The organism is Pectobacterium parmentieri (genome assembly GCF_001742145.1).
Lineage (GTDB): Bacteria > Pseudomonadota > Gammaproteobacteria > Enterobacterales > Enterobacteriaceae > Pectobacterium > Pectobacterium parmentieri.
This window is the reverse complement of sequence record NZ_CP015749.1, coordinates 4,956,717-5,014,387: the sequence shown is the minus strand read 5'-3', so window position 1 is coordinate 5,014,387 and position 57,671 is coordinate 4,956,717. Positions and strand designations below refer to the sequence as shown.

Genomic DNA, 57,671 nt, shown 5'->3' with positions numbered 1-57,671 from the left:
CGCTGATTTCGCTGACGGAACCGACGATGTTTACCCGCATCGGCAAGCGTGATGAATATGAGAGAACCATTACTCTGACGTTCGACAGAGAATGGCTGTACGGCAATATGATGGACACCGTCGGTGACTGGCAGGCCATCCACGATTTCACCCAAACCCACCTTGCGACACACTTGTGGACACCGTCCCGGCAGGCGCAGGCAATAGCCTTACAAACGCTGGATGCTGAGCCTTGCCAAACGCCGCTCCAGCGCCTTTACCTGGAAATGCAGTGCATGAGCTTGATTATCGAAGCGTTTACCTCACTGACTGCCAGCTTGGCGCAGGAGAAAAGCAGCGGTGTTACCTTACGCGGCTACCATCGTATTCAACAGATTCGAGATATGCTGGAAAGCGGCAGCGCCGACCACCTTTCGATGAGTGAAATAGCCAAAAGCGTCAACATGAGTGAAAGTACGCTACAGCGCCATTTTCGTCAGGCGTTCAATATGAGCGTTTTTGAATACCTGCGTAACTGTCGTTTGCAGCGCGCCATGCTAGCTTTGCAGAAAGACGGTATCGGTATTGCGCAGGCCGCCAGCATCGCCGGCTACAATAGCCCTGCCAATTTTGCCACCGCGCTGCGCCGTGCGTTTGGCATTACACCTGGCCAGCTAAAAGACCGTTTCTGATTCCCCCCATTAATAACTAAATGGAATTTATTATTCCGTTTAGTTATTAATCACTATTCAAAAACGCGCAGTAAATTAGTGTTTTCTACCAAGATACCTGACCGCTCATGACCAATCAGACTGATATCACCGCAACGCTTGCCCACTACATTATCCATAGCGAGCCGAACCAAGACGCGATTAATGCCGCCCGTGAAGGGGTAACTGACTTCATCTCCACCGCACTTCCGATCGCACAAGGCGCACTTGTCGATAGTGGCCTCGCGCCGTTAAAGCAGGTATTCAGCGGCACGGATAGTCTGACGCGTAGCCTGATTTTGGGTTATACCGGCCACGTACTGGACTTTGACGATTATCACCCTGCATTTCGCGGCCACCCCAGCACCGTCATTCTGCCTGCGCTGTTTTCCCTTGCAGCAGAAGACGCATCCGTTACGGAAGACGCATTTTTGACAGCCTATGCGATCGGCGTAGAAGCCGCTGGCAGAATCGGGCTGGCATGCGGCCCGCGTCATTACAGCCTCGGTTACCACAACACGGCCACGCTCGGGGCTATCGCCGCCGCTGCTGCGGCTGCACGTCTGGTTGATGCATCGGTAGCACAGACACAAATTATTCTTGGCCTTGCGGCTACCCAAGCCGCCGGGTTGCGGGCACAGTTTGGTTCAGCGGTCAAACCGCTACACGCCGGACTTGCCGCCAGAGCAGGATTGACGGCCGTTAAACTGGGGTTAGCGGGCTTCGAAGGCAACACGCAACGGGTGGTTGAAGCATTTCTTACCGCGCATGGCGATCAAAAACAACAGCCGGAACTGCTGGTGGAAAACTGGGGAGCGCCATGGCGTATTCTTTCTCCCGGTTTAGAATTCAAACGCTACCCGACCTGTGGCGGAACCCACAGCGCCGCTGAAGCCGCGTTTGCGTTACGGGAGCTGTGGCATAAGCAGAACGGCGCGAACGCCAATTTGGCCGACGCCATCGAACGTATCACCGTGACCTTCCCACCGGGTGGCGATGTTGCTCCCTTTATCCGTAACGCGACAAACGGCGTAGAGGCACGGTTCAGTCTGGAATATGTCATTGCGGCTGCGCTGATTGAAGGGGAGCTAAAGCTGGCGCACTTTTCGGAAGCCCCGGTTGAAACAGCGATCGCAGCGCTGGCGAAGCGCGTCATACGCTCCGCCGATGAAACCGCCCCACCTGATGAGCTTGATCCGGAAGCGCGTTTTCACGAAGTTACGCTGCATTTGCGTGACGGCAGCGCGCTAATCCAGCGCACCACGCGTCAGGAAACCTCAGCACGTCCCACCGATCTGCGGGCCAAATTGCAGCAAACTATCGGCTCTCTGGCGCATCTCGACAGTAACCAGATCGCCGATCGTTGTGCATTACGGCAAGCAGGCGATCTACGCTATTTGCTTGGGCTGTTATTTTAACAATGCTAGTTTTAACAAAACACCGACTTTAACGGGATGCTCGTTGCTGTCGATAACTACCATTATCGGCAGCGCTATTATCGACAACAACCATACCGTCAGATCGACTCACTCTGCCTGATGGGAAATCAACTTCCCTTTTTCATCAAATACCGTCACGCCAGGAACCCTGGAATAACGATCATCCCCCTCTGATTTATAACGGGTCGCCAGTATATGGGGAGAACGGTATTCAAACTTAAAATAGCCATCAGCAGGATTAGCAATAATCAGATTGCCAGCGCCGTCGATAAGACCTTCTTTGACTTTGAAATAACGATTATCAAGGTTAGAGCCGAAAAGTGGCGCACGCTCATACTTAGACAGGTTTTTTCCCTCTTGCTCAGGAATCATGGGGAAATGTGTCATATCAAGCTGCCGTAACACATGCAGAAACATTAACCGTTCCAGCGGCGTTCCTGAGTCCTTCGGCACCAAAAATTGCAATATGAGCCCATTTCCAACATGCACGTCATATTCATAGCCGACAAATGCGCTATCACCATATATAAAGACGTCATCCACCTGTTTACCTTCAGGCACAATTTCCTTAGTTTCAGCCATAAGCTCAGGAATTGACTGGGGAGAGACCTGAAAATAAATGTCATACGTAAAGACTTCTGACGGGAACCTTATCCGTATACGTTTCATTCCCCGATCGATAAAACGTTCGGGCTTTTCCAGATTCTTATTTATGTCTTTCCATATTTGCTGATGCATTTCTGCGATATTAAATGTATCAGCGATCTTTACACCATACTTCGCTTCCAACGCCTGCGGAGATAATGCCAGATCGTACATCGACAGCGCTTTTTCGCCACGATAGCGTTCATCCATCGTACGCAGTACGGCAAATGCCTTGGCTAGCGATTCGGTATCTTCAGCATTCGCTAACCCGATAAAGTAGCGCTGCTTAGCCTCATCATATTGAAAATAGACCGCTTCCAATGTGCCTTGTTGATTATCGTATGCCGCGCCATTTTCCGACTGGAACAACACGCCCTTTTGCCCTTCCAGCCACGATACGAGATTAAAATCCTCTTTTGCCGCACTCACGGTAAACAGGTCAAAGTCAGTTTTATTCTGCTTATCCCGATAGGAATAGATCTGCGTGTCTTTATTTTCCCGATCGATAAGCAGACGTCCCATTCTGCGCACATAAGTCCCGTGCTCCCACAAACTCAGCTTGTCGGACATAGCAAACGGCAGCTTAATCGTAAAGTCGTCTTCAGGATAAAAAGGGATACCGGGGAAATCGTCCATCGGTGCACGGTTAAATGTTTCTTTCTCTTCAAGAAGCCACGCCTGATAGGCTTTTCTGAGATCGTCAAAACGCTGCTGGATTTTGAGTAAATCGGGGGACTGCGTTTCCGCCTTTTTCAAGACCATGGTGATTTCACAGTAATAAAATGCACAGGCAGCACTTTTATCCGATACGAACTGAACCGTGTTTTTCCCGGTAATTTTTAGCGTATGCCACGAACCATTTACCTGTACTCGGTTCTCTTTTATGTCCTCAGTATGTTCGCCATCCACACTGTAGTAGCTCACCTGCGTTGGTGTCAGATTAAAATAGATGTCGTTTTTAATGTGTTTAAGACCTTGCGTAATATGTTCCTGAAGCTCATCTCTGTTTTTATTCGCTTCAGGACTTTTACTGTTATCAAACACAACGCGAACATCCTCAACCAGATATTTCCCCTCGCTAAGTGTTTCTTCGCCATTACAACCCGACAGCCATAGCACCGTCATGATAATGCCCAGATATTTCTTCATCACCTCATCCCTGTAAAATTAAAAAGCCCCTGAATGCTACAGCACGCAGAGGCGAATAATGCATCAGTAATCTGATGTTACCAAAAAACCTATTATAATTCAGTCACTGCCGGCTAGGGTTTTAGCCATTGATCCAGAAAGCTAAAAACTTCTTCCTGCTGTTCCTGATAGAAAACGTGTCCCAGTTCAGGCCAGATCTTGGTTTGCAGCTTGTTGTCCGCCCGTTGGGATTGCCACACCTCATGCATTTTGGCGTAAGCATCCTCAACCGATTTCGTCGGGAACAGTTTGTCTTTGCCGCCGTTAAACAACAGCATCGGTTTTGGCGCAGCGACACTCGCCACATCGGGGAAATCAAAGCGTGTCGGTTGCCCTGGATGCAGCATATAGAATGCCGACTGGCCTCTGAGCACATTATTGCCCGGCGTCATCAGGCCGTCGTATGTGCCAATCCAGGACACCGCTGCCGTTGCCGCCACTTTATCGGACAGCGCGGCGAGCTGCCAGGCACGATAGGCACCCATCGAGAACCCCACGACGCCAATACGCTGTTTATCAACCAGCTCAAGCGAAGCCAGAAAATCCGTCGCCCGCATATCTTCGTAAGCCATCAGACCGGCAAGCGAGCGCCCGAGATTAAAGAAATTACTCGCCAGCGCCTGCTGCTGCTCATATTTGATCGGCCCGCGCGATCCCCAACCTAGCGCATCTACGGCCAGTACCACATAGCCCCGCTTCGCCAGTTCATCTCCCACAAAGCGACCGGTGAAGAACTTATCGGCCCACGCCTGTGCAGAAGCGAGCTGTTCGTCATTGCCCCACGGCTTAATCATCTTCTCTTTGCCGATATCAAACTTGGCACCGTGGTCATGCAGCAAGATCACCGCCGGGTGTGGCCCCGCGCTTTTTGGCGTCAGGAGCAGTGCATCCACACGGCTTTCATCGGTAAGATTGAAGGCAACTTTCTCTGCCGTGTAGCTGCCGCGATCCTGTTTTTCAATCACCTGCGGCACAAAGTCTTTAGTCGAGTCTGGCGTCAGAAGCAGCGAACGCAGCGTTTTTCTCGCCTGGGATTGCCACTGGCTAAAATCCGTAAAGTTTCCCGATAGCCAGGAATCCGAGTAGGTCATCTGCTGCTTAAGCTGCGGATAAAATGAAGGCAGCCCTTCATCCGTCACCGCCTGCCCCGCCGCTATTTGAGAGTGAGGGATCATATCGTTCGCCATCAGTGAAGGGCTGGCTAGCAACGCAGCCAGTAACCAGACGGAGGAGCGTAAGGTATTCAGATTCATCATAACCTCAAAAACAAAACATCGTTTCTTTTTTGAGGTTTGATTGTAATTGACGCAGCTAAAAATAAACGGATGGAAGGCGCATTCTGCGAAGCCGCAGGCAAAAAATCCGGCACCTTTACGGTGCCAGATTATGATTAATTGTAACAGTAGGAGCAAAACGACATCAGGCTACTGATTCATCTCGTTTGCGTTCAGCCACCAACACCACACCTTTTCGCGATTCATTCGGTGCAAGGCTCCAGATATCGCCTTCGGGAATACTGCAACCATCATATCGGATTCGTTCTCCGTCATACGGCCAGAAAGCCCGCTGTTCTGAGTCGAATACAAATACCTGAATACCCACCTCTTTACGCGCCATACGTGCCCACAGCGCTTTCCCACCGGGGAATTGAACGTTATCACTCACCAGCACGATGCCGTCATTAATGAGCGCCTTATACATGGCGCTGGCGACATTGGCGTTTCGTTCACGTTTAGTGACGATCACACCTTCAACCTGAGCAAGGTTGTCATCTACCAGTTGCTGGTTTTCGTAATAACCAATGACAGCCAAAATAGTCTCGGTTTCGTCGTTGCTGTGACGAGATTTCAAGTCAATCTTTGCGACGACAACATGCCGTAAATCCCCGTTAACATCATCAGGCTCTCCATATATGGCAACGGCATGATGTCGCTCATTATGGATATAAATATCCACCGCGCGACCATTCACACTCGTTTCGCCAATTTTCCGATATTCCCGCGCCATAGTGGCGGGGCTATATGACATTGGAAGAATCGCCATATCAAAACTCCCGCTATCGTTGAGTACTGGTGACATTGTAAGCATAGCCTGTTGCTCGTCGTTGGGGACTATAATACCAAACATCATGCACATTTTAGTCAATTTACGCCGTGGCGCTCCCCATAAACATTACGGTCAGGCGAAACGGGGAAATAGGTTAGTTCATCGCGGACTCACGTGAGCAAAAAATCCGGCACCTTACCGCCGTGTCGCAGGGAAACCGTGTTGTCTGGCAGGCCACACCACAACGAGCGCAATCAATAACAGCACCAACAGTACCGGAGAGAATGCGGCAACGCCGAGACGCTCCAACAGAACACCACCGATAATACCGCCCCCGGCGATAGCCATGTTCCAGACCGTGACCAACATAGACTGTGCCACATCGGCTCCCTCTCCAGCCGTTCTGACAACAGCCGTTTGGAACAATGTCGCCGCGCCGCCGAAGGCAAGTCCCCAGATGGCCACTGCCGTATAGACCACCGCCTGTACATCACCTGCCACGCCAAGCGCCAGTGCTGACAGGCAGAACAATGCCGAGCAGGCAAGCGTCAAAGCTCGTAAATGGCGGTCAATCAACACGCCGATGATCCCGATGCCGAACAGTGATGTGATGCCGAATACCAATAGCACCAGGCTAGTCTGTGTAACCATACCTGCCACCGCGAGAAACGGTGCAATATAGGTATAGAGAATGTTATGCGCCAGCACGAAGGCCAACACCACACACAGCACCGGACGCACACCTGCCACAATGAACACCGTCCCCAGAGACTGCCGCTTGCCTGCCGGCTGTCCGGCAAAATCAGGCACCTGTACGCGCACCCACAACATGAGTATGACGGCCAAACCGCTCATCATACCGAAGCACATTCGCCAACCGATTAGATTGCCAAGAAAGGTGCCCGCGGGCACGCCGAGCGACAGTGCTAATGGCGTGCCTACCATCGCTATCGCAATAGCCCGCCCCTTCTGATGCTCAGGCACCATACGCGCCGCATAGCCTGCCAGTAACGCCCATAGCAACCCGGCAGAAACGCCGGCCAAAAAACGCGCCGTCATCGTCAGCAGATAGCTGCCGGAAAACGCCGTAACCGTATTGGCGACAACAAAACCTGCGATAGCTGCCAGCAGCAACTGGCGACGACGCACACCTTGCGTCGCGGCGGTCAGCGGGATCGCGGCCACCAGAGAACCTATAGCATAGATAGTGACGGTTTGCCCGACCCAGGCTTCAGACACCGCCAGACCTTGCGCCATTTGTGGCAACAACCCCGCAGGCAGCGCTTCGGTCAGGATAGTGATGAAGGCCGCGGTGGCTAACGCCAGCAATGAGGCAATGGGTAAGCTATCACGACGTGTATCCGTCATTGAGGCGGTCATTGTACTGTCTCCAACGCGCCATACACCGCATCACGCAGATCGGTGACGAAGCGCCCCGACATCCCCTCGTACATCGTGTTGGTGAAAGCCACCACGCTCAAACCTTGTGTTCGATCAACAAACCATGAATGACCGTAAGCACCGCCCCAGCGCCAGGTGCCTGATGATTCCGGTGATTCGGCTAACTGCGGATCGCGTAGAACCGAGAAACCGAGGCCGAAGCCGCAGCCCGGTGCATTTGGCAATGCCAGACCCGGTATCTGATCGCGTCCCATCTCCTCGATCAGCACATCAGGCAGCGGTACACCCTCCCCTTTACGCAAAGCTTCCAGCAGGCGCAACAGATCCCACGCACTTCCCGCCATGCCAGCACCACCTGACGGAAAAGCCTGTGTATCAAAGATACGAGCGGGGCTGTACGCAATACCAATCGCCCCTTCAAAAGGAGAAACGACTTCACCTTCAGTCAGGCGATGCGGCTGCGGGGTGTCGTTCACATAAGCGGTAGTCAGGCGCAGAGGATCACGAACCACAAAGCCCGTATCCCACATGCCCAACGGTTCGGTTACCAGTTGATGGACCGCCTCATCCAGTGATGTACCGTAAATGCGTTCAATCAAAGCGCCCAGCACGTCTGTTGCCAACGAATAGCCCCAGGCTGTTCCCGGCACGTATTGCAGTGGAACGCTGGCGATGCGACGCAGGTTCTCATCCAGACTGATACCGGAGGCATCCATACCGTCTGAAATCCCCGCTCGCGCGTAGGAGCCATCCGCATGATCCTCGAAAAAACGATAGCCTAACCCTGCGGTGTGGCTGAGCAGTTGTCGCACGGTAATGCGTGCTGGACAACCATCGGGCAGTCGGGGCTGGAACGTTGGTATCCAGCGAGTAATATCCTCATCCAGATCGAGCCGACCTTGCGCCACAAGCGCCAGCGCTGCCACGGAGACGATGGGCTTGCTTACCGAAGCCAACCGGAAAATGGCGTCCAGCGCCATCGGGCGAGCACGCTCCCGGTCAGCCCATCCGGCAGCCTGCTGATAAATCAATTCGCCGTTGCGCGCTACCAGCACGACGGAACCAACCAAACGCTGCTCGTCCAATGCCTGTTGGACGACGGACTGAATTCGGGCAGAGCAATGCGCTGGCGGCACATCGGTACACAGGGGAAATACGGGAGTTATCACGACATGTTCCTTTCATCAATGAGCGTTCCCGTTACGATAGAAAATCGGCAATTAAAGAAAAAGTAGGCTACAGTTCCTCGATATACGGAACAAACTATCCGCAATAGTGAGAGTGAATATGGACAGCCTGAATGGCTTTGTGGTGTTTGTGCAGGTAGCCGAAACGCGTAGTTTCGTTGCTGCGGGTCGATTACTGGGCGTGTCAGCATCTGCGGTAGGTAAAAGTGTCGCACGGCTCGAAGAAAAACTCGGAGTGAGGCTGTTTCATCGCAGTACACGCAGCATCACACTGACGGCTGAAGGCTCACTGTTTCTGGCGCGTAGCCGACGTATCCTGGCCGAAATCGAGGCGGCAGAGTTGGAACTGTCGCAAACCAATGCCGTACCGCGCGGACGCCTGCGGGTAAGCCTGCCATTGGTTAGCTCACTGGTGCTCCCCGTACTCGGCGAGTTCATGCGCGAGTACCCCGAAATCGAATTGGATCTGGACTTCACCGATCGAATGGTCGATGTCATTGAAGAAGGGTTCGATGCCGTGGTGCGGACAGGCAACCCCGTTGACTCACGGCTCACTGCTCGCAGACTGGGCACCTTCGGTTTTCTGCTGGTGGCATCGCCAGACTACCTTGCTCGGCGCGGAACGCCCAAGACACCTGCCGACCTGATGCAGCACGCCTGTCTGCACTATCGCTTTCCTAATAGCGGCAAGCTGGAACCGTGGGCGCTGCGGCTTGCTCCCAACGGACCAGAGTTGCCATTGCCCACATCGATGATCTGCAACAACATTGAAACGCGCGTCTGTTTTGCACTACAAGGGCTGGGCATTGCCTACCTGCCGGATTTCTCTATCCGCGAACTGCTGGCCAAGGGGTTGCTACAGCCGATCCTGAACGACTATGTGGAACGCAGTGGCGTCCTACATGTATTGTGGCCCGCGAGCAAACACCCGTCGCCAAAAGTGCGAGCACTGGTGGATTTCCTCTGTGCGCGGGTGTTTCCCTCATCTAACGGGTAAAAAAAATCCGGCACCTTTACGGTGCCGGATTGAATTCACGCTATGCGAACCTGAGAGAACTTACTTCTTCTTCGCTTTCGGGTTCGGCAGGTCAGTGATGCTACCTTCAAAGATTTCAGCAGCCAGACCAACAGACTCATGCAGCGTTGGGTGCGCATGGATAGTCAGTGCGATATCTTCTGCATCACAACCCATTTCGATCGCCAGACCGATTTCGCCTAACAGTTCACCACCGTTAGTCCCGACAATCGCACCACCAATAACACGGTGAGTTTCTTTGTCGAAAATCAGTTTGGTCATACCGTCAGCACAGTCAGACGCGATGGCACGGCCAGATGCCGCCCATGGGAAGGTCGCGGTTTCGTAGCTGATGCCTTTCTCTTTCGCTTCTTTCTCGGTCAGACCAACCCACGCCACTTCCGGTTCGGTATAGGCGATAGAAGGAATCACTTTCGGATCGAAGTAGTGTTTCTTACCAGAGATCACTTCAGCAGCAACGTGGCCTTCATGCACACCTTTGTGCGCCAGCATTGGCTGACCGACGATGTCACCGATAGCGTAGATGTGCGGCACGTTAGTGCGCATTTGCTTATCCACGTGGATAAAGCCGCGATCGTCAACTTCCACGCCCGCTTTGCCTGCATCCAGATTTTTACCGTTCGGTACACGACCAATAGCAACCAGAACTGCATCGTAGCGCTGTGGCTCGGCTGGCGCTTTTTTGCCTTCCATCGTCACATAGATGCCGTCTTCTTTGGCTTCTACAGCCGTCACTTTGGTTTCCAGCATCAGATTGAATTGCTTGCTGATACGTTTGGTGAAGACTTTGACAACGTCTTTGTCAGCCGCTGGAATCACCTGATCGAACATTTCAACAACGTCAATCTGTGAACCCAGAGCATGGTAAACGGTACCCATTTCCAGACCGATGATACCGCCGCCCATCACCAACAGACGTCCTGGGACGTTTTTCAGCTCCAGCGCATCGGTAGAATCCCATACACGCGGATCATTATGAGGAATGAAAGGCAGTTGGATCGGACGTGAACCCGCAGCAATAATCGCGTTATCGAAGCTGATCGTCGTTTTGCCGTTTTCACCGTCAACTTCCAGTGTGTTAGCACCGGTAAATTTACCGAGACCGTTAACCACTTTAACTTTACGGCCTTTTGCCATACCCGCCAGACCACTGGTCAGTTGGGTGATAACTTTTTCTTTCCACAGACGGATTTTATCAATGTCGGTTTTAGGTTCACCGAACACGATACCGTGTTCCGCCAGTGCTTTAGCTTCTTCAATGACTTTAGCAACGTGCAACAGAGCTTTGGAAGGAATACAACCGACATTCAGACACACCCCACCCAGCGTGGAGTAGCGCTCTACCAGTACGGTTTCCAGACCCAAATCCGCCGCGCGGAATGCAGCAGAGTAACCCGCGGGGCCGGCACCAAGTACCACTACCTGAGCTTTAATTTCAGTACTCATCATGACCTCTTAATTGATTTCCGGCGGGTCTGTGACGTCACACCCGTCGTCTTTCAAGTGGCAGGTGCGTTAGCATCGTGTCTTCACTCCAGTCACTTACTTGAGTAAGCTCCCGGAGATTCAGCCCCTTGCCGCCTTCCTGCCACCCGAAATCCATAGGGTGTATTTTTAATAACGCCCTCTTCCACCGGGACGTGTCTTTGCCGCTGTAGTTTACAAAATCGTTAACAATTTTGAAACAACAAGCGACTAACGATTTGTCCTTGATCACTGACAGCTATAACAAATAACAGCTTATCAGAAAAAAGCCGGCCGTCAGGCCGGCTTTTCGATTACATCACCAGACGGCGGATGTCAGACAACGTGTTGTTAATGATGGTAATGAAGCGAGCCCCATCAGCACCGTCAATGACACGGTGGTCGAAGGACAGAGACATCGGCATCATCAGACGCGGCGTGAACTCTTTACCATTCCAGACCGGTTCCATCGCAGACTTAGACACGCCAAGAATAGCGACTTCAGGCGCGTTAACGATCGGCGCAAAGTGCGTAGTCCCGATACCGCCCAGGCTGGAGATAGTGAAGCATCCACCCTGCATTTCGCCTGCGGTCAGCTTACCGTCACGGGCTTTCTTGGAGATCGCCATCAGTTCGCGAGACAGTTCGACGATGCCTTTCTTGTTCACGTCTTTGAACACAGGAACCACCAGACCATTCGGCGTATCAACCGCAACACCGATGTTGATGTATTTCTTCAGCGTCAGACGTTGAGCATCTTCAGACAGTGAACTGTTGAAACGTGGCATTTGCTCAAGGGCAGCAGCAACGGCTTTCATGATGAAGACAACTGGGGTGATCTTCACGTCCAGTCTACGCTTCTCAGCTTCCACGTTCTGCTGTTTGCGGAACGCTTCCAGTTCAGTGATGTCGGTTTTATCGAAGTGCGTAACGTGCGGGATCATCACCCAGTTACGGCTCAGGTTAGCACCAGAAATTTTCTGGATACGACCCAATTCGACTTCTTCAATTTCACCAAACTTGCTGAAATCGACTTTCGGCCATGGCAGCATGCCTGGCAGACCGCCGCCAGCGGCAGCTACTGGTGCAGACTCAGCGCGTTTCACGGCATCTTTCACATAAGCCTGAACGTCTTCGCGCAGGATACGGCCTTTACGACCAGAACCCTTCACTTTCGCCAGATTTACGCCGAATTCACGTGCCAGACGACGGATAACCGGCGTCGCGTGAACGTAAGCGTCATTCTCTGCGAAATCGCTCTTGCCTTCAGCCTTCGCTGCCGGTGCGGCAGGTTTTGCCGCCGGAGCTGGTGCAGCAACCGCTTCTTGCTTGGCAGCCGGAGCCGCAGCAGGCGCAGCACCTTCTACTTCGAAGACCATAATCAGTGAACCGGTTTTAACTTTGTCACCGGTGCTGATTTTGATTTCTTTAACCGTACCTGCGAACGGCGCAGGGACTTCCATCGAAGCCTTGTCGCCTTCAACGGTGATCAGTGATTGCTCAGCCGCGATTTTATCGCCAACTTTAACCATCACTTCCGTCACTTCAACTTCGTCGCCGCCGATATCCGGTACGTTGACTTCTTTCGCCGCAGAGGCTGCTGGAGCAGGTGCCGATTCAGCTTTCGCTGCAGAGGCTGCAGGCGCACTGCCAGCCACTTCGAAGACCATGATCAAAGAACCAGTGGAGACTTTGTCGCCAGTGCTGATTTTGATCTCTTTAACCGTACCCGCGAAAGGTGCCGGAACTTCCATAGAAGCCTTGTCGCCTTCTACAGTGATCAGAGATTGTTCAGCAGCAACGGTGTCGCCCACTTTAACCAGCACTTCGGTCACTTCGACTTCGTCACCGCCGATATCCGGCACGTTGACTTCTTTCGCTGCGGAGGCCACTGGTGCAGCAGCCGGAGCGGCTTCTTTCTTCTCTTCTGCCTTGGCAGGTGCAGCGTCAACTGCACCGTCGGCGGAATCGAAAATCATGATCAGTTTGCCAGTTTCAACTTTGTCACCAACAGAGACTTTAATCTCTTTAATGACACCAGCCTGCGGAGAAGGGACTTCCATAGAAGCCTTATCACCTTCAACCGTGATCAGCGACTGTTCAGCTTCAACTTTGTCGCCCACCTTCACCAGCACTTCGGTGACTTCAACTTCATCTGCACCGATGTCCGGTACGTTGATTTCGATAGCCATGTAATCTTTACCTCTTATGCCAGACGCGGGTTAACTTTATCTGCATCGATGTTGAATTTAGTGATGGCATCAGCAACCACTTTCTTATCGATTTCACCGCGTTTAGCCAGTTCACCCAGAGCCGCAACCACGACGTAAGACGCATCCACTTCGAAGTGGTGGCGCAGGTTTTCACGGCTGTCAGAACGACCGAAACCGTCAGTACCCAGTACGCGGTAATCGCTAGCCGGGATGAAGTTACGGATTTGCTCAGCAAACAGCTTCATGTAGTCAGTAGATGCAACCGCTGGCGCATCGCTCAGTACTTGAGCCACGTAAGGTACACGCGGCGCTTCGGTTGGATGCAGCATATTCCAACGCTCACAATCCTGGCCTTCGCGTGCCAGTTCAGTGAAGGAGGTTACGCTGAATACGTCAGAACCAATGCCGTAGTCTTTCGCCAGAATCTGAGCCGCTTCACGCACGTGACGCAGGATAGAACCAGAACCCAGCAACTGAACTTTACCTTTGTTACCATCAACCGTTTCCAGCTTATAGATACCCTTACGGATACCTTCTTCCGCACCCTGCGGCATCGCAGGCATGTGGTAGTTTTCGTTCAGCGTGGTGATGTAGTAGTAAATGTTTTCTTGCGCTTCGCCGTACATACGGTTCAGACCGTCATGCATGATGACAGCCACTTCATAAGCGTAGGACGGATCGTAAGAAATACAGTTCGGGATAGTCAGAGACTGAATATGGCTATGGCCATCTTCGTGTTGCAGACCTTCACCGTTCAGCGTAGTACGACCAGAAGTACCACCGACCAGGAAGCCACGCGCCTGTTGGTCACCCGCTGCCCAGCACAGATCGCCGATACGCTGGAAACCGAACATGGAGTAGTAGATGTAGAACGGGATCATCGGCAGATCGTTGGTGCTGTAAGACGTTGCCGCCGCCAGCCAGGAAGAACCTGCGCCCAGTTCGTTGATCCCTTCTTGCAGGATCTGGCCTTTTTCGTCTTCTTTGTAGTAAGCAACCTGCTCACGGTCCTGCGGGGTGTACTGCTGGCCATTCGGGCTGTAAATACCGATCTGACGGAACAGACCTTCCATACCGAAAGTACGCGCTTCGTCGGCAATGATCGGAACCAGACGATCTTTGATAGACGGGTTCTTCAGCATCACGTTCAGAGCACGAACGAAAGCGATTGTGGTGGAGATTTCTTTATTCTGCTCTTCCAGCAGCGTGCGGAAATCTTCCAGCGTTGGCAGTTCCAGCTTTTCGCTGAATTTAGGCTGACGGGTTGGCAGGTAGCCTTCCAGTGCCTGACGACGCTCATGCAGGTATTTGTACTCTGCGGAATCTTTATCAAAGGTGATGTACGGCAGTTTCTCGATATTTTCATCGCTAACTGGCACGTTGAAACGATCGCGGAAGTAACGCACGCCGTCCATGTTAATTTTCTTAACCTGGTGAGCGATGTTTTTACCTTCAGCCGCGTCGCCCATACCATAACCTTTAATGGTATGCGCCAGGATAACGGTTGGTTTGCCCTTGGTTTCCTGTGCTTTTTTCAGTGCAGCGTAGACTTTCTTCGGATCGTGACCACCACGGTTCAGTGCCCAAATTTGATCGTCGGTCCAGTCTTTAACCAGTGCAGCCGTCTCCGGATATTTACCGAAGAAGTGCTCACGCACATAGGCACCGTTTTTGGATTTGAACGTCTGGTAGTCACCGTCAACGGTTTCGTTCATCAGTTGGATCAGTTTACCGCTGGTATCTTTACGCAGCAGTTCGTCCCAACGTCCGCCCCAGATAACCTTGATAACATCCCAGCCAGCACCACTGAAAATACCTTCCAGTTCGTTAATGATCTTGCCATTACCGGTTACTGGGCCATCCAGACGTTGCAGGTTACAGTTGATAACGAAGACCAGGTTGTCCAGTTTTTCACGGGTCGCGATGGTGATCGCACCTTTGGATTCTGGTTCGTCCATTTCACCGTCGCCCAGGAAGGCATAAACGGTTTGCTTAGAGGTATCTTTCAGGCCACGGTGTTCCAGATATTTCAGGAACTTAGCTTGGTAGATCGAGCCAATCGGGCCCAGCCCCATAGAAACAGTCGGGAACTGCCAGAATTCCGGCATCAATTTAGGATGCGGATAAGAAGACAGACCGTTACCGTGAACTTCCTGGCGGAAGTTGTTCATCTGATCTTCAGTCAGACGGCCTTCAAGGAAGGCACGAGCGTAAACGCCCGGAGAAATATGGCCCTGGAAGTACACCAGGTCGCCGCCGTCCTGCGCATTGCGAGCACGGAAGAAGTGGTTGAAACACACTTCGTAGAATGTGGCGGAAGACTGGAAAGAAGCCATGTGGCCGCCCAGATCCAGATCTTTTTTCGAGGCACGCGACACTGTCATTATTGCGTTCCAGCGAATCGCTGAGCGAATACGGCTTTCCAGATCCAGGTCACCTGGGTATTCCGGTTCGTCTTCCACAGCGATGGTGTTGACGTATTGACGCGCAGCCAGACCAGCAGCAACACTGACGCCGCCTTTACGTGCTTCACTCAGGACCTGATCTATCAGGAACTGAGCGCGCTCAACACCCTCTTCACGGATGACCGATTCGATCGCCTGCAGCCAGTCGCGGGTTTCGATCGGATCCACGTCATTATTTAAACGATCTGACATGGTTATTCCTTATCTTCTCTAATAAGTTAGTTTGTTGGAGCCTGTCTTCCTGCATTCTGGTTTAGGTTTTACCCTAAGCAAAATGCACGAAGACAGGCTCATCGTCGTCATTGTCGCATTCAGAACACCAAAAATACGGGTGCTCAGTCCTTGCGTTGCTGGAGCCGACGCAGCGATCTTTCGCGCCGACTATGTTCCCGGTTAAGATCCAGCAATACTTCCTCAATAAACGCCAGATGGCGGTGTGATGCTTCGCGCGCCTTCTCCGGCTCACGGGCAACAATCGCCTCAAAAATGCTGGCGCGATGAATGCTCACCTGAGCCAGCACTTCACGGCTCAAATAAAGCAATTCAAAATTCTGCCTCACGTTCTGTTCGAGCATCGGCCCCATACAGCGCACCAAATGCAACAAAACCACATTATGCGTGGCTTCTGTTACAGCAACCTGATATTGCATAACGGCTTCTGACTCGGCGTCCAGATCGCCCGCTTCCTTCGCCTTCTCAACCACGGCATGGCAGTCCCGGATACGTTGCAAATCCGACTCTGTGCCACGCAACGCAGCATAGTAGGCAGCAATGCCTTCCAGCGCATGACGCGTTTCCAGAAGATCGAATTGTGATTCGGGATGTGTGCTCAGTAATTCTGCCAGCGGATCGCTGACACTTTGCCATAGATTGGCTTGAACGAAGGTACCACCACCCTGACGGCGCAAAAGTAAACCTTTGGCTTCCAGGCGTTGAATGGCTTCTCTCAGAGAAGGGCGGGAAACATCGAACTGTTTTGCCAGTTCACGCTCCGGTGGGAGCTTCTCGCCGGGGCGCAAGGTTCCCTCAAGGATCAGAAACTCCAACTGCTGTTCTATCACATCTGACAGTTTGGGCTGACGGATCTTGCTGTATGCCATGGTGAATTCTTCTCTGCGAATGGCGCGGAGTCAATTGGTAATACCAATTTCAAAAACGTGACGCTAAAGTAACAAAGTATTCACCTTCTGTCCATAAGGACCTTGAGCTAAATCACCAATCCCACCAGATTTTAACAAATGCACGAGAAACATGCGGCAAAGTGATAGCCCGCCTGTGGTATTACCATTAATCCCCCCTGTCTATATTTTAACTTTTTTGAAACGTAAAGCAGGCAGTGCTGAACCGTTTAAATGCACAAATAGTGAATTTTTATTCAAAAAATAAGATTTTTTATTCTTACAAAGATAGCGTGATTACCAGTAGTCCCCTATCGGGGTAAACACTATTTTTACAGCGGGGATAAAGAGGTAATAAAAGGGAGTAATCCCAAAGAGGTATCGCCCACCGATTTCCCATCACCAGGGGTTCAATCAAAGAGAGATAAAAATTTTGATGTGGCGATAGCTTTTAATTATCAGGCTATAAGAAATCAGTGCAATCTTGCGCACTTACCACTATTCTTTGGCAAACGGTAGTGGTTTTCTTGTTTTAAGAAAAACCATTCCGTAAAAATAAAATTACACAAACGTACAGTAAATAATACGAGGCGTATTTTTTACTTGCACTGGCAGAGGGTTAAATTTGATGGATAATCAACAAGCGGACGGCACGCTAAAGCGTGGTTTGAAAAACCGTCATATTCAGTTGATTGCCTTGGGTGGCGCGGTAGGTACTGGCCTCTTTCTTGGTATTGCGCAAACAATCAAAATGGCAGGGCCATCGGTCCTGTTAGGCTATGCGATTGGCGGGCTGATCGCGTTTCTCATTATGCGCCAGTTGGGCGAGATGGTGGTTGAAGAGCCGGTAGCCGGATCGTTCAGCCACTTTGCTTATAAATACTGGGGTGATTTCGCTGGGTTTGCGTCTGGATGGAATTATTGGGTGCTGTATGTTCTGGTCGCCATGGCTGAGCTCAGCGCTGTGGGGATTTACGTCCAGTACTGGTGGCCAGACATTCCGACCTGGGTGTCCGCCGCCGTCTTCTTCCTGCTGATTAACGCCATCAATCTGGCAAACGTCAAAGTCTACGGTGAGATGGAGTTCTGGTTTGCCATCATCAAAGTCGCCGCGATTATTGGTATGATCGTCTTCGGCGGCTGGCTGTTGATCAGCGGTACAGGCGGGCCGGAAGCCACCGTGACCAACCTGTGGGCGCAAGGCGGATTCTTCCCGAATGGCGGGCTCGGTCTGGTCATGGCGATGGCTGTTATCATGTTTTCATTTGGTGGTCTGGAGCTGGTCGGGATTACCGCAGCAGAAGCAGATGACCCAGAGAAAAGCATTCCGCGCGCAACCAATCAGGTGATCTACCGCATCCTGATTTTCTATATCGGTTCACTCGCGATCCTGCTGTCACTGTATCCGTGGGGTAAAGTGGTAGAAGGCGGTAGCCCGTTCGTCATGATCTTCCATGAACTGAATAGCAATGTCGTGGCTACGGTGCTGAACATCGTGGTACTGACAGCAGCACTGTCGGTTTACAACAGTTGTGTTTATTGCAACAGCCGCATGCTGTTCGGGCTAGCGAAACAGGGGAACGGGCCGAAAGCATTGGCAACCGTCGATAGTCGCGGCGTACCCGTTGTCGCAATCGGTATCTCCGCACTGGCGACAGCACTCTGTGTGCTGATCAACTACCTTATTCCTGGTAAAGCATTTGAGCTATTAATGGCGCTGGTCGTATCGGCTCTCGTGATTAACTGGGCGATGATCAGTCTGGCGCACCTGAAGTTCCGGGCACAGAAAGATAAAGAAGGTACGGTGACCAAGTTTAAAGCACTGCTTTATCCGCTGGGTAACTACCTCTGTCTGCTGTTCCTGGCGGGTATACTGGTGATTATGTTCCTGACTCCAAGCATTCAGATTTCCGTCATGCTGATCCCGGTTTGGCTGGTTATTCTGGGCGTTGGTTACTTTATCAAAAAGAAAAACCAGATGAAGTAAGCCTCAGCATTCACCGTATTCTTTTTGATTCAATGGCCGACTTTGTCGGCCATTATTTTTCCTACCAACGCACCACAAACATCAGACCAGTGCACCGTATATCGTCAGGAGTGCCACCACAACCACCAGCACCAGAGTCACTTTCTTCGCCAGCGTCACGGCGGCCTTGGGTGTTTCTACAGGTTCGCTGTGGGATTCACGCGCCAGAGAAAATTGAGCCAACTGAGTTAACACCCAGTATTGCGAGCTACGGGAATCCCCCAGCGAGGCGAACCAGGCAGGTAACGCTTTTTCACCATGCCCCAGCAGAGCGTAAGCAGCACCAGCCAAACGGGCGGGAACCCAGTCAAGCCAATGCAACAAACGATCGACACCGGACTGTGCACGTTCCAGCGGCGTATTATGCCGGGCAAGCCAGGTTTGTCTGGCGCGCAAAAATGCATACCCCACGAGTGCAACCGGCCCGTATGGCCCTGCGGCAACGAACCAAAATAGCGGAGCCAGATAAAACCGGAAATTTATCCATAGCAATGCATTTTGCAGCTCTTTTAACTGCTCGCTTTCACCTGCACCCACGGGTAAACCGTGAATCAACGCCAGTTCCGCCGCCATTTCCCGGCTGGCATCCGCCTCGCCGCGTTGTGCTGCCTGCAAATATCGCCGATAGTGCTGACGAATCTCGCCCGCACCAATACACATCAGGCTGATGACAATCCACAGCAAAAGAGAAATCAGGCCAAACAGAATGCCGCTCGTTAGCCACAGCAGTCCCGCCACGACGCCCATGCTGCATAGCGTCAGGAACAGTGTTTGAAATAAAGAAGGAGAGGGAACGTGTCGGAACACAACGTCAAGCCGATGATCGATCTGCCAATGTTCCCCCTGTTTGAACAACCGTTCCCATGCCAGCGTAAGCAACAGTGTAAACAACGTCATTGATCGAGACTCCCTTTGTTTTCTGTCCAGTTTTCTTGTAGCAGGCGACGATAGCAGTCCCAGTCAAATGCCGGTCCGGGATCGGTTTTACGGCCCGGAGCGATGTCGCTATGTCCGGTAATTCTCGACAGTGTAATAGGATAGGCCCACATTAATAGGCGTGTAACCGCGACCAACGAGTGATACTGGGCCATGGTAAAAGGCAGCGTATCCGTCCCTTCCAGCTCGATGCCAATAGAGAAATCATTACAGCGTTCACGGCCTTCAAACACCGAAACGCCGGCATGCCAGGCGCGCTGGTCGAAAGACACATACTGTGTGGTTTGCCCATCGCGACGAATCAGGCAATGTGCCGCTACACGCAAATGGGAAATATCGGCGAAATAGGGATGCGCAGTGGGGTCCAACGTAGCCGTAAACAGTTGATCAATATACGGGCCACCAAACTCACCAGGCGGCAGACTGATATTGTGAATCACCAGCAAGGAAGGCACCTCAGCATTTGGGCGACCATCATAATGCGGTGAAGGCGTGTGGGTAATGTCGGATAACCAGCCATTCTCCAAAAGCATTGGCGATAACCTCGCATCGTATCGTTAGCCGGCTGAATCAGGCGAAAACTCAATTAGAGCCAAAAGTCCTCGGCTCCAAGATACCATGTTTCACGTCATCCTATCTATCCAACTGGATATCAATAGGTTTTACCGTTCGTTTTGTGATGTTTTAGCCATTTTTCTGCCTTTTTCGACTTTCACATCCTTTTTAGCAAGATAAAATCTCAACATCGTTATGTGATTAAAGTCACATTAAGAATGTAATAACACAATAAAAGGCAATCGTTTTCGTGCATTGCATCTATTTTTACTTAAAATGCATGACAAAATTATCTTCTGATTTTTTTAGATATTACCAAAACTTATTTTGCAGTCTTACGCATGGCGTAAATAACGTCTAACACTACGGTACTTAACATGAAAAAAACTTTCGCCGCAGGCGCTTTACTCGCACTGTCATGCTCAATGCCTGCTCTTGCCGACAGCAATAAAGCCGAATACCTGTCTGACTGGTGGCATCAAAGCGTTAACGTCGTCGGCAGTGCCCACACGCGTTTCGGACCGCAACTGAACAGCACGACCTATCTAGAATATGAAGCATTTGCGCGTAAAGACTGGTTCGATTTCTACGGCTACGCCGATGCACCTAAGTTTTTCGGTGGCGATCCCGATAGCCGCGGTATTTGGGATAAAGGCTCCCCACTGTTTGTCGAGATCGAACCACGCTTCTCGATTGATAAACTGACAGGAACCGATCTGAGTTTTGGCCCGTTTAAAGAATGGTACATCGCCAATAACGTTATTTACGATCAGGGTCGTAACAGCGGTTCACGCCAGAGCACCTGGTACATGGGGCTAGGTACCGATATTGATACCGGCACCGATCTGTCGCTCTCACTGAACGGTTATGCCAAATACCAATGGCAGAACTACGGCGCAGCGAACGAAAATGAGTGGGACGGCTACCGCGTAAAAGTGAAATATTCCTACCCGCTTGGCTCTCTGATGGGCGGTAACGTCTCGTATATCAGCTTTACCAATTTCGATTTCGGTTCAGAGCTGCGTGATAAATCGAATTCAAGCCGTACTAACAACTCCATTGCTTCCAGCCATATTCTGGCACTGGGTTACGACCACTGGCACTACTCTTTCGTCGCACGTTATTTCCACAACGGCGGCCAATGGGCTGATGGCGCCGAGCTCAATTTCGGCAAAGGTCCGTTTGAAGTGAAATCTACCGGTTGGGGCTACTACCTGGTCGTCGGTTACAACTTCTAAAATCGCGCTCCCTTTCCGGCGGATATTCATACCCGCCGGAAAAACGATAACATTAACACCTTGAATTATAATAAATATTCATTCTGGATGTCCTGATATAAACAAGGTAGCATAGACCCCGAATCCCCCTTCGGAGTTTTGTCATGTCAACGCGTCGCTACAGCCAAGAACAACGCCAACAAGCCTTGCTCGCTCGTATTGCACAAGATATCCCCGCCAGTGTGCAACTGGCACTGCGTGAAGATTTAGGCGGCATCGTCGATGCTAATCAAGACATTACCGCTCTGCTGTTGCCCGACAACGAGACCGTCAGCGCGCGCATTATCACGCGTGAAGCGGGTATATTCTGCGGTACGCGCTGGCTTGAGGAAGTCTTTTCTCAATTGGGCAACACAACAACGATCGTTTGGCACGTCGCCGATGGCGAAATCGTCACCCCCAATCAAACGCTGTGTGACATAACAGGGCCAGCCAAACAACTTCTGACCGGTGAACGCACCGCGCTAAATTTCCTGCAAACGCTATCCGGCGTCGCAACCGAAGTCAGCCGCTATGTTGCCATCTTGCAGGGAACACGCACTCGACTGCTGGATACCCGCAAGACGCTGCCAGGTCTGCGAACGGCGCTGAAATATGCCGTATCATGCGGTGGCGGAGACAACCACCGTCTTGGTCTATCCGATGCCTTCCTGATTAAGGAAAACCATATCATCGCCGCTGGCTCAATCAAAAATGCGGTAGAAAAAGCGCAAGCTTTGCGCAACGATGTTCCGGTAGAAGTTGAAGTCGAATCACTGAATGAGTTACAGCAGGCGCTAGAGGCTGGCGCAGACATCATTATGCTGGATAATTTTAGTCTGGATAATATTCGAGAAGCGGTCGGCTTAACACAAGGCCGCGCACTGCTGGAAATATCCGGCAATGTCACACTCGACACGCTACGTGGCTATGCGGAAACTGGTGTGGACTATATCTCAGTGGGTGCATTAACCAAGCACGTACAGGCGCTGGATTTATCCATGCGCTTTATCTAATCGCTTCCTCTATTTCTATCGACGAGGTGCCATTTCGCGCCTCGTTCGCATCTCTAGATCTCATCCCCTCACACAATCGTCACGACGCAGACTGCCGATCCCGTACAGATGCTTTATCCCGGCAGCATAAAAATTGCGTCTCTGCTCGCAAAAAATCTTCAACGATCTGCAAATCGCTAAAAACATGTCGTAGCGCTTTCCTGTTTTGATTTTCCCTGCTCGCCAGCCCTCGTTCCCTTTTCTATGCTGCCAGCCATTCGTATGGATTTATGCACCACTAAATTTATGCTCAACAACAGGGAAATCAACATGATAAAACAACAAGGATTCACACTGATTGAGCTAATGATCGTCATTGCGATCATAGCTATCCTCAGCGCCATTGGCGTCCCCGCCTATCAAGGCTATCTGCAAAAAGCGGCGCTGACGGACATGCTGCAAACGATGGTGTCGTATAAAACACCAGTCGATCTCTGCGGTCTGGAAAATGCCGCGTTTACGGCCTGTAATGCCGGTAATCAGGGGATTCCTGTCAGTAAACCTTCACGCTATGTCAGCACCGTTAGCGTCGCGCAAGGGGTAATTACGCTCACTGGGCAATCTACTCTGCAAGGGCTACGCGTTATTCTGACGCCAACGTGGGATACCGACACCGGCGCTTCACGCTGGACGAAAAATTGTGCCACGGATAACGGCACAGAGAGCCTGCAATCTGCCTGTCAGGACGTTTTCCGTTTCGATAACACGGCGGGTTAATCATGACTGACTCCGCCTTTTCCACCGAACGTACACTCAGCGAGTTACAGACGTTGTGCCGACGTTATCAGGCATTATTACTCAGCATTGATGAACAAACGCTGTCGGTCGCCGTCACGGTGTCCCCTTCTTCAGAGATGATCGCCGCACTGCGTTTCGCCAGCAACCGTCGAATTATGGTGGAACAGTGGCCACAGGCCAGAATGGAACAACAGCTTAACCCAGTGAACGCCGTTGCGGAGCCCGCAGAAACCTATCATGCCGGTACTTATCACACCAACATCGGGCAGCAGGATCATGGCGACGATTCCCCCGTCGCGCAGTTTATCCATCAAACGCTGCGCCTCGCCGTTCAGCGCCGCGCCTCTGATATTCACTTTGAGCCACAGCCAGACAACTACCGTGTGCGGCTACGCATTGACGGTGTATTGCAAGCCATATCCGCGCCACCTCCAGAGTTGACAGGCCGGATTACCGCAAGGCTGAAAATCATGGGCAAATTGAATATCGCCGAACGGCGGTTACCGCAGGATGGTCAGTTTAGCCTAATGCTGGATCAACAGCCCTATTCGTTACGCATCGCCACCCTCCCCGTGCAGCAGGGAGAAAAAGTCGTACTGCGTATTTTACAAACGCACCAGCAAGAGCTGGCACTGGATAAACTCGGACTCACCGCAAAGGCATTACAGCAGGTTATTAGTGTGCTGAGCGCCGCACAGGGGATGATACTCGTCACCGGCCCAACAGGCAGTGGCAAAACCGTGACGCTTTACAGTGCGATACGCTGGCTGAACGATAGCAGCCGCAATATCTGTAGCGTGGAAGATCCGGTCGAAATCCCCTTGCAGGGAATCAACCAAACGGCAATCAATCCCAAAGCGGAACTGGGCTTTGGCAGAATTTTACGTGCGCTGCTGCGGCAAGATCCAGACATCATTATGATTGGTGAAATCCGCGATGCTGAAACCGCAGAAATTGCGGTAAAAGCCGCACAAACCGGCCATCTGGTCATGTCAACGTTGCATACCAACTCTGCGGTAGAAACCCTGACCCGTCTCAACCATCTGGGCATTCCCGGCTATCTGTTAGCGGCGGCGCTAAAACTCATCGTCGCACAGCGACTTGTACGCCGATTATGCCCGCACTGTAAAACCCCGGGAGAGCCGCTACTCTCACTGCCAAATGGCATATGGCAAGGACCACTACACCACTGGCAAGCCAATGGTTGCAGCCACTGTTTCTCTGGCTACTATGGCCGTGTCGCGCTATATGAATTATTGCCCATCACGCCGGTTTTTCAGGCTGCGTTAGCAGGCAATGTCAGCATTGGGACATTATCTGCCTTATCGCAAGACTCTGGTTTCCCAACGCTGCTAGCCGCGGGGCTCGAGCTAGTCAACGACGGCCTAACTTCACTTGCTGAGGTCTACCGTACTGTAGGTGATGAGTGGTCGATAAATCAGGAGGAGCCATGAGGTTAGCGCGCTTATATCACTGGCAAGCCATTACATCCGAGGGCGAATTTGCTGATGGTGAACTCATTAGCACACATCGCCAGCACGCTTATGCTAGCCTAATTGCTCAGGGCTATCAGCCGCTCACCGTAAAGACCGGCCATTATGTGTTGCCCCGCTACTGGAAACGCGAACAGCTCGGTGAGTTAATCAAGCAGCTTGCCGCCCTGCTACAAGCCGGTTTGCCACTGCTGGAAGCATTAAAATTGGTGTCAGAGCAGCATGAGCGCCCCGGCTGGCGTTGCATATTACGAGACATCCGCACTCATGTTGCTCAGGGAAACTCGCTGTCTGAGGCATTACACGACTATCCTCATATCTTCCCTGTCCTGTATCGATCCCTCATTGCCGTCGGCGAATTGACGGGGAAGCTAGACGTATGCTGCCTACAGCTAGCACAACAGCAAGAGAAGCAATCCAGACTGCAACAGAAAGTCATCAAAGCGCTACGCTATCCCTGTTTTGTTTTGCTCATCGCCATACTGGTCAGCATGATGATGTTGACGCTGGTTCTGCCCGAGTTTGCGACACTCTACTCTTCGTTCAATACGCCGTTGCCGTGGTTTACCCGGCAGTTACTTCATCTGGCAGATATTATCGCTGGTTACGGATTCATTGGATTACTGCTTCTTAGTTGCCTGATATTAGGGTACGCCCGATTGAGACAGAAAAAACCATTATGGAAAATAAGGGAACAAGAATGGCTATTGAAGCTTCCGGTAGTATCCAGTTTGCTACGCGGTAAATCGCTGAACCAGATATTCAATATTCTGGCCATGACGCAGCATGCCGGTTTGACGCTCCCAGAAGGGCTGGATGCGGCAGCAACGATCCGTCATCCGCTTTATCAGGCCGCGATTCAACAGATACAAACGCAGTTGCATCAGGGGACGTCGCTATACCATGCCACACAGCATCACATCGCGCTGTTCCCGGCACCTTGTCCGCAGTTGATTCGGGTTGGGGAAGAAACCGGATCGCTGGATGCAATCTTTACACAGTTAGCAGAATGGCATGAGAGGCGGGTGCAACAACAGGCCGATATGCTGACACAAACGCTGGAGCCGTTATTGATGATGGTCGTCGGCGGAATGGTCGGGGCGCTAGTGATTGGCATGTATTTGCCTATCTTCCAACTGGGGAATGTATTGGCTGGTGCCTGAACCGGCCAATACATACACGGCAACGTCGACAAATCAGACCACGCAGTCACTGTTAGCAGCGGAAAGAGGGGCTCTGAAGACGCAACTATCCGTTGAAAATACGATTTTCCTGTTCGGCCACGCGGATAAACGTTGTGCGCTTCGTCAGTTCCTTCAGGCGGGATGCGCCAACATAGGTACAGGCCGATCGCAAGCCGCCAAGGATATCGCGGACGGTATTATCTACCGGACCGCGTAGTGGCAATTTCACGGTTTTTCCTTCTGCGGCACGGTACTCCGCCACACCGCCGACGTGACGTTCCATCGCAGATGTGGAACTCATGCCGTAGAACAACATCATTTTCTCACCGTTTTCTTCAACGATGGTGCCTTCACATTCATCATGCCCTGCCAGCATGCCGCCCAACATGACGAAATCCGCACCGCCGCCGAATGCTTTTGCTACATCGCCCGGCATAGCACAACCGCCATCACTCACGATTTGCCCACCAAGGCCATGTGCCGCATCGGCACATTCAATCACGGCGGAAAGCTGGGGGTAGCCTACACCCGTCTTAACGCGTGTAGTACAGACAGAACCGGGGCCAATGCCGACTTTCACGATATCTGCCCCGGAGAGAATAAGTTCTTCCACCATTTCGCCCGTCACGACGTTTCCCGCGCAGATAACCTTATCTGGGCAGGCCTCACGTGCTTTTTGCAGGAATGTCACAAAGTGCTCAGAATAGCCATTTGCTACATCAATACAGATAAATTTCAGCTCCGACGACAACGCCAAAATCTGCTTTAACTTGATGAAATCAGCATCAGACGTCCCGGTCGAAACCATAACATGACGTAATACCGATGCCGGTACACGTTGCACAAACTGAGACCAGTGTTCGACAGAGTAGTGTTTATGGACAGCCGTCAGAACATCAAAAGAGGCCAAGACTTCCGCCATACTAAACGTACCTACGGAATCCATATTGGCTGCGATAATCGGTACACCGGACCAGTTGCCTCCGGCGTGGAGAAAGGTGAATTGACGTTCTAATTCAACCTCGGAGCGGCTTTTCAGCGTCGAACGCTTTGGCCGGATGAGAACGTCTTTAAAGCCTAACTTTACATCTTCTTCAATGCGCATGAGGTTCGAGTTCCTGGTTAGTGACGGCGATATATTCAGTATCACTACTGAGCATAATCGCGTTTGAAAAAATAATGCCCTTTACCAGTGACGTTATCATACGCAGGAATAATCCTGCGGCAAGACTGCGATTTTCACTTTATTTGGGATAAAATCAGAAAAATTTACCTATCACCCAGCAGAGTGATAGTGTGAAGCAAACCGCGGTTTATGCCTGATCGGATTTGGGGGATGGGAATATACTCCTCACCCTTGAAGATAGTCGAAATATTAACTTTTCAGCACGAGCGCAATGACATACATCGTAGCCTTAACCGGCGGTATCGGCAGCGGGAAAAGCACCGTCGCCGATGAATTTGCCAAATTAGGGGCCACTATCGTTGATGCGGATATCCTCGCACGACAGGTAGTTGAACCTGGGAAACCCGCGCTGGATGCCATCAGGATCCGGTTTGGCGATGCTGTGCTCAATACCGATGGTTCATTGAACCGTACCGCACTACGTCACCGAATTTTTTCCTCACCAGACGAGAAACAGTGGCTGAATAATTTGCTCCATCCTTTGATCCATCAGGAAACACAGGCCCAGTTTCGTGCCATGTCCACGCCGTACATTCTGTGGGTCGTCCCGCTACTGGTAGAGAATGGGTTACAACGGCGAGCACAGCGTATTCTGGTCGTTGATGTAGACAGAGACACACAGCTTGAACGCACACTGGCCCGCGATGGCATCAGTCGGCAACAAGCAGAAAACATACTGGCAGCACAGGTAACCCGAGAGCAGCGCCTGGCTTATGCCGATGATATTATTGATAACAGTCGTTGCCCAAACGAACTGGCTCCACAGGTTGCGGAATTACACCGCCATTATTTGGATCTAGCCGCCTCCGCAACCGACAGGATGACTAAGAATGAGTGACGCCTCCTCAACCATTTTATTTGAATATCCGCTGAACGAAAAAACGCGTACCTGGTTGCGTATCGAATCATTATTGCAGCAGTTGCATCAAAACCATTCCCTGACCGATATGGGGGGTGCCCTGACATTTTTTCGTGCCATCGCCGAGCTGCTTGATGTGCTAGAACGTGGAGATGTGCGTACCGAGTTGCTGAAAGAACTGGAGCGCCAACAGCAAAAATTGCTGCAATGGAGTGATGTACCGGGCGTTGACATGGAGCGTATCCACACACTACGACGTCAGTTAAAAGATCTGGCCGGTACGCTGATGGCGGCACCGCGAATGGGGCAGTTTTTACGGGAAGATCGCCTGATTGGCATGGTTCGCCAGCGACTCGGTATTCCCGGCGGGTGCTGCAGTTTCGACTTGCCGACACTGCATAGCTGGCTGCACCAACCTCAGACGCTGCGTGAGAAATTGGTTTATGGCTGGCTTAGCTCCTTGTCGCCGCTCAAACAAGCATTGGATATGATCCTGGAACTGATCCGTCACTCCGGCACATTTCGCCCACAAACCAGCCTGAATGGCTTCTTTCAGGACAATGCCTCTGATGCAGACCTGCTACGTTTGCGTCTTGAACAGACACATCAACTCTATCCGCAAATATCCGGCCATAAGACACGCTATGCCATCCGTTTTCTACCATTGGATAGCGAAAACGGCCATATTCCCCCTCGTTTAACGTTTGAACTGGCCTGCTGTTAGACCCAGCCCTGATAAACGAAAACGCATTCAGCACCAAATAGAGTGAAAAGAATTTTATGACAACAGAGATTACAACAGTGAAGTGTCCCACCTGCAAGCAGGCGGTCATCTGGGATGAGAACAGCACCTATCGCCCATTTTGCAGCAAACGTTGTCAACTCATCGATTTAGGTGAATGGGCTGACGAAGAAAAACGCATTCCGAGTGATGACATGGTTTCTGATAGTGATGACTGGAGCGAAACGCGCTAACAGCCACGTTTCGCAGTAACATTTTTCAGACAGGCAAATCTAGATTAAAACGATTTCAGCCAGCGGATCATCTCCGCATTCGCTGGCGGAAATTCCTCCTCACGTAATTCTTCTACGCTCACCCAGCGAGATTCCTGACCTTCTCGGCCATAGGGTTCCCCTTGCCACGTTTCAACCAGAAAGAAATGAAGCGTGATGATCCTCTCTGGCGTAGAAAACGTTTTGTTGTTTAACGGCTGTGGTGCGCTAGCGTCGATACCCGTTTCTTCAAACAGTTCACGAATCAGCCCCTGTTCTGGCGTTTCGCCCGCTTCAATTTTACCGCCAGGAAACTCCCACATCCCTGCCATATGAACGCCATCAGGACGACGAGCAATGAAGTATTGCTGTTCCGCATTGCGGATGATCCCCACTGCGACGGATAACTGTTTTTGCGTCATGACAATTCCTATCAAATTCTTACCAAGTAAAAGGCGGTCAATGACCGCCTTTGCACTTATCACCAATTACTCACTGGATTAGCAGCCCATTATTTCTGTAAGCGACCGTGGCACTGCTTATACTTCTTGCCTGAACCGCACGGGCAAGGATCGTTACGCCCAATTTTACGGTCTGCATGAGCAGGAGAACCGGTATTCAGGCTATCTTCTTCCTGATGGCTCAGTTGCTGTTGCTGCGCCAAACGTTCAGCTTCTTCGCGGCGTTGCAGCTCCAATGCTTCTATTTCTTCCGGCATTCTCACCTGGACTTTGCTCAGCGTGCTGATCACTTCATATTTCAGTGATTCCAACATCGCGGCAAACATAGAGAATGATTCACGCTTATATTCTTGCTTCGGATCTTTCTGCGCGTAGCCACGCAGATGGATTCCCTGACGCAGATAATCCATTGCCGCCAGATGCTCTTTCCACAAGGAATCTAGCGTCTGCAACATCACACCTTTCTCGAAGTTGCGCATGACTTCATTGCCAACCACTTCTTCTTTGCGAGAATAAATTTCAAGCGCCTGCTGGAAAATACGCTCACGCAGCGTTTCTTCATGCAGTTCAGGCTCTTTATCCAGCCAGGCCTTGATCGGCATATCCAGATCGAAATCGTTCTTCAGGCGCTGTTCCAATCCTTCCGAATCCCACATCTCTTCCAGAGACTGCGGCGGGATATAGCTATCGATAGTCGCTTTAAACACATCCTCACGAATACTGGTGATGGTTTCACTGATATCAGACACGTCCAGCAGTTCGTTACGCTGCGTGTAGATCGCACGACGTTGATCGCTCGCTACATCGTCGTATTCCAGCAGTTGTTTACGAATATCAAAGTTACGGCTTTCCACTTTACGCTGTGCGTTAGCAATCGCCTTGGTGACCCACGGGTGCTCAATGGCTTCACCCGGTTTCATGCCCAGCTTACGCATCATGTTAGAAACACGATCGGAGGCAAAAATACGCATCAGCGCATCTTCCATCGACAGATAGAAACGTGATGAACCCGCATCCCCCTGACGGCCCGAACGGCCACGCAACTGGTTATCAATACGACGAGATTCATGGCGCTCTGTACCGATAATGTGCAAACCACCCGCAGCCAATACGGCATCATGACGCACTTTCCAGGCGGCTTTGATTTCTGCAATTTGCCCGTCATCTGGGTTTTCCAGATGTGCCACTTCTGTTTGCCAACTACCGCCTAATACGATGTCCGTACCACGACCAGCCATGTTGGTTGCGATAGTGACGGCACCAGCCTGACCCGCCTGAGCAACGATATCGGCTTCCATGGCGTGGAACTTCGCATTCAACACATTGTGTTTAATGCCTGCTTTCTCCAGCGCCAGAGAAACCACTTCTGATTTCTCAATGGAGATCGTACCGACCAGAATCGGCTGGCCTTTTACGGAACGGTCTTTGATATCTTCAATAATGGCATCGATTTTTTCCTGTTCGGTCATGTAGACCAGATCGGGCAAATCTTTACGGATCATCGGACGGTTGGTCGGCACCACAATCGTATCCAGCTTATAGATGGAGCTGAATTCGAACGCTTCGGTATCTGCCGTACCCGTCATACCTGCCAGTTTTTCGTACAGACGGAAGTAGTTCTGGAAGGTAATGGAAGCCAACGTCTGGTTTTCATTCTGAATGGCCACCTTCTCTTTCGCTTCCACAGCCTGATGCAGACCATCGGACCAGCGACGCCCCTGCATGGTACGACCCGTGTGTTCGTCAACGATGATAACTTCACCGTCTTTCACAATGTAGTCCACATCGAGAGTAAACAGCACGTGCGCACGCAGCGCAGCGGTCACATGGTGCATCAGCATAATGTTCGTCGGGGAGTACAGCGATTCCCCCTCTTCCATAATGCCTTCTTTCACCAGCAGTTCTTCCACCAGAACCAGACCGCGTTCGGTAAGGTTAACCTGACGTGCTTTCTCATCAACAGAGAAGTGGCCTTCACCGTGGAAGGTATCCGAATCTTCCTTCTCCTGACGGATCAGGTGAGGGATAATTTTATTGACGCTGATATAAAGCTCGGAGCTGTCTTCAGCCGGACCAGAAATGATCAGCGGTGTACGTGCTTCATCGATCAAGATCGAGTCAACTTCATCCACCAGCGCGTAGTACAGTTTGCGCTGTACGCGATCCTCTGGGCTGAACGCCATGTTGTCACGCAGGTAGTCAAAACCGTATTCGTTATTGGTCCCGTAGGTAATATCTGCGGCATAGGCTTCACGCTTCGCCGGAGCAGGCATACCTGGCAGGTTAATACCGACGCTCAGGCCAAGGAATTCAAATAGCGGACGGTTATTTTCGGCATCACGCTGTGCCAAATAATCGTTCACGGTAACCACGTGCACGCCACGGCCAGTCAACGCATTCAAGTACGCCGGTAAGGTTGCCGTCAGCGTTTTACCTTCACCAGTACGCATCTCCGCAATGCATCGCTCGTTCAACACCATGCCGCCAAGAAGCTGCACGTCGAAATGACGCATGCCAAACACACGCTTACTGGATTCACGCACCACAGCGAAGGCTTCCGGCAGCAGGTTTTCCAGCGTTTCACCTTTCTCCAGACGAACACGGAACTCCAGCGTTTTCGCTTGCAGTTCCTCATCTGAAAGTTTTTCCATTTCTGGCTCTAAGCGACCAATAACATCAACATTTTTACGCATACGGCGTAGAGTACGATCGTTACGGCTACCAAAAATTTTGGTTAGGATATTCATGACCATAATAATTTTAATCTCACAAGTGCCACGTATCCAGTGGCAACACAACATCGAAAACCTGAGAAACTCAGAGAAAACGGAAGAAATTTCTTCAGCTAATTATCAATTACACGTTCAACTGAGAAGAGAGGGTCCTGCACGGATGCCACGAATTTGGGCAAGCCAAATACCGATTTGATGATGTGCCTGAGGATAAAAAGTGACTCGCCCAGCATGGGGGGAGATCACGAAGGGATACTGGGAATCCTGCGTCAGCAACGCATTTAGCGTATCCAGCAAAACCAGAGAATGCGGTTCCAGTTCGTCAGCCTGTTGGGCATTAACCGTCTGTGGCGTCGTCAATGCAAAAGAAAGGTGACGGATGACAGTACGTATCGCATGCTGATGCCAGTAATCAACGCTGTAGGACGAGCGTCGATGCGCTTCCTTCAACGCCACCAAATCGGTAAGGCTCAGCGATACGTTATTTTGGCGACTAACACTGGAACTTGAATTAGGGAGTGAGGCAATATCCTGTGAGTCGTTCAGGCTTGTCGGCAGACCGAGACTCGCCGCGACCATCCCTAATAAGAGATGCGGCCAGAAATAACGTCTGCCAAATTGTCGCCAACGATTTAGAATACCAATCACGAGTAACATCCACCGGAGCCTGGTCTATGCGTGATAGCCGCCCACAATCACTGGAATTTCTGTTTGATAGCGCATCTATGTCGGGTAAAGGCCCGCTACAAGATGTGCAACAGCGCGCTATCGCCTTATTAAAACTCAACCGTGCCGTCCGCGGATTGCTGCCAGCACCGTTGCACCCATGGTGCCGCGTCGCTAATTACCGACAAGGCTTACTAATACTGGAAACCGCCAACGCCAGTTGGCTGATGCGGTTACGTTACGAACAACCTGCGCTGCTCTCTGCATTACGCGCACAAATACTACCATCATTGGCTTCAATCGACATCAGGATTAATCCAACGCTTGCCGCAAAAGGGCATGAAACCGTGAAAAATAGTGACATTTCAGTCACGGGGAGTGCCGACGACAAACCGTTGCGTCAGTTGAGTGAGCAAAGCGCGGAGACATTGAGGACGTTAGCAGGCAACAGCCCGGAAAAACTTAGAAAGATATTAGAACGACTGGCATCACTGGCCGGAGAGGGTACCAGTAAAACCAGTCGTAATAAGAAGTGACAACTTCAGGCGTTACGCCAACACGATAGACGGTGCTTTAAACGCCAGCGGCATTTCAGCTTCGTCTTCAAAGGTCACGTATTCCCACGCTTCCTGATTTGCCAGCACAGCCTGCAACAGTTTGTTGTTCAGCGCATGACCGGATTTAAATGCAGAAAACGCACCGATGATGTTATGACCACACATAAACAGGTCACCAATGGCATCCAGCATTTTATGGCGGACAAACTCATCTTCAAAACGCAGACCGTCTTCGTTCAGCACGCGGTAATCGTCAACGACGATGGCACAATCCATACTGCCGCCCAGGCACAACCCACGAGACTGCAAGTATTCGATATCGCGCATGAAGCCGAAGGTACGCGCACGGCTGATCTGGCGAACAAACGCATCAGCAGAGAAATCCAAACGATAGCGCTGGTTGCCCGCATCAATCGCCGGGTGGTTGAAGTCGATAGTGAAATCCAGACTGAAGCCGTTAAACGGTTTCATTTCGGCCCACTTGTCGCCATCGTCAACGCGCACGGGTTGTTTGATACGTACAAATTTCTTGGCGCAGTTCAGTTCTTCGATACCCGCATCTAACAGCAGGTAAACGAACGGACTGGCGCTGCCATCCATAATTGGAATTTCCGGTGCGTCAACATCAATGACAATATTGTCAATGCCCAACCCTGCAAGTGCAGCGTTAAGATGCTCCACCGTAGAAATACGCACGTCATGCTCATTAACCAGGCAAGTACAGAGCATGGTATCACGCACGGATTTTGCATCAGCCGGGAAATCAACCGGGGGATTCAAGTCTGTGCGGCGATAGATGACCCCGGTATTTGCCGGTGCAGGACGCATGGTCAACGTGACCTTCTTGCCGGTATGTAACCCGACACCAGTCGCCTGAACAATACGTTTTAATGTACGTTGTTTGATCATCATTTTATCTCGCATGTTACTGAACCTACCGACCTAGTATAGACTAGGCTCGGTGGCACAGTTTAGCACAAAGAGCGGAGATTCCAACGTTATCTGGCAGCAAATTAGTCTGCCTGCTTACGTAGAAACGCTGGAATATCCAGATAGTCTGGCTCTTTATTCGTCTGCGGATTCTGGTCGTTAACCACTTTGGCAGCCGGTTTTTCCTGCGCCAGCGGCGTCATACCGTGTTGCTGATAACGATGATCCATCACAGGCTGGCTGGCCTGCTTGTTCGTCACCAGAGTAATCTCAGGACGTTTGTCCATGCCGATACCCGTTGCAACAACCGTCACACGCAGTTCATCATTCATTTCTGGGTCAAGCGACGTACCAATCACCACAGTCGCATTGTCAGATGCAAATGCACGGATAGTGTTACCTACCGTCTCGAACTCATCCAGACGCAGGTCAAAGCCCGCCGTGATGTTAACCAACACGCCACGCGCACCAGAAAGATCGATATCTTCCAACAGTGGGCTGGAGATCGCCATTTCAGCCGCTTCTTCTGCACGGTCTTCACCGCGTGCAACGCCGGAGCCCATCATGGCATAACCCATTTCGGACATCACGGTACGCACGTCTGCAAAGTCGACGTTCATCAGACCCGGACGTGTGATCAGCTCAGCAATGCCCTGCACCGCGCCTTTCAGTACGTCATTTGCTGCACCAAATGCATCCAGCAGGGAAATACCACGCCCGAGCACTTTCAACAGTTTGTCGTTTGGAATGGTGATCAGCGAGTCGACGTGCTTAGACAGCTCGGCGATACCCTGCTCCGCAAACGCCATACGCTTTTTGCCTTCAAAATTGAAAGGCTTGGTCACCACAGCGACGGTCAGAATGCCCAGGTCTTTGGCTACTTCAGCCACAACCGGTGCAGCGCCGGTCCCTGTACCACCGCCCATACCTGCGGCGATAAACACCATGTCCGCACCTTCCAGCGCTGAACGCAATGCTTCACGATCTTCTTCAGCCGAATTACGGCCAACTTCCGGGTTAGCGCCTGCACCCAGACCTTTTGTGATACCGCTACCGATCTGAATCGTCTGGCCAACCGCTGTTTTACGTAATGCCTGCGCATCCGTGTTGACCGCAAAAAACTCTACGCCTTCGATGCGCTCGCGCACCATGTGTTCGACGGCATTACCACCGCCGCCACCGACGCCGATGACTTTAATCACCGCGTCGTTGGTTAATTCCATTGGTTCAAACATAATTTCTCTCCGTTTGTGCCTGTAACTGCGAGATCATAAAACTGTGCCAGGTGATCTCTTTGATAAAATTAAAATTCTTTCCTCAACCAGCTATTGATTCTCTTGAACCAGTTGCTCACTGAGGCACGTTTTTCGACTTCATGCTCACCACCCAGGTGAGATTCTTTTCCGTAATGCAGTAACCCAACCGCCGTTGAGTAATAAGGCTCTTGGGCGTAATCCGTCAGCCCTGTTATATTCATTGGTTGTCCAATACGCACCTGTGTATGGAACACACGCTGCGCACAAGCCGCCAGACCGTCTATTTGCGCAGCACCACCCGTCAGCACAATCCCTGCCGCCAGATGGTGTTTCACGCCCTGTTGACGCAACTGCTCCTGCAACTGTAAAAGTTCATCGTTCACCAAGTTCAATAGCTCGGTGTAACGTGGTTCAATCACTTCCGCCAGTGTCTGTCTTTGCAGACTGCGGGGTGGACGTCCTCCAACACTCGGAACCTCCACATTCTCATCTTTGCCGACGATCGCGCCTAATGCACAACCATGACGTACCTTAATCGCTTCAGCATCCGTCGGCGGCGTGCCAAACGCGTAGGCAATATCGCTCGTCACCACATTGCCTGCATAAGGAATCACTTTCGTGTGCCGCAATGCACCGCCGGTATAGACCGCGATATCCATTGTGCCACCACCGATATCAACGACGCACACGCCCAGTTCACGCTCGTCTTCTGTCAGAACCGCATAACTGGAAGCCAGCCCCGCAAAAATCAGTTGGTCGACCTTTAAACCACAGCGTTCAACGGCTTTAACAATATTCTTCGCCATATCGTTATGGCAGGTTATCAGGTGGACTTTCGCCTGCATACGCACGCCGGATAAGCCAACTGGGTTTTTAATCCCTTCCTGATAATCGATCGCATATTCTTGCGGAATCACATGGAGAACGCGGTGTTCATCGCGCACGCGCACAGATTTAGCGGTGTGCACCACGCTTTCTACGTCTTCCTGCGTCACCTCTTCTTCTGAAATAGGCACCATTCCTATTTCATTCTGGCAACTGATGTGTTTTCCCGATAGCGCCAGATACACAGAAGAAATCTGACAGTCTGCCATTAACTCCGCTTGATCAATCGCGCGTTGAACACACTTAACGACCGATTCCAGATCGTTTACGCCGCCTTTATCCATTCCGCGTGACGGGCAACTGCCTACGCCAATAATATTGACCATGCCATCGGGCAGGACTTCCCCTACCAGCGCAGCCACTTTTGCTGTACCGATTTCCAGCCCAACTACCAGTTTTCTGTCTGTCGACTTGATCATTGTTGTTTAGCCTGTGCCTGTTTCTGGTTACTGTTCTGTTGCTGATCAATGTCTTATTGCTGACCAACTCGTTGCCGATCAACATGTTGTTGATCAAGCAAGGCAGGAGCCCAACCTATCGCGGCCCCGCTGTCGTATCGCAAATCTACATGGCTAATACGTTTGTTCTCGCTCTGAGCCTGCCGCTGCAACAGCGGATACAGCTCGATAAAGCGTTGCAGACGTTTAGCCCTATCGTCCCGCCCCAATTCGAGGCGAGTATCATCGTCTAATCCCAGTTGCCACGAATGCCGCGCACTCATCGCTACCGTTTTTAACGTAAACTTTCCGGCGGCTAGCGTCTGACTCATGATGCGATAGCCTTCCAATACTTCTGTTTCACTGCCTTCTGGGCCATACAGCAACGGCATCTTACGGTTACCAACGCGTTCGGCGGGGACAGTGAACGAATTTCCTTCCGCATCAACCAGTAGCTGATCATTCCAACGCGCTACCGGCACATATTCAACCAGATGAATCTTTAATTCGTCCGGCCACTGCTTACGCACGCTGGCCTGTTTTATCCATGATAGACGTTCGATCTGCTGCTGGATCACGTTCACATCCTGTGTCATGAACGTTCCCGGCGACCCCAACGACAAAATCGCCTGACGAATATCGTCATTGGTGGTGTACTGCCTTTCCCCTGTCACTGCCATACGAGAGAGCGGCAGGCGGCTGGCGTCTTTCATCCACCCCACCACAATCCAACTTCCCCAGACGATCGTCCCTATCACCATCAGCAGGAAAATGATTCCTGCCAATTGGCCTCCATTACTGCGACGTGTTCCTTTCGGTTCAGGCTCTCGTCCGCGTGTATTCAGCGCTGCCTGCGACATATCAGCCAGCAAGCTCCAGAATTTTCACGACCAATTGTGAAAAAGTCAGACCACGTTGACGCGCCGCCATAGGAACCAGGCTGTGACTCGTCATCCCTGGAGACGTATTCACTTCAAGCAGGTAGAAAGCACCGTCGCTATCTAACATAAAATCGACGCGTCCCCATCCGCTACAGTCCACCGCACGGTAAGCCGCCATCGCCAGTACCGCTAACGCCTGCTCTTGATCGTCCGGCAGGCCACTTGGACAGAAATACTGGGTATCGTCCGACAAATACTTCGCTTCATAGTCGTAAAACGTCCCCGCAGGCTGGATGCGAATAGACGGCAATACCTCATCCCCCAGAATAGCAACGGTATACTCTGGGCCACTCAGCCATTTCTCGACCAGAACATCGTCATCATGACGGAATGCTTCTTCCAGTGCCGCAGGCAACTCACTAAGCGCATTCACTTTGCTCATGCCGACGCTGGAACCTTCACGGCTTGGTTTGACAATCAGTGGCAATCCGAGATGCGTGAATTTCGCCAGCAATTCATTTGCCGCCGTCTCCGAATAGTGGCGACGATCCAGTGCCACGTAAGGCGATACTGGTAATCCGACCGCTTGCCACACCTGCTTGGTACGGAGCTTATCCATCGTCAGTGCGGATGCCATCACGCCGCTGCCGGTATAGGGTAATTCCAGAAATTCCAGCACGCCCTGCAATGTGCCATCTTCACCACCACGACCATGTAAGGCGATGAATACGCGGGTAAAACCGTCTTCCTTCAATTTCGTCACGGGGAAGTCACGGGTATCGACCGCATGTGCATTGATGCCCGCTTCTTTCAGTCCAGCCAAAACCGCCTGACCGGAAAGTAACGACACTTCACGTTCAGCAGAGGTTCCACCAAGCAATACAGCAACTTTCTCAGTCATGATGTTCCTCATTCACTTATCTGCGGCTGTAATCTGGAATCAGCCAGTTTACGTGCCAGTTTACCGATGTTGCCGGCTCCCTGAACCAAGATCAGGTCTTCGCCTCGCAGCGCCTGTGACAACAGTTCCGGTAAAGTATCCACATCCGTCACCAGAATCGGATCAATCTTACCTCTTCCGCGAATGGTACGGCACAGTGAACGGCTGTCTGCTCCCGGGATCGGCGATTCTCCAGCGGAATACACATCCAGCATCAACAACACGTCAACCTGCGATAGCACATGCGCGAAGTCGTCATACAAATCACGGGTTCGCGTATAGCGATGTGGCTGAAAAATCATAACTAACCGCTTATCTGGCCAGCCAGCACGTGCGGCTTTAATCGTCGCATCAACCTCCGTCGGATGATGGCCGTAATCATCCACCAACATCGCCGTACCACTGTGTCCATTTACTAATTCGAGCGGATACTCGCCGAGAAAATCAAAGCGACGCCCGGTGCCTTGAAAACGTTCTAGCGCGCGCAGAATCGACTCGTCGTTAATGCCTTCATCAGTCGCCACCGCAACCGCCGCCGCTGCATTCAGCGCATTGTGACGCCCCGGCGCATTCAGCGTAACGTTCAGCAACGGTTTATCTTTCCGCTCCAGCGTAAAGTGCCCTTGTGCGCCAGTCTGACGATATCCAGCAATTCGCACATCCGCATCATCGCTGAAACCATAGGTGATGATGTGGCGGCCAACACGTGGTAGTAGTTCACGGATTACCTCATCATCCACACACATCACAGCCTGACCATAAAACGGCAGGTTGTGCAGGAAATTAATGAACGTCTGCTTCAGGTTCTCAAAATCGCCCTGATAGGTGTCCATGTGGTCGGCTTCAATGTTGGTTACAATCGCCACCATTGGCTGCAAATGCAGGAAGGACGCATCGCTTTCGTCCGCCTCGGCAATCAGGTAGCGGCTTGAGCCCAAACGCGCATGCGTTCCCGCCGCCTTCACCAAACCGCCGTTCACAAACGTTGGATCCAATCCCGCTTCCGCATAAATACTGGTGACCATCGCCGTTGTCGTCGTCTTGCCATGCGTACCCGCGATCGCAATGCCATGACGAAAACGCATCAGTTCCGCCAACATTTCGGCACGACGGATCACCGGAATCCGAGCATCATGCGCAGCGACAATCTCTGGGTTATCCGCCGTAATCGCGCTTGATACCACCACCACGCTGGCGTTCAGAACGTTCTCTGCACGGTGGTGGAAATAAATCCGCGCGCCAAGCTCGGTTAACTGTTGCGTCACCGCATTCGGTGCCAGATCGGAACCGCTAATTTCATAACCTTCGTTGGCCAACACTTCGGCGATACCACCCATGCCAGCACCGCCGATGCCGACAAAGTGTATGTGCCGGACGCGATGCATCTCGGGCACGATTGAACGTAGTTTCGCCAGTTGTTGAGTATTCACTTTATTCTATCGCTACCTTGTAGCGTCGCCGGGCAGTCTTCTACCCGACAACGTTGTATTAATTAACCATGAGCCACATTTGTGGCCCGACTGCCTGCCGCTGCACTGACTTCCGCGGCAACCCGTTCGGTTGCATCTGGAATCGCCACTGCGCGGGCTTTCTGCGCCATCGCCAGCAAAGTTGTGCGATCCCAACCGGACAACACCTCACTGACTGCCGCCACGCTAAACTGTGGCTGCTCAATAATTTTTGCTGCCCCCGCCTTTTCCAACGGCAGTGCATTCCAGTACTGCTGCCGATCTTTATGCTGAAACGGCACAAACAGAGCCGGTAGCCCTGCCGCTGCAATTTCACTGACGGTCAAAGCACCAGAGCGGCATACCACGATGTCTGCCCACGCGTAGGCTGCTGCCATGTCATCAATAAACTCGGTAATCTTGTGCTGCGTCTGCCCAACATCCTGATAAGCCTGCTGAACGGTTGATAACGCACCTTTACCGACCTGATGCCAAATCGTAATACGCTCACCTAACTGCTCTGCCACAGCGGGAAGCGTTTGGTTCAGCACCCTTGCACCCTGACTACCACCAACAACCAGCACCCTCACTGGGCCTGAGCGATCGGCTAATCGTGTTTCCGGTGCTGGTAATGCCAACACATCGGTTCTTACCGGATTACCCACGACATCCGCCTTGGGAAATGCGCCGGGAAACGCCTGCAATACCTTTTTAGCGATATGGGATAACCAGCGGTTGGTCAGCCCTGCAATACCGTTTTGCTCATGCAGTACGACCGGAATGCCGCACAGCCAGGCGGCCAGACCACCGGGGCCAGAAACGTAACCGCCCATACCCAGCACCACATCGGGCTGGTAACGGCGCATAATCGCCCGCGCCTGACGTACTGCCTGAAAAATACGAATCGGCGCGCTTAACTGCGCCCGAATACCTTTGCCACGCAAGCCAGAAATGCGGATAAAATCAATATCGATACCATGTTTAGGCACCAAATCGGCTTCCATACGATCCGCAGTACCTAACCAGCGAACCTGCCAGCCCTGCGCCATCAGATGATGCGCAACCGCCAGCCCAGGGAAGACATGTCCACCCGTGCCACCAGCCATCACCATCAAACGCTTGCCTTCGCCACTCATCGGGCACCTCTCGTAAACGCCTGCGCTTTTGTCAGGCGCGTTTCAAAATCAATGCGTAACAACAAAACAATCGCCGTCGACATAATAAGCAAACTGGAACCACCATAACTGATTAGCGGTAGCGTTAACCCTTTCGTCGGCAGCATCCCCGCCGCTGCGCCTACGTTCACCAGCGTTTGAAAGCTAAACCAGACACCGATCGAACACGCCAGAAAGCCTGAAAAACGCTGATCGATCTCTAGCGCCCGCTTTCCGATAGACATCGCGCGAAAAGCGACGAAGAATATCATTAACAACGCCAAAACCACACCGATATACCCCAGTTCCTCACCTAAAATAGAGAAAATGAAATCGGTATGTGCCTCCGGCAAATATTCCAGTTTCTGTACTGAATTCCCCAAGCCTTGCCCCCAGAACTCACCGCGCCCAAACGCCATCAGGGATTGTGTTAACTGGTAGCCATCGCCGAACGGATCATCCCACGGATTCCAGAAAGACGTCACACGCCGCATACGGTAAGGTTCAGCGACAATCAGCAGCCCAACGGCAAATCCACCGGAACCAATGATCGCCAGAAACTGCCACATCTTGGCTCCTGCCAGAAACAGCATCGCCAGCGTCGTAATAAACAGTACAACCACCGTACCGAGGTCAGGCTGAGCCAGTAGCAGCACCGCCAACACCACCATCACACCCATCGGTTTGCAAAAGCCCCAGAAGTTATTTCGTACTTCTTCAACCTTGCGCACCATGTAGCTGGACAGGTAGCAAAACAGCGCCAGCTTGGATAATTCCGCAGGCTGGATACGCAACGGCCCCAGAGAAATCCAGCGAGACGCACCGTTAACCGAACTTCCCACAGCGAGTACAACCAGCAGCATGACCATCGCGAGCAATAACAGCACCGGGCTATAGCGTTGCCATATTTCCATCGGGATGCGCAGCGTAATTAACGACAAGCCAAACGCTAAACCCAGATAAATCGCATCACGCTTCGCGAACAAAAACGGGTCGCTGGCAAGACGTTGCCCGACAGGCATAGAAGCCGACGTCACCATAACAAAACCAATAATGGCAAGCCCAAGCGTCAACCACACGAGCGTTCTATCGTACAGAACGATGCTCAGCGTATCGCTTTCGCGCGTTCCCATGACCCAGCTTTTGATGCGTTCGATAAACGCCAGCCCGAAGAACCGCATCAACCTAATTCCTTCGCCAAGCGAGCAAATTCGTCGCCTCGCTGTTCAAAACTACGAAACTGATCCAGGCTTGCGCAAGCTGGCGACAGCAGCACCATGTCACCCGGCTTAATGCGTTCAGCGATGACGCGCATCGCCTGTTCCATTGTTTCTGTCTGTTCGGCAATTTCCGGGCGTAATGCAGCCAGTTGTGCAGCATCACGACCAAAGCAATACAAACGAATACGCTCCCCCTGAAAATAGGGCACCAGCGGCGAGAAGTCGGCAGATTTTCCATCACCACCTAACAGCAGATGCAACGTGCCGTCGACGGTCAAACCGCTTAATGCCGCTTCGGTGCTGCCCACATTGGTGGCTTTAGAATCATTGATCCACCGCACTCCATCGCGCTCAAAGGCCATCTGGAAGCGATGCGGTAGCCCGGTAAATGCCGTCAATGCCGTCAGTGCAGAAGCCCGAGGGATCTTCACAGCATCAGCCAGCGCCAGCGCCGCCAATGCGTTCGTGTAATTATGTTGCCCGACAAGCTTGATTTCACGGGTGTTGAGCACTCGTTCACCGTTCACCCGCAGCCAGGTTTCGCCCTGCTGACGGTTAAGATGATAATCACCGACATCAACACCAAAACTGCGGCAGCGCACATCTGCACCGCGAATCGGCATGGTCAACGCATCGTCTGCGTTCACAACGCACAGGTCCGCATGTTCATAAATCCGCAATTTCGCTGCACGATACTGCTGTAGGCCAAACGGGTAACGGTTGGTGTGATCTTCCGTTACGTTCAGAATGGTAGCCGCAGCGGCGTGCAGGCTACTCGTCGTTTCCAATTGGAAACTCGACAACTCCAGGACATAAAGCTGAGCGGGCTGTTCCAGCAACTGCAACGCAGGGAGACCAATGTTGCCACCGACGCCCACCTGCCAACCTGCAGCGCGCGCCATTTCACCGACCAACGTCGTCACCGTACTTTTGCCGTTCGAACCGGTAATCGCCACAATAGGTGCCTGTGCTTCACGACAGAACAGTTCGATATCGCCAACAATCTCAATACCAGCATTAGCAGCGTCACACAGAATCGGCGTCGCCAATGCAACGCCGGGGCTGGCGACGATCAAATCCGCATTCATCAGCCAGTCTTCATTGAGGCTACCGAGATGCCGTTCCACCTGCTCCGGCAGCTTATCCAAGCCCGGTGGACTGATACGGGTATCCACCACACGCGGTACAACACCACGCGCGAGAAAGAAATCAACACAGGAGAGCCCGGTCAGACCCAACCCGATAATGACGACTTTTTTACCCTGATAGTCCACCATGTCTTATCGTACCTTCAGCGTTGCCAGGCCAATCAGCACCAGCATCAACGAAATAATCCAGAAGCGCACAATCACGCGCGGTTCCGGCCAACCCTTAAGTTCATAATGATGATGAATCGGCGCCATGCGGAAAATCCGCTGCCCACGCAGCTTAAAGGACCCAACTTGCAGGATCACCGACAGCGTTTCGACCACGAAGACACCGCCCATAATCACTAACAAAAACTCCTGACGCAGCAGTACCGCGATAGTACCGAGTGCGCCGCCCAGTGCCAGCGAACCTACGTCTCCCATGAAGACCTGAGCCGGGTAGGTGTTAAACCACAGGAAGCCGAGCCCAGCACCAACAATCGCAGTACAGACGATCACCAGTTCACTGGCATGACGGATATACGGAATATGCAGATAACCGGCAAAATTCATGTTCCCCGTTGCCCATGCCACCAGCGCAAAGCCAGCAGCAACAAACACGGTCGGCATGATTGCCAATCCATCCAGGCCGTCAGTCAGGTTTACCGCATTACTGGTGCCGACAATCACAAAATAGGCCAGCGCGACATACAACAGGCCCAACTGCGGCATAACATCTTTAAAAAACGGCACAACCAACTGCGTAGCTGGCGTATCTTTACCGATGGAGTACATGGTGAAAGCCACCACGAGCGCAATCACGGACTGCCAGAAATATTTCCAGCGGGCAATCAGCCCCTTGGTATCCTTACGCACCACTTTGCGGTAATCATCAACAAAACCGACTGCACCATAACCCGCTAACACAAGCAGTACGCACCAGACATACGGGTTAGATAGATTCGCCCACATCAGAACGGAAACGATAATCGCCACCAGGATCATCACGCCCCCCATCGTCGGGGTTCCGCGCTTGCTAAAATGCGATTCAGGCCCTTCGCTACGCACAACCTGCCCAATCTGCAAACGTTGCAGCCAGGCGATCATATGCGGCCCCATCCATAAGGAGATAACCAATGCGGTCAGCAGGCTGACAATGGCGCGGAACGTCAAATAAGAAAAGACGTTAAAACCGGTATAAAGTTTGGCCAAATGTTCGGCCAGCCATACTAACATTGAGCATTCTCCTGTAATGCGTGTACAACCTGCTCCATCGCAGCGCTGCGAGAGCCTTTGACCAATACGCTGATGACGTTATGTTCTGACATCAGCACCTTCAAACGTGAAATTAGCGCGGCCTTATCGTGAAAATGCTCGCCATTGCCGTTGCTTTGGCTTATCAATTTACTCAACGTTCCTACACTCAATACGCAATCGATGCCCGCAACACGCGCCGCTTCGCCCACCTGACGGTGACACTCAGGAGCATCATCACCCAGCTCTCCCATATCGCCGACAACCATCACGCGGTAACCCGGCATATCTGCCAATACCTGTGCCGCGGCCGTCATCGAGCCCACGTTGGCGTTATAACTGTCATCCAGCAGTAGCTTGCCTTCAGACAGCGCGATCGGAAACAATCGTCCCGGCACCGCTTGAAGCTGAGATAATCCTGCTTTAACGGCTTCCAGCGTCGCCCCGACGGACATCGCCAGTGCAGTTGCCGCCAACGCGTTCGACACATTATGTCGACCGGGTAAAGGCAGCAAAACCTGCGTGTCGCCAAACGGTGTATGCAGAGTGAAACGCGTACCCTGTGCTAAAACGGCTACATCGCTGGCAAAAAAATCGATGTTGCAAGCGGCCTGCGGCGAGAAATGCCAAACGGTTTTATGATTCAGCGTGACCTGCCAGTGCGGGAAATCGTTACTGTCTGCATTCACGATCGCTACGCCGTCTACTGGCAAACCAGAAAAAATCTCACCTTTCGCCTGCGCCACACCAGCCAGTGAACCAAAACCTTCCAGATGTGCAGCGGCCAGATTGTTGACCAGCGCGCTTTCCGGCCGCACCAGATCGGTGGTATAGGCAATCTCACCAATGTGATTCGCCCCTAGTTCAATCACCGCAAACTGATGTTCTGCTGTCAGACGCAGCAGCGTTAACGGCACACCAATATCGTTGTTGAAGTTACCGGCGGTATACAGCACCGAGCCGCACTGGCGCAGGATCGCCGCCGTCATCTCTTTAACCGAGGTTTTGCCGGAAGAACCTGTCAGTGCAACAACGCGCGCCGTTGACTGCTGGCGAACCCAGGCACCCAATTGCCCTAACGCTAAACGCGTATCGCTCACCAGCAATTGAGGTACATCGATATGTAAGCGCTTACTGACTAACAGAGCCGCCGCACCGCCTTTTACTGCATCAGCGGCGTAATCATGCGCATCGAATTTCTCGCCTTTCAGCGCGACAAACAAACAGCCGGACGACAGCTTACGCGTATCGGTTGAAACATCTTCAATATCAATGTTTTCACCAATCAACTGCGCATTAAGCACCGTGGCAAGTTGCTGCAAAGAAACGCGAATCATGCGATCACCCCCAGCAAGCGAGCAACGGTGATGCGATCGGAATAATCAAGACGCTGATTGCCAACCAGTTGGTAATCTTCGTGTCCTTTTCCTGCAATCAGCACCACGTCATTTTCCTGCGCCTGCATGATCGCACTGGTGACAGCTTCAGCACGTCCGTGAATCACCTGAACTCGCCCAGCATCCAGCAGCCCAGAGAGAATATCGGTAACGATCGCCTGAGGTTCTTCACTCCGCGGGTTATCGTCAGTCACTACAACGCGATCGGCCAGTTGTTCTGCGATGCCGCCCATAAGTGGGCGCTTACCTTTATCGCGATCGCCGCCACAACCAAACACGCACCAGAGTTTCCCCAGACAGTGCAAACGCGCCGCTTCAAGCGCTTTTTCCAGCGCATCCGGCGTATGGGCATAATCAACAACGACCGTTGGCTTTCCTTCAGCATGGAAAACTTCCATGCGACCACATACAGGTTGCAGTTGCGATCCAGCAATGACGAGCTTGTCGAGCGGATAGCCAAGAGACAGCAATGTTGCCAGCGCCAGCAGCATGTTGCTGACGTTAAACGCGCCCATCAGGCGACTTTTAATTTCGCCATGTCCCCAGCTTGAATCAAACGCAATCGTGGCGCCGTTATCGTGATAATCAATCTGTGTCGCTTTCAGCCAGCGCCCACGGCAGCCGGGGACCAAATTGTTTGCCATCGTTACCGCAACCGCGTCTGGCAACTTGGCTAGCCAACGCAGCCCAACCTCATCATCAGCATTGATAATCATCTGACCAACACGATGCTCGGCGAACAGTGCCCACTTGGCCGCTTCATAGCTTTCCATGTCGCCGTGGTAATCAAGATGGTCGCGGCTCAGATTGGTGAACACTGCTGCCGTAAAAGGCAGTGCGGCCACACGGTTTTGTACCAACCCGTGGGAAGACACTTCCATTGCAGCAAACGTCGCGCCTTGCTCTACCAACTGGCTCAGCACCTGCTGAACATCAACAGCAGATCCTGTCGTATTCTCTGTCGGAATCGCCCGCCCCAATAGGCCATTGCCTACAGTGCCCATCACTGCGCTCGTTTCGCCTAACGCCTGGCTCCACTGCGCCAGAAGCTGAGTCGTTGTCGTTTTCCCGTTGGTTCCCGTTACGCCAATCAACTGTAACTTTTCCGCAGGCTGCTGATAAAAACGGCCTGCCAACGCGGAAAGCCGCTGGTTCAGATTACTGAGATAAATCACTGGCACACCGTGCATTTCGCGAACGGTACCATCAGCAGTTTCACCTTCAGCTTCGGCAACAATCGCTGCTACGCCTTGCGCAATTGCCTGCGGAATATAGCGCCGTCCATCTGTTTTGTGCCCGACAATCGCGACAAACAGATCCCCGGCAGCCGCGACGCGGCTGTCTAATGTCATTTCCCGCAGCGCGAGTTCCGGGGTGTCTTGCACCCACGGCGCAAGTAAATCGCGCAAATTACGATCTGCCACCTGATCCCTCTTCTCTATTAATTACAAACTCGTTTTTGTCGCCCACTGGCAACGCATCCGGTTCGATATTCATCGTACGCAGAACGCCGCCCATGATGGCGCCAAAGATTGGCGCAGAAACCGCGCCGCCGTAGTACTTCCCTGCCTGCGGATCGTTGATCACGACAACCAGAGCAAAACGTGGGTTACTGGCTGGTGCCACGCCCGCCGTATAGGCAATATATTTGTTGATGTATTTACCATCTGGGCCGACTTTCTTGGCTGTACCGGTTTTAATCGCGATACGGTAGCCCTTGATGGCTGCCTTGGTGCCGCCACCGCCGGGTAGTGCAACGCTTTCCATCATGTGCACCACGGAACGCACCAGCGCTTCAGGGAAGACACGCTCGCCAGGCACGGGGGGATCGACTCTGGTAATCGACAGCGGGCGGTAAATACCGAAACTGCCGATCGTGGCATAGACTCGCGCTAACTGTAATGGGGTTACCATCAGCCCGTAGCCGAAAGAAAAGGTGGCCCGCTCTACGTCAGACCACCGTTGTTTTTGAGGATATAAGCCACTGCTTTCTCCGACCAACCCCAAATTGGTCGCTTTTCCTAATCCAAAGCGCGCGTAAGTATCGACCAGCGCAGAGGAAGGCATCGCTAACGCCAGTCTGGATACACCGACGTTACTCGATTTTTGGAGCACGCCCGTCAGCGTTAACTCACTGTAACGCGCCACATCTTTGATCTCATGACCATTGACGTAATACGGCAGCGTGTTGAGCACGCTATTCTCTTTCACTACTCCGCGCTGCAAGGCCGTCATCACCACCATCGGTTTAACGGTAGAGCCAGGTTCGAAAATGTCGGTGATAGCGCGGTTACGCATGATGTCTTTCGGCGTACCCGCCAGATTGTTCGGGTTATAAGACGGGCTATTCGCCATTGCTAACACTTCGCCAGTATTCACATCGACCAGCACAGCCGTTCCCGATTCGGCTTTGTTAAAGGCAACGGCGTTATTAAGTTCACGGTAAACCAGCGCTTGCAAACGCTCATCAATACTGAGCGCCAGATTATGTGCAGCCTGGCTGTCAACGGAGGAGATATCTTCAATCACGCGGCCAAATCGGTCTTTACGCACGGTCCGCTCACCGGGTTGCCCAGTCAGCCAGCGGTCAAAACTTTTCTCTACCCCTTCGATGCCCTGTCCATCGATATTGGTGAAACCAATAAGGTGAGAGGTAACTTGCCCTGAAGGATAGTACCGACGAGACTCCTGCCGCAGATTAATTCCTGGTAATTTCAGCTTATGAACGTATTCACCAATAGCCGGGTTAACCTGACGCGCCAGATAAACGAAGCGCCCTTTCGGGTTAGCATTGATCTTGGTTGCCAACTGATCTAACGGGATATCGAGCGCATCAGACAGTGCTTTCCAGCGCGTATCGAGCGTGATGCCACCACGATCGTTCACTTCTTTCGGATCGGCCCACACGGCATTCACGGGTACACTGACGGCCAGAGGGCGACCAGCGCGATCGCTGATCATACCGCGCGCCGTTGGCACTTCCTGAACGCGCAGGGAGCGCATATCGCCTTCGCGCACCAGTTTGTCTGGATTGATCACCTGAAGATAAGCCGCACGAGCCATCAAGCCAACCATCGCAAGCAGGATACAGCCGCAAAGCAACGCAAAACGCCAGCTAACAAAGCTGGCTTGATCTTCCTGGCGCTTTAACTTTCCTGTACGGGCTGCTTTCATACTTAGCTGGTTGCCTATTTAGTTCATTACTTAACCACAATATTTTCCTGTGACGGATCGACATGCCCCATTTGCAGTTTTTCCGTCGCGATCCGCTCAACGCGGCTATGATCCCCTAATGAGTTTTCCTCCAGGATCAGATTTCGCCATTCGATATCCAGCGCATCACGCTCCAGCAGAAGCTGTTCGCGTTCTGCAGTCAACAAACGCGTCCGGTGCGCTGTCGTTACGACAAAGACGGCAGAAACCAACACGGCAACGATCAGCAGCACCGGGAGTTTTGCATTACGCAGCAGATCCTCGCCGATGACACCGACCAGCGTATGCCGTTCGTTACCGATCATGCTGGCAGTCTCTCAGCAAACCGCAGCACGGAACTGCGCGCACGCGGGTTTTCTGCCACTTCTTCTTCCGAAGGCATCAGTTTCTTTCCGACAGGCTTTAACGTCTGTCCACCCTGGCTGCGCAGTTGCGCTTCCGTTAGCGGTAGACCAGCAGGCACCTGTGGCCCACGGCTTTGGTGACGGATGAACCGTTTCACAATCCGATCTTCTAACGAGTGGAAGCTGATCACCGACAGACGCCCCTGCGGGGCCAGTACGCTCAGCGCACCTTCTAACGCACGCTCGATCTCTTCCAGTTCACTATTGATATAAATGCGGATCGCCTGAAAACTGCGCGTTGCCGGATGTTTATGCTTTTCGCGAACCGGGCTAGCAGCAGCAATCAATTCCGCCAGTTCTTTTGTCCGCGTCATCGGCTCGGTACGATTACGTTCCACAATGGCGCGAGCAATCCGCTTGGCAAAACGCTCTTCACCGAACGTTTTCAAGACCCAGACAATGTCATCAGCTTCTGCTTTCATCAGCCACTCGGCAGCAGACAAACCGCGCGTCGGATCCATACGCATATCCAGCGGGCCATCACGCATAAATGAGAACCCACGCTCAGGGTCATCAAGCTGCGGGGAAGAAACACCGAGATCGAGCAGGACACCATCGATCTGTCCGGTCAGCCCACGTTCAGCAACATAATCCGCCATTGCGGAGAACGGCCCATGAATGATAGAGAAACGCGGATCGTCAATCGCCTTGGCGGCTTCAATGGCCTGAGGATCGCGGTCGATAGCTAACAGACGCCCTTCCGGCCCCAGTTGGGAAAGAATCAGACGGGAGTGACCACCACGGCCAAATGTGCCGTCGATATATGTGCCGCCGCTGCGAATATTCAGGCCATTTACGGCCTCATCCAACAGGACGGAGGTATGTTTATAATTTTCCAGCATGACTATAGTGATAAGTCCTGCAACCGCTCAGACAAAGGTTCCTGAGTCGATTGTTCAGCGTCAATATCATCCTTGACCTGTTGATACCAAGTCTGTTCATCCCACAGTTCAAACTTGTTGAACTGCCCGACTAGCATCACTTCTTTTTTAAGGTCCGCATGCTGCCTTAACGTATTCGCAATCAACAAACGTCCTGCACTATCCATTTGACACTCGCTGGCATGTCCCAATAACAAACGCTGCACACGACGCTCAGCAGGGTTCATGCTCGACAAGCGAGACAATTTTTGTTCAATGATTTCCCATTCGGGTAAGGGATAAAGCAGCAGGCAGGGCTGATGCAAGTCAATGGTGCAAACCATTTGACCTTGCGATTCCTCGTTCAGCATTTCCCGGTATCGGGTAGGCACAGCAAGACGCCCTTTACTGTCGAGGTTAACCAGCGTAGCCCCACGAAACATACCTGAATTACCCCTCCATCGCCTTTTTCACCACTTTACCCCACAAAATCCCACCTTTAAGAGTGTACGGAGGGTATGAAAACCTTGTCAAGCCAGAGCAGACGCGCTTTGGGATTATTCCTGAATGAATTTGGGCCAGCATAGAGGTAAAAAGAATAAGGAGTCAGAATTAGCAGTGATTAACATCATGATAATTTGAGGAAAATTTTCAGTAAAAAGGGTTCATTGCAAACATATCGCTACCAACTTCAGCATATAGATTATTTTCATTGTCACAATCTGATACCAAAGATAAAAGCTATTCAGAATAGTCTCATTAAACCGAACACCTTGAATACCAAGGCCTACCGTAGCCCGCAAAACCATACATGACTGTTAACATTTGCTCAATGTCACATTTTTAACATCAACATCATCGATTCTTTATTAATCCGTCGATTTACGCTCATTCACACCCTCTCACCGATGAATATGGCTTCCAATGAAAGAAAAGCAGGCTCAGGAAACGCATCGAATAAATGGTGCGTCAACATCATTAACCCTTTGCAGGAACACCACTCCTCCTACAAAAATAAGTCATTGTTTTTAAATTATTTTAAATTTCATATCGCGATAAAAAAACGAGAAATTTACTGAGCAGACATAAAGTAGCGAAAAAGTATAAAAAACGCTCATAAATAAATATTTTTCACTAATACCAAGCCAATATATCAGTGATGTAAACTACACAAATCAAATAAGACATGACAAAAAACCACACCATTTAACCTAACCAGTTTATCCGTCCTAAGAATGGAGCAGCCAGGTATGTTTTCCCCGACGTCACGATTGCGAAGCGCCACCGCTGATACCTTTGCGCTCGTTGTCTATTGTTTCATCATCGGTATGGCGATTGAAATCATGCTTTCCGGGATGAGCTTTGAGCAGTCACTATCTTCACGACTGCTATCAATTCCCGTCAATATCGCTATTGCCTGGCCATACGGGCTTTATCGCGATCGTGTGTTAAATATGGCCAAACGTCACGGCGGCGATCATTTTCTGGTGCGCAGCGTTGCCGACCTGTTTGCGTATGTCAGTTTTCAATCTCCTGTTTATGCTGCGATTCTCTGGGTTATCGGGGCAAGCTCCGCACAAATTCTGACCGCGGTCACCAGTAACCTGGTGATATCAATGGTGATGGGCGTAACGTATGGCTATTTTCTGGAATATTGCCGTCGGCTATTCCGGGTCGCACTGCCATAAAAATGGATTGAGATCGGATAAAGAAGAGGCGCCATAGCAGTCTATGGCGCAGAAAGGCAGAAGGATATTATGCGCGGCTCAGTGAGCCACGACGGTACAGGTTACGTCGAATCCGATTCAAGCCAGGCTTCGGCCTTTTCGGTTCATCCAGACTGGCCAACACCAACTCCAGCACGCGCTCTGCAACTTCACGATGGCGCTGGGCGACAGACAATACTGGGCATTCCAGATAATCCAACAGCTCATTATCCCCAAAGGTCGCAATAGCCAGATTATTCGGCAAACGCCCGTTAATCTTCAGGTTAACGTCCATCACCCCCTGCAATAGCGGGAATGAGGTGGTGAACAACGCATCAGGCATGGGATTATTTTGCAAATAATCCATAAACGCGGCGGCGGCGGCCACCCGCTCATAGCTATTGGAATAAAGATAATTCACTTCGCGCGGATCGCCCGCCCACGCCTGACGGAACCCCTGTTCACGCAGGAAACTGACGGAGAGTTCAGGCAAAGCCCCAAGATAGAGTACCGATTTCGCAGGCATTTTCCTTAATTCCTGCGCCAGCATTTCGGCATCTTCAAGATCGGCCCCCACCACACTGGTAAAGTGCTCACGATCTAATGCACGGTCTAATGCAATAATCGGCAGGCCGCCGTTTATCCAACGCTGATAAAACGGGTGTTCAGGTGGCAACGCAGTAGAAACGATAATCGCATCAACTTGCCGCTGTAACAGATGCTCAATACAGCGCATCTCATTATCCGGCTGGTCTTCGGAACATGCGATTAATAACTGATATCCGCGCTGTCTGGCCTGACGCTCCAGATAATTGGCGATGCGCGTATAGCTGGTATTTTCCAGATCGGGAATAACCAAGCCAATTGAACGTGTGCGTCCGGCACGTAATCCAGCCGCGACGGCGTTGGGATGATAATTGTGCTCCCTGACGACAGCCATGACTTTCTCAACGGTCTTATCGCTTACGCGATATTGTTTGGCTTTCCCGTTAATGACATAGCTGGCTGTCGTGCGTGAAACACCCGCAAGACGCGCGATTTCATCCAGTTTCACGGTAACCCCTTAGTAGGCCGGAAAATAAGTAGGCCGGCTAAATAAATAGTGTGATGACCATAAAATCATCATGGATATGGCGTAGATCTAACAGCAGAAGCTTTTGTACGGCAACTGCTTTTATCACGTTACCCACATATTTCAAGCCGCCACATCAATAATGGACGTCTTTTAACCTGAAATACATTGCACCGATATCAGATAAGGGAAATAAAAAAAAGCCCGATGCGATTATCGGGCTTCTTAAAGGAAAAAGCAGCGAAAAGTCGATTAACGCATGATTTTGTCGCCGCGTGATACACCGACGATCCCAGAGCGTGCCACTTCAACAATTTCGGCAACTTCACGCACGGCGCTGAGGAACGCATCCAGTTTATCGCTGGTGCCAGCAAGTTGTACGGTATACAGCGAGGCAGTGACATCCACGATCTGGCCGCGGAAAATATCGGAGCAGCGTTTCACTTCTTCACGGCCATAGCCTGTGGCCTGTAGCTTCACCAGCATGATCTCACGCTCAACGTGCGCACCCTGCCCCAATTCGCTGACGCGCAGGACATCCACCAGCTTGTGCAGTTGCTTTTCGATCTGCTCCAACACCTTCTCATCGCCTACCGTCTGAATCGTCATACGGGATAGCGTAGGGTCTTCGGTTGGCGCTACCGTCAGGCTTTCGATGTTGTAACCACGCTGTGAAAACAGACCGACGACACGTGATAAAGCGCCTGATTCATTCTCAAGTAATACTGATAAAATCCGACGCATGATCAGGTCCTCTCCGTTTTGCTCAACCACATTTCATCCATCGCCCCGCCGCGAATCTGCATGGGGTAAACATGCTCGCTGCTATCGATGTTGATATCAACAAACACCAGACGATCTTTCTGTGCCAGCGCTTGCGACAGCTTACTTTCCAGTTCATCCGGCGTATCGATAGAAATCCCGACGTGGCCGTAGGCTTCAGCCAGCTTGACGAAATCCGGTAACGATTCCATATAAGAACTGGAATGGCGGCCAGAATAAATCATATCCTGCCACTGCTTCACCATGCCGAGGAAACGGTTGTTCAGGTTGATCACCACAACCGGCAGATCATATTGCAGCGCCGTAGAAAGCTCCTGAATATTCATCTGAATACTGCCATCGCCCGTGACGCAAATGACCGTTTCTTCCGGCAGCGCAAGCTTGATACCCAACGCCGCAGGCAAGCCAAAACCCATCGTTCCCAGACCACCGGAGTTCACCCAGCGACGTGGCAAATCGAAAGGATAATACAGCGCAGCAAACATCTGGTGCTGGCCGACATCCGATGCCACATAGGCTTTACCTTCGGTCAGCCGATGCAGCGTTTCAATCACCGCTTGCGGTTTAATCTTGTCGCTTTTGGTGTCGTATTTCAGACAGTGACGCCCACGCCACTGCTCGATACCCTGCCACCAGTCGCGCAGCGCATCGAACTGCTGCGGTGCGCCATCCTGTTCCAGCAACTCCAGTATCAGGCTTAGCACCTGTTTGGCATCGCCCACAATAGGGATATCTGCGTTTACCGTTTTGGAAATCGACGCGGGATCGATATCAATATGCAATACCGTTGCATTCGGGCAGTACTTCGCCAAATTGTTGGTCGTGCGGTCATCGAAGCGCACCCCAACGGCAAAAATCACATCGGCGTGATGCATAGCCATGTTGGCTTCATACGTCCCGTGCATCCCCAGCATGCCGAGGCATTGACGGTGCGTTCCGGGGAAGCCGCCCAGCCCCATCAGAGACGTTGTCACTGGCAGATTGAGCTTTTCCGCCAGCGCCAGCAGTTCTTCGTGGCACTCCGCGTTAATCACGCCGCCACCGCTGTAGATAATCGGTTTTTCTGCCGCCAGCAAGGTTTGCAACGCACGGCGAATTTGACCTTTGTGCCCTTGAACCGTTGGGCTGTAGGAGCGCATGCTGACGCTTTCGGGATAAACATACGGCAGTTTATTCGCCGGATTCATGATGTCTTTTGGTAGATCGACGACCACTGGCCCCGGACGTCCGGTTGACGCCAGGTAAAAGGCTTTTTTCAGGATCGTCGGGACATCTTCAACTTTCTTGACCAGAAAGCTGTGCTTCACGATAGGGCGGGAAATGCCCACCGTGTCGCATTCCTGAAAGGAATCATAGCCAATCAGCGAGGTGGCAACCTGACCGGACAACACCACCATAGGAATGGAGTCCATATACGCCGTAGCAATACCGGTAATGGCATTTGTCGCACCGGGACCGGAGGTAACCAGCACGACGCCGACCTCACCCGTCGCACGCGCATAGCCATCGGCCATATGTACCGCACCTTGCTCATGCCGCACCAAAATATGCTCGATACCGCCAACCGTGTGTAGGGCGTCGTAAATATCCAACACCGCACCGCCCGGATAACCGAACACATGTTTTACGCCCTGATCGATCAACGATCGGACCACCATTTCGGCGCCTGACAACATCTCCATGGATCTGCCTCTTTTGTTCAGAAAACGGAGCCCGTTTCTGTATTGACCGGGGGAAATCCCCGCGCTCACGTTGTGTTAATACTGTTAACTTTTAGTACAAGAATACGAAATATTATAGGGATTACTGATAACCCATTAACATAACGCCAGATTATGACGCAGACAAACGGCAAAAAACCACCGCTCTTAATCAGGCCTAGGGGAAATCGAACGTGAGTGAAAAAAGAACTGAGATAAAATACTAAGCAGGAAGCTGTAAACCTAAGAGATCGTCCATAAAGACCGTAAATTACAGAGTGAAATCTTGAGGCCGAAAAACCACATTTCTTTTCAGAAAATGAATTTTTCGGCCTACGACATCATCAAGACTCGGCGTACATCGCATCAATTTCCAGTTGGTAACGCTGGTTGATGATCTTCCTGCGTAGTTTGAGCGTTGGCGTCAGCTCTCCTTCTGCCATCGAAAACGGCACAGGTAACAACGTGAATTTCTTCACCTGCTCAACGCGGGAAAGCTCTTTCTGCATCTCCCGCAGGCGCTGTTCGAACAGTTCAATAATATGGCTGTGACGCAACAGTTCCAGACGATCGTGGTACTTCAGATTAATAGAGTGGGCGTATTCTTCCAGCGCCTCAAAACAGGGAACAATCAGTGCTGACACGTACTTACGCGTGTCCGCGATAATCGCAACCTGCTCAATGAAACGATCCTGCCCCAGCGTGCCTTCCAGATGCTGCGGTGCGATGTATTTACCGCCCGAGGTTTTCATCAGATCCTTCAAGCGTTCGGTAATAAACAAATTACCGTTAGCGTCCAGCTCTCCCGCATCGCCGGTTTTCAGCCAGCCGTCTGCGGTAAAAGCGTCTGCGGTTTCCTGCGGACGATGGAAATACCCCCGCATGAGGGTCGCGCCGCGCACCAGGATCTCTTTTTCCTCGCCAATGCGAACCTCAATACCCGGTAACGGCGTACCAATAGAACCTAAGCGGAAACGGTTCTCTTCCCAGCAGGAAACCGTCGCACAGGTTTCGGTCATGCCATAACCATAAATAATACGAATCCCGATCGACCGGAAAAACAAAATGATGTTGTCATCCAGTCGTGCGCCTGCTGCCGGCATAAAGCGAATTTCGCCTCCCAGAAGCTGACGCAGTTTCCCTAACACCAGTCGGTCGGCATAGTGGTGCATAATGCGGCGCAAGAGTCCGCCCTTTTTCGCCGCCTGCTTAGCCAGAAAAGCGTGCTGCCCCTGTGTGACAGCCCAGTCGAAGAGCCGCTGACGATACCACGGTGCCTGCGCCACTTTTTCATGAATGGCGCTATACACTTTTTCATAAAAACGGGGGACGGCGCACATCACCGTCGGCTTCACCGCCTGCATCGCGCCACGCACCAGATTCGTATCGCTGAGGTACACGTTCTGTGCGCCACAG

Annotated in this window: 49 protein-coding genes (2 of these 49 cut by a window edge); 14 read left to right on the top strand and 35 right to left on the bottom strand. The window is 51.8% G+C overall.

The features are described from left to right. Positions 1-671 carry the 3' portion of a helix-turn-helix transcriptional regulator gene (locus tag A8F97_RS22790; protein ID WP_033072280.1) on the top strand. Its footprint begins 313 nt before the window's first position, so 671 of the gene's 984 nt are visible here — the last part of the coding sequence; its start codon lies off the left edge, out of view; its stop codon occupies positions 669-671. A gap of 107 nt (positions 672-778) precedes the next feature. Next, entirely contained in the window at positions 779-2,107 is a 1,329-nt protein-coding gene (locus A8F97_RS22785; protein WP_014701395.1) for an MmgE/PrpD family protein, read from the top strand. Between the two features lie 108 nt (positions 2,108-2,215). Here the strand turns inward: A8F97_RS22785 and A8F97_RS22780 are convergent, their stop codons facing one another. From A8F97_RS22780 to A8F97_RS22760, 5 genes are all read right to left on the bottom strand, one after another. Then, on the bottom strand, positions 2,216-3,922 hold the full coding sequence (locus A8F97_RS22780; protein ID WP_033072142.1) for a hypothetical protein: 1,707 nt from the start codon (positions 3,920-3,922) through the stop codon (positions 2,216-2,218). 113 nt (positions 3,923-4,035) lie between these two features. Next, a complete protein-coding gene (locus A8F97_RS22775; RefSeq protein WP_033072281.1) occupies positions 4,036-5,214 on the bottom strand; it encodes a dienelactone hydrolase family protein in 1,179 nt (392 codons plus the stop codon). Between the two features lie 166 nt (positions 5,215-5,380). Beyond that, positions 5,381-6,004 (bottom strand): hypothetical protein, encoded by a 624-nt coding sequence (locus A8F97_RS22770; RefSeq protein WP_015731223.1) that lies wholly within the window; start codon positions 6,002-6,004, stop codon positions 5,381-5,383. A 198-nt stretch (positions 6,005-6,202) separates the two neighbouring features. Continuing rightward, on the bottom strand, positions 6,203-7,387 hold the full coding sequence (locus tag A8F97_RS22765) for an MFS transporter (RefSeq protein ID WP_198340230.1): 1,185 nt from the start codon (positions 7,385-7,387) through the stop codon (positions 6,203-6,205). Then, the gene (locus tag A8F97_RS22760) at positions 7,384-8,577 is read right to left on the bottom strand and encodes a serine hydrolase domain-containing protein (protein ID WP_033072143.1); all 1,194 of its coding nucleotides are present in this window, start codon (positions 8,575-8,577) and stop codon (positions 7,384-7,386) included. The genes A8F97_RS22765 and A8F97_RS22760 overlap by 4 nt, the downstream gene beginning before the upstream one ends. 118 nt (positions 8,578-8,695) lie before the next feature. Between A8F97_RS22760 and A8F97_RS22755 the strand changes: the two genes are divergently transcribed. After that, positions 8,696-9,592: a LysR family transcriptional regulator gene (locus tag A8F97_RS22755; RefSeq protein ID WP_033072144.1), complete on the top strand. Its 897-nt coding sequence runs from the start codon at positions 8,696-8,698 to the stop codon at positions 9,590-9,592. A gap of 60 nt (positions 9,593-9,652) precedes the next feature. Here the strand turns inward: A8F97_RS22755 and lpdA are convergent, their stop codons facing one another. From lpdA to pdhR, 4 genes are all read right to left on the bottom strand, one after another. Beyond that, positions 9,653-11,077 carry a dihydrolipoyl dehydrogenase gene (gene lpdA, locus A8F97_RS22750; protein ID WP_014701401.1) on the bottom strand — a complete coding sequence of 475 codons (1,425 nt, stop codon included), beginning with the start codon at positions 11,075-11,077 and terminating at the stop codon, positions 9,653-9,655. A 332-nt stretch (positions 11,078-11,409) separates the two neighbouring features. Further along, complete coding sequence (aceF, locus tag A8F97_RS22745) at positions 11,410-13,287, bottom strand: pyruvate dehydrogenase complex dihydrolipoyllysine-residue acetyltransferase (protein WP_033072145.1); 1,878 nt, start codon at positions 13,285-13,287, stop codon at positions 11,410-11,412. Between the two features lie 14 nt (positions 13,288-13,301). After that, positions 13,302-15,965 carry a pyruvate dehydrogenase (acetyl-transferring), homodimeric type gene (gene aceE, locus A8F97_RS22740; protein WP_014701403.1) on the bottom strand — a complete coding sequence of 888 codons (2,664 nt, stop codon included), beginning with the start codon at positions 15,963-15,965 and terminating at the stop codon, positions 13,302-13,304. Positions 15,966-16,108: 143 nt separating this feature from the next. Then, positions 16,109-16,873: a pyruvate dehydrogenase complex transcriptional repressor PdhR gene (gene pdhR / locus A8F97_RS22735; RefSeq protein WP_005975168.1), complete on the bottom strand. Its 765-nt coding sequence runs from the start codon at positions 16,871-16,873 to the stop codon at positions 16,109-16,111. Between the two features lie 646 nt (positions 16,874-17,519). Between pdhR and A8F97_RS22730 the strand changes: the two genes are divergently transcribed. Further along, positions 17,520-18,878: an amino acid permease gene (locus A8F97_RS22730; protein WP_014701404.1), complete on the top strand. Its 1,359-nt coding sequence runs from the start codon at positions 17,520-17,522 to the stop codon at positions 18,876-18,878. 81 nt (positions 18,879-18,959) lie between these two features. Here A8F97_RS22730 and ampE read toward each other — a convergent pair whose 3' ends face one another. Next, complete coding sequence (ampE, locus tag A8F97_RS22725) at positions 18,960-19,814, bottom strand: beta-lactamase regulator AmpE (RefSeq protein WP_014701405.1); 855 nt, start codon at positions 19,812-19,814, stop codon at positions 18,960-18,962. Beyond that, positions 19,811-20,386: a 1,6-anhydro-N-acetylmuramyl-L-alanine amidase AmpD gene (gene ampD / locus A8F97_RS22720; protein WP_025919411.1), complete on the bottom strand. Its 576-nt coding sequence runs from the start codon at positions 20,384-20,386 to the stop codon at positions 19,811-19,813. The genes ampE and ampD overlap by 4 nt, the downstream gene beginning before the upstream one ends. 399 nt (positions 20,387-20,785) lie before the next feature. Here ampD and A8F97_RS22715 point away from each other — a divergent pair, with 399 nt between their 5' ends. The 5 genes from A8F97_RS22715 to hofC all read left to right on the top strand — a co-directional run bounded on the left by A8F97_RS22715 (position 20,786) and on the right by hofC (position 26,113). Beyond that, complete coding sequence (locus A8F97_RS22715; RefSeq protein WP_014701407.1) at positions 20,786-21,646, top strand: nucleoside-specific channel-forming protein Tsx; 861 nt, start codon at positions 20,786-20,788, stop codon at positions 21,644-21,646. A gap of 143 nt (positions 21,647-21,789) precedes the next feature. Then, the gene (nadC, locus tag A8F97_RS22710) at positions 21,790-22,680 is read left to right on the top strand and encodes a carboxylating nicotinate-nucleotide diphosphorylase (protein ID WP_033072146.1); all 891 of its coding nucleotides are present in this window, start codon (positions 21,790-21,792) and stop codon (positions 22,678-22,680) included. 309 nt (positions 22,681-22,989) lie between these two features. Further along, positions 22,990-23,436 (top strand): prepilin peptidase-dependent pilin, encoded by a 447-nt coding sequence (ppdD, locus tag A8F97_RS22705; RefSeq protein WP_033072147.1) that lies wholly within the window; start codon positions 22,990-22,992, stop codon positions 23,434-23,436. 2 nt (positions 23,437-23,438) lie between these two features. Then, positions 23,439-24,911 carry a type II secretion system protein GspE gene (gspE, locus tag A8F97_RS22700; protein ID WP_015731232.1) on the top strand — a complete coding sequence of 491 codons (1,473 nt, stop codon included), beginning with the start codon at positions 23,439-23,441 and terminating at the stop codon, positions 24,909-24,911. Then, positions 24,908-26,113 (top strand): protein transport protein HofC, encoded by a 1,206-nt coding sequence (hofC, locus tag A8F97_RS22695; protein WP_033072148.1) that lies wholly within the window; start codon positions 24,908-24,910, stop codon positions 26,111-26,113. Before gspE ends, hofC begins: the two co-directional genes overlap by 4 nt. An 85-nt stretch (positions 26,114-26,198) precedes the next feature. Here hofC and A8F97_RS22690 read toward each other — a convergent pair whose 3' ends face one another. Continuing rightward, positions 26,199-27,239 (bottom strand): GMP reductase, encoded by a 1,041-nt coding sequence (locus tag A8F97_RS22690; protein WP_014701413.1) that lies wholly within the window; start codon positions 27,237-27,239, stop codon positions 26,199-26,201. Positions 27,240-27,531: 292 nt separating this feature from the next. Between A8F97_RS22690 and coaE the strand changes: the two genes are divergently transcribed. Genes coaE through yacG form a run of 3 tightly spaced genes read left to right on the top strand, consistent with a single transcriptional unit; the run spans position 27,532 to position 29,154 of the window. Next, positions 27,532-28,158 carry a dephospho-CoA kinase gene (gene coaE, locus A8F97_RS22685; RefSeq protein WP_014701415.1) on the top strand — a complete coding sequence of 209 codons (627 nt, stop codon included), beginning with the start codon at positions 27,532-27,534 and terminating at the stop codon, positions 28,156-28,158. Next, entirely contained in the window at positions 28,151-28,903 is a 753-nt protein-coding gene (gene zapD, locus A8F97_RS22680; RefSeq protein WP_014701416.1) for a cell division protein ZapD, read from the top strand. The genes coaE and zapD overlap by 8 nt, the downstream gene beginning before the upstream one ends. 56 nt (positions 28,904-28,959) lie before the next feature. Then, positions 28,960-29,154: a DNA gyrase inhibitor YacG gene (gene yacG, locus A8F97_RS22675; RefSeq protein WP_015731234.1), complete on the top strand. Its 195-nt coding sequence runs from the start codon at positions 28,960-28,962 to the stop codon at positions 29,152-29,154. 44 nt (positions 29,155-29,198) lie between these two features. Here the strand turns inward: yacG and mutT are convergent, their stop codons facing one another. The 3 genes from mutT to secM form a co-directional block, all read right to left on the bottom strand. Continuing rightward, on the bottom strand, positions 29,199-29,594 hold the full coding sequence (gene mutT / locus A8F97_RS22670) for an 8-oxo-dGTP diphosphatase MutT (protein ID WP_014701418.1): 396 nt from the start codon (positions 29,592-29,594) through the stop codon (positions 29,199-29,201). An 89-nt stretch (positions 29,595-29,683) separates the two neighbouring features. Next, a complete protein-coding gene (gene secA, locus A8F97_RS22665; RefSeq protein ID WP_025919417.1) occupies positions 29,684-32,386 on the bottom strand; it encodes a preprotein translocase subunit SecA in 2,703 nt (900 codons plus the stop codon). 111 nt (positions 32,387-32,497) lie between these two features. After that, positions 32,498-33,013: a secA translation cis-regulator SecM gene (gene secM, locus A8F97_RS22660; RefSeq protein ID WP_005975211.1), complete on the bottom strand. Its 516-nt coding sequence runs from the start codon at positions 33,011-33,013 to the stop codon at positions 32,498-32,500. Positions 33,014-33,039: 26 nt separating this feature from the next. Between secM and A8F97_RS22655 the strand changes: the two genes are divergently transcribed. Beyond that, positions 33,040-33,567: a DUF721 domain-containing protein gene (locus A8F97_RS22655; protein ID WP_014701421.1), complete on the top strand. Its 528-nt coding sequence runs from the start codon at positions 33,040-33,042 to the stop codon at positions 33,565-33,567. Between the two features lie 12 nt (positions 33,568-33,579). Here A8F97_RS22655 and lpxC read toward each other — a convergent pair whose 3' ends face one another. The 16 genes from lpxC to mraZ all read right to left on the bottom strand — a co-directional run bounded on the left by lpxC (position 33,580) and on the right by mraZ (position 51,437). After that, the gene (gene lpxC, locus A8F97_RS22650; protein WP_025919419.1) at positions 33,580-34,497 is read right to left on the bottom strand and encodes a UDP-3-O-acyl-N-acetylglucosamine deacetylase; all 918 of its coding nucleotides are present in this window, start codon (positions 34,495-34,497) and stop codon (positions 33,580-33,582) included. 104 nt (positions 34,498-34,601) lie between these two features. Continuing rightward, a complete protein-coding gene (ftsZ, locus tag A8F97_RS22645; protein WP_005975217.1) occupies positions 34,602-35,753 on the bottom strand; it encodes a cell division protein FtsZ in 1,152 nt (383 codons plus the stop codon). 68 nt (positions 35,754-35,821) lie between these two features. After that, positions 35,822-37,078 (bottom strand): cell division protein FtsA, encoded by a 1,257-nt coding sequence (gene ftsA / locus A8F97_RS22640; protein ID WP_005975219.1) that lies wholly within the window; start codon positions 37,076-37,078, stop codon positions 35,822-35,824. A 53-nt stretch (positions 37,079-37,131) separates the two neighbouring features. After that, entirely contained in the window at positions 37,132-37,956 is an 825-nt protein-coding gene (gene ftsQ / locus A8F97_RS22635) for a cell division protein FtsQ (protein ID WP_005975221.1), read from the bottom strand. Between the two features lies 1 nt (position 37,957). Continuing rightward, on the bottom strand, positions 37,958-38,878 hold the full coding sequence (locus A8F97_RS22630) for a D-alanine--D-alanine ligase (protein ID WP_014701425.1): 921 nt from the start codon (positions 38,876-38,878) through the stop codon (positions 37,958-37,960). Positions 38,879-38,886: 8 nt separating this feature from the next. Next, positions 38,887-40,347, bottom strand: a complete 1,461-nt coding sequence (gene murC / locus A8F97_RS22625) for a UDP-N-acetylmuramate--L-alanine ligase (RefSeq protein ID WP_033072149.1) — start codon at positions 40,345-40,347, stop codon at positions 38,887-38,889. 62 nt (positions 40,348-40,409) lie between these two features. Next, positions 40,410-41,501, bottom strand: a complete 1,092-nt coding sequence (gene murG / locus A8F97_RS22620; RefSeq protein ID WP_025919420.1) for an undecaprenyldiphospho-muramoylpentapeptide beta-N-acetylglucosaminyltransferase — start codon at positions 41,499-41,501, stop codon at positions 40,410-40,412. Beyond that, complete coding sequence (gene ftsW / locus A8F97_RS22615) at positions 41,498-42,700, bottom strand: cell division protein FtsW (RefSeq protein ID WP_014701428.1); 1,203 nt, start codon at positions 42,698-42,700, stop codon at positions 41,498-41,500. The genes murG and ftsW overlap by 4 nt, the downstream gene beginning before the upstream one ends. Beyond that, positions 42,700-44,016: a UDP-N-acetylmuramoyl-L-alanine--D-glutamate ligase gene (gene murD / locus A8F97_RS22610; protein ID WP_033072150.1), complete on the bottom strand. Its 1,317-nt coding sequence runs from the start codon at positions 44,014-44,016 to the stop codon at positions 42,700-42,702. Before murD ends, ftsW begins: the two co-directional genes overlap by 1 nt. A gap of 3 nt (positions 44,017-44,019) precedes the next feature. After that, entirely contained in the window at positions 44,020-45,102 is a 1,083-nt protein-coding gene (mraY, locus tag A8F97_RS22605; RefSeq protein WP_005975233.1) for a phospho-N-acetylmuramoyl-pentapeptide-transferase, read from the bottom strand. Next, positions 45,096-46,457, bottom strand: a complete 1,362-nt coding sequence (gene murF, locus A8F97_RS22600; protein ID WP_033072151.1) for a UDP-N-acetylmuramoyl-tripeptide--D-alanyl-D-alanine ligase — start codon at positions 46,455-46,457, stop codon at positions 45,096-45,098. The genes mraY and murF overlap by 7 nt, the downstream gene beginning before the upstream one ends. Next, positions 46,454-47,941, bottom strand: a complete 1,488-nt coding sequence (gene murE, locus A8F97_RS22595) for a UDP-N-acetylmuramoyl-L-alanyl-D-glutamate--2,6-diaminopimelate ligase (RefSeq protein ID WP_033072152.1) — start codon at positions 47,939-47,941, stop codon at positions 46,454-46,456. Before murE ends, murF begins: the two co-directional genes overlap by 4 nt. Next, positions 47,928-49,691 (bottom strand): peptidoglycan glycosyltransferase FtsI, encoded by a 1,764-nt coding sequence (locus tag A8F97_RS22590; RefSeq protein WP_014701432.1) that lies wholly within the window; start codon positions 49,689-49,691, stop codon positions 47,928-47,930. The genes murE and A8F97_RS22590 overlap by 14 nt, the downstream gene beginning before the upstream one ends. 26 nt (positions 49,692-49,717) lie before the next feature. After that, positions 49,718-50,035 carry a cell division protein FtsL gene (gene ftsL / locus A8F97_RS22585; protein WP_005975240.1) on the bottom strand — a complete coding sequence of 106 codons (318 nt, stop codon included), beginning with the start codon at positions 50,033-50,035 and terminating at the stop codon, positions 49,718-49,720. Further along, on the bottom strand, positions 50,032-50,976 hold the full coding sequence (gene rsmH, locus A8F97_RS22580; RefSeq protein ID WP_014701433.1) for a 16S rRNA (cytosine(1402)-N(4))-methyltransferase RsmH: 945 nt from the start codon (positions 50,974-50,976) through the stop codon (positions 50,032-50,034). Before rsmH ends, ftsL begins: the two co-directional genes overlap by 4 nt. Before the next feature lie 2 nt (positions 50,977-50,978). After that, complete coding sequence (mraZ, locus tag A8F97_RS22575; RefSeq protein ID WP_005975245.1) at positions 50,979-51,437, bottom strand: division/cell wall cluster transcriptional repressor MraZ; 459 nt, start codon at positions 51,435-51,437, stop codon at positions 50,979-50,981. 807 nt (positions 51,438-52,244) lie between these two features. On the opposite strand from mraZ, the gene A8F97_RS22570 reads away from it, so the two are divergent. Beyond that, complete coding sequence (locus A8F97_RS22570) at positions 52,245-52,682, top strand: L-alanine exporter AlaE (RefSeq protein ID WP_014701434.1); 438 nt, start codon at positions 52,245-52,247, stop codon at positions 52,680-52,682. Between the two features lie 67 nt (positions 52,683-52,749). Here the strand turns inward: A8F97_RS22570 and cra are convergent, their stop codons facing one another. From cra to A8F97_RS22550, 4 genes are all read right to left on the bottom strand, one after another. Beyond that, positions 52,750-53,754, bottom strand: a complete 1,005-nt coding sequence (cra, locus tag A8F97_RS22565) for a catabolite repressor/activator (protein WP_025919424.1) — start codon at positions 53,752-53,754, stop codon at positions 52,750-52,752. Between the two features lie 270 nt (positions 53,755-54,024). Further along, positions 54,025-54,516 carry an acetolactate synthase small subunit gene (gene ilvN / locus A8F97_RS22560; protein WP_014701436.1) on the bottom strand — a complete coding sequence of 164 codons (492 nt, stop codon included), beginning with the start codon at positions 54,514-54,516 and terminating at the stop codon, positions 54,025-54,027. A gap of 2 nt (positions 54,517-54,518) precedes the next feature. Next, positions 54,519-56,237, bottom strand: coding sequence for an acetolactate synthase 3 large subunit (gene ilvI, locus A8F97_RS22555; protein WP_014701437.1), 1,719 nt, complete (start codon positions 56,235-56,237; stop codon positions 54,519-54,521). 362 nt (positions 56,238-56,599) lie between these two features. Beyond that, on the bottom strand, positions 56,600-57,671 hold the 3' portion of the coding sequence (locus tag A8F97_RS22550; protein ID WP_015731241.1) for an AMP-dependent synthetase/ligase. 734 nt of this gene lie beyond the right edge of the window; the window shows 1,072 of its 1,806 coding nt (coding positions 735-1,806); the start codon falls outside the window, past its right edge; its stop codon occupies positions 56,600-56,602.

Coding starts and splice junctions, on each gene's coding strand:
- A8F97_RS22755 (WP_033072144.1), top strand. CDS start 8,696: ATGGACAGCCTGAATGGCTTTGTGGTGTTTGTGCAGGTAGCCGAAACG.
- A8F97_RS22690 (WP_014701413.1), bottom strand. CDS start 27,239: ATGCGCATTGAAGAAGATGTAAAGTTAGGCTTTAAAGACGTTCTCATC.
- aceE (WP_014701403.1), bottom strand. CDS start 15,965: ATGTCAGATCGTTTAAATAATGACGTGGATCCGATCGAAACCCGCGAC.
- ilvN (WP_014701436.1), bottom strand. CDS start 54,516: ATGCGTCGGATTTTATCAGTATTACTTGAGAATGAATCAGGCGCTTTA.
- aceF (WP_033072145.1), bottom strand. CDS start 13,287: ATGGCTATCGAAATCAACGTACCGGACATCGGTGCAGATGAAGTTGAA.
- mraY (WP_005975233.1), bottom strand. CDS start 45,102: ATGTTAGTATGGCTGGCCGAACATTTGGCCAAACTTTATACCGGTTTT.
- hofC (WP_033072148.1), top strand. CDS start 24,908: ATGAGGTTAGCGCGCTTATATCACTGGCAAGCCATTACATCCGAGGGC.
- mutT (WP_014701418.1), bottom strand. CDS start 29,594: ATGACGCAAAAACAGTTATCCGTCGCAGTGGGGATCATCCGCAATGCG.
- ftsL (WP_005975240.1), bottom strand. CDS start 50,035: ATGATCGGTAACGAACGGCATACGCTGGTCGGTGTCATCGGCGAGGAT.
- ftsW (WP_014701428.1), bottom strand. CDS start 42,700: ATGCGGTTCTTCGGGCTGGCGTTTATCGAACGCATCAAAAGCTGGGTC.
- A8F97_RS22570 (WP_014701434.1), top strand. CDS start 52,245: ATGTTTTCCCCGACGTCACGATTGCGAAGCGCCACCGCTGATACCTTT.
- A8F97_RS22730 (WP_014701404.1), top strand. CDS start 17,520: ATGGATAATCAACAAGCGGACGGCACGCTAAAGCGTGGTTTGAAAAAC.
- ftsQ (WP_005975221.1), bottom strand. CDS start 37,956: ATGTCGCAGGCAGCGCTGAATACACGCGGACGAGAGCCTGAACCGAAA.
- murD (WP_033072150.1), bottom strand. CDS start 44,016: ATGGTGGACTATCAGGGTAAAAAAGTCGTCATTATCGGGTTGGGTCTG.
- ftsA (WP_005975219.1), bottom strand. CDS start 37,078: ATGATCAAGTCGACAGACAGAAAACTGGTAGTTGGGCTGGAAATCGGT.
- ppdD (WP_033072147.1), top strand. CDS start 22,990: ATGATAAAACAACAAGGATTCACACTGATTGAGCTAATGATCGTCATT.
- murF (WP_033072151.1), bottom strand. CDS start 46,457: ATGATTCGCGTTTCTTTGCAGCAACTTGCCACGGTGCTTAATGCGCAG.
- lpdA (WP_014701401.1), bottom strand. CDS start 11,077: ATGAGTACTGAAATTAAAGCTCAGGTAGTGGTACTTGGTGCCGGCCCC.
- A8F97_RS22770 (WP_015731223.1), bottom strand. CDS start 6,004: ATGGCGATTCTTCCAATGTCATATAGCCCCGCCACTATGGCGCGGGAA.
- yacG (WP_015731234.1), top strand. CDS start 28,960: ATGACAACAGAGATTACAACAGTGAAGTGTCCCACCTGCAAGCAGGCG.
- A8F97_RS22630 (WP_014701425.1), bottom strand. CDS start 38,878: ATGACTGAGAAAGTTGCTGTATTGCTTGGTGGAACCTCTGCTGAACGT.
- murG (WP_025919420.1), bottom strand. CDS start 41,501: ATGAGTGGCGAAGGCAAGCGTTTGATGGTGATGGCTGGTGGCACGGGT.
- A8F97_RS22765 (WP_198340230.1), bottom strand. CDS start 7,387: ATGACCGCCTCAATGACGGATACACGTCGTGATAGCTTACCCATTGCC.
- A8F97_RS22785 (WP_014701395.1), top strand. CDS start 779: ATGACCAATCAGACTGATATCACCGCAACGCTTGCCCACTACATTATC.
- lpxC (WP_025919419.1), bottom strand. CDS start 34,497: ATGATCAAACAACGTACATTAAAACGTATTGTTCAGGCGACTGGTGTC.
- gspE (WP_015731232.1), top strand. CDS start 23,439: ATGACTGACTCCGCCTTTTCCACCGAACGTACACTCAGCGAGTTACAG.
- A8F97_RS22590 (WP_014701432.1), bottom strand. CDS start 49,691: ATGAAAGCAGCCCGTACAGGAAAGTTAAAGCGCCAGGAAGATCAAGCC.
- ftsZ (WP_005975217.1), bottom strand. CDS start 35,753: ATGTTTGAACCAATGGAATTAACCAACGACGCGGTGATTAAAGTCATC.
- A8F97_RS22775 (WP_033072281.1), bottom strand. CDS start 5,214: ATGAATCTGAATACCTTACGCTCCTCCGTCTGGTTACTGGCTGCGTTG.
- mraZ (WP_005975245.1), bottom strand. CDS start 51,437: ATGTTTCGTGGGGCTACGCTGGTTAACCTCGACAGTAAAGGGCGTCTT.
- A8F97_RS22780 (WP_033072142.1), bottom strand. CDS start 3,922: ATGAAGAAATATCTGGGCATTATCATGACGGTGCTATGGCTGTCGGGT.
- secA (WP_025919417.1), bottom strand. CDS start 32,386: ATGGTCATGAATATCCTAACCAAAATTTTTGGTAGCCGTAACGATCGT.
- ilvI (WP_014701437.1), bottom strand. CDS start 56,237: ATGGAGATGTTGTCAGGCGCCGAAATGGTGGTCCGATCGTTGATCGAT.
- rsmH (WP_014701433.1), bottom strand. CDS start 50,976: ATGCTGGAAAATTATAAACATACCTCCGTCCTGTTGGATGAGGCCGTA.
- A8F97_RS22655 (WP_014701421.1), top strand. CDS start 33,040: ATGCGTGATAGCCGCCCACAATCACTGGAATTTCTGTTTGATAGCGCA.
- coaE (WP_014701415.1), top strand. CDS start 27,532: ATGACATACATCGTAGCCTTAACCGGCGGTATCGGCAGCGGGAAAAGC.
- ampD (WP_025919411.1), bottom strand. CDS start 20,386: ATGCTTTTGGAGAATGGCTGGTTATCCGACATTACCCACACGCCTTCA.
- zapD (WP_014701416.1), top strand. CDS start 28,151: ATGAGTGACGCCTCCTCAACCATTTTATTTGAATATCCGCTGAACGAA.
- nadC (WP_033072146.1), top strand. CDS start 21,790: ATGTCAACGCGTCGCTACAGCCAAGAACAACGCCAACAAGCCTTGCTC.
- A8F97_RS22715 (WP_014701407.1), top strand. CDS start 20,786: ATGAAAAAAACTTTCGCCGCAGGCGCTTTACTCGCACTGTCATGCTCA.
- pdhR (WP_005975168.1), bottom strand. CDS start 16,873: ATGGCATACAGCAAGATCCGTCAGCCCAAACTGTCAGATGTGATAGAA.
- ampE (WP_014701405.1), bottom strand. CDS start 19,814: ATGACGTTGTTTACACTGTTGCTTACGCTGGCATGGGAACGGTTGTTC.